Here is a 53,997-nt window from a genome sequence, read left to right on the forward strand (position 1 = left end):
CGCACGGCGACCAGGCCGCGCTGGGCGAGGCGCTGCACCACGCCCAGCACCGTGGCCGGGTCCATGGCCACCAGATCGCCCAGCCTGGTCTGGGCGATCTCGCGCCGCTCCAGCAGGGTCACGAGGACAGAGAACTGCTGCGGCGTCAGGTTGCGCGCGCCGATCTTCGACTGGAAGACCTCGCTGGCGTACTGATGGGCGCGGCGCAGCAGGAAGCCGATCTGCCGCTCCAACCGGTAGTCGGAGGGCGCCTCTGCCTCCGGCGACTCGACCGCCGGCGCGTCTGTGGGAGGCCGGCTCACGCGACCGCCGCCCCAACGACTTCGGCCAGGGTTTCGGCCGGCGGCGTGTTGCGCGAGCGCCCGCAGCGCACCACCCCGTCGATGATGACCATGGAGATGCCCGGCAGGTCGCCGAGGCGCACCGAGTCCAGCAGCGTCTTGCCGGCGGTGTGCTGGGCCTTGTCCATGATGACGAAGTCCGCCGCCCGGCCGACCTCGACGAGGCCGCAGTCCAACTCGCGCATCCGCGCGGTGTTGCCGGTGGCAAAGCAGAATACCGTCTCCGCCGGCACCTCGCCGATGGCGGACAAGAGAGAAATCACCCGCAGGATGCCCAGCGGCTGCACGCCGGAGCCCGCCGGCGAGTCGGTGCCGAGGATGATGCGCTCGGGCTGGCCCAACTCCATGGCCGTGCGCATGGCATAGAGCGCGGCCAGTTCGTTGCCGTTGTGGACGATCTCCACCGCGCGGCTGCAGCTCTCGCAGAGGCAGCGAATCTGGGTCAGCGGCAGGGCGGTGTGGCCGCCGTTGATGTGGCCGATGACATCTGCATCCGCTTCCAGCACCACGTCGGCGTCGATCAGGCCGGAACCGGGGATCGAGGGGCCGCCGGTGTGGATGGTGCTCTGGATGCCGTACTTGCGCGCCCAGGCGACCATCTTCTTGGCCTCCTCGCCCTGCTTCACGCCGCCCAGGCCGACCTCCCCCAACAGCTTCACGCCGGACTCGGCAAGCTGCTTGAAGTCCTCCTCCTCCATGCCCTTTTCGATCACCGGGGCGCCGGCGTGCACCTTCACCCCGCCGAAGCGCATGTTGGAGAAGGCGCGCTGGGCGGTGATCGCCAGGGCTTTCAGGCCGACGATGTCCTTGGGCCGGCCCGGCAGGTGCACCTCGCCGGCGGAGATCATGGTGGTGACGCCGCCGTTCAGGAAGGAGTCGATCCAGTTGATCTGGCTCTGGCGCGGCGTCCAGTCGCCGAAGACCGGGTGCACATGGCTGTCGATCAGGCCCGGCGCCAGGGTGGTGCCCTTGGCGTCGATGGTCTTGTCGGCACCGCTCGTGTCGACCTCTGCGGCCTTGCCGACCTCGGCGATGCGCCCGTCCACGGCGACGATGGTGTCGGCGTCGAGAATCGGCTGCCCCAGGTCGCCGGAGAGCAGCAGGCCGATGTTCTTGATGACTAGCTTTTCGCTCATGGCAGGTCTCCCTTACACCGCCAGATACTGCTGGCGGACCTCGTCGTTCTCTTCCAGCTCGCGCATGGAGCCTTCGTAGCGGATGTGACCGGTCTCGATGACGTAGGCGCGGTCGCTGACCAGGCCGGCGAAGTAGAGGTTCTGCTCCGACAGCAGGACCGGGATGCCCTGGGCCTTGATCTCCTTCACCACCTTGATGATCTGCTCCACCACCACCGGTGCGAGGCCTTCCGAGGGCTCGTCCAGCAGGATGCAGCCCGGGTTGCCCATCAGGGTGCGGGCGATGGTCAGCATCTGTTGCTCGCCGCCGCTGAGCGTGCCGCCGGGCCGCCGCCGGGCTTCCGCCAAGTTGGGGAAGAGGTCGAACATGTCGTGCACGGTCCAGTTTCGCGTGCCCGCCCGGCCCGGCTGCCGGCCGCAGTCCAGGTTCTCCTGCACGGTGAGACGGGTGAAGATGCGCCGCTCCTCCGGCACGTAGCCGAGGCCGCGCCGGGCGATGCGGTGCGCCGGCTCGCCCAGGATCTCCTCGCCGTCGTAGGCGATGGAGCCCTGCGTGACGCGCACCATGCCCATGATCGACTTGATGGTGGTCGACTTGCCGGCGCCGTTGCGTCCCACCAGCACCACGATCTCGCCCTTGGACAGGGTCAATGAAACGTCGGTCAGGATGTGCGCCTGTCCGTAGTAGCTGTGAATACCCCTGATCTCGAGCATGGCCCTCAGTCCTTGGGCTTCTTGTCTTGGCCGTAGACCTGACCCTCGCCGAGGTAGGTCTTGAGCACCAGCGGATCGCTGCGGATCTGCCCTGCGTCACCCTCGGCGATCAGCTCTCCGCGGCTCAGCACGATGATGCGGTCGGCGTGGCTGAAGACGATGTCCATGTCGTGCTCGGTGAACAGCACGGCGACGTCCAGCTCGTGCGCCAGGCGCGCGGCGAGCCCCATGAGTTCCACACGCTCGCGCGGCGCCATGCCCGCCGTCGGCTCGTCCATCAGCAGGACGCGCGGCTCGTTGCCCAGCGCCACCGCCAGCTCGACCCGCTTCAGATCGCCGTAGGCCAGCACGCCGCAGGGCCGGTCCGCCTGCCCCGCCATGCCGACCAGGTCGAGCAGTTCCAGCGCCTTGGCGCGGTGACGGTTTACCGCGCTGCGCGTGAAGGAGAACAGCTCGCGGTCTTGGCTCATCAGCACCATGGCGACGTTCTCGGCCACGGTCATGGAGGGGAAGGTGGCGGTGATCTGGAAGGTGCGCCCGACGCCGCGCCGCCAGATCTGCGCCGGCGAGCGGCCGACCAGCTCCTCCCCGGCCAGCTTCACGCTGCCCCGGTCGGGCCTGATCTGGCCGTTCAGCATGTTGAAGCAGGTGCTCTTGCCGGCGCCGTTGGGACCGATGAGGGCCAGCAATTCGCCCTCCGCCACCTTGAAGTTCACGTCCTTCACCGCCTGCACGCCGCCGAAGGCCTTGCTGAGGCCGCTGACTTCCAGAGCGGGGACGGCCAGTGCCGGCATCCCGGCGGTTTTCGCTTCGGTGAGGCTCATGCGCGCTGCTCCTTCCGGGGGGCGGCCGAGCGCAGCTCGCCGGGCGAGACTTCCAGCTTCAGATACCGCCCGGCGTAGTGCCGCGCCGCACCGCCCAGCCCTTGCGGGAAGAGCAGCACCAGGGCGACGATGACCACGCCCAGCAGCAGGCGCCAATACTCGAAGGTGATCAGCTCGTCGTGCAGCCAGGTGAAGGCGGCGGCGCCCACCACCGGACCGGAAAGCGATTCGATGCCGCCCAGCAGCACCATGAGCAGGGCGTCGAAGGAGCGTGGGATCGACATTTCGTCGGGAAAGACCGAGCCCTTGGAAAAGGCGAAGAGCCCGCCGGCCAGCCCGGCCATGACACCGGCGAAGACAAAGGCGGCGAGTTGCTGGCGCTTGATGTCGATGCCGATGGCCGCCGCCCGCAGGGCAGAGTCGCGGGTCGCGCGCAGGCCGTAGCCGAAGGGGGCGAAGACCACCCGCCGGATGAGGAAGATGCCGGCCAGCGCGACCACGAAGGCGATGTAGTAGTAGGCGACGGAGCCCGAGGCCCAGGCCGCCGGCCAGATGCCGAGCAGACCGTCGTCGCCGTTGGTGACGTCCGACCACTGGAAGACCACCGACCAGGCGACCTGTGCGAAGGCCAGGGTCAGCATGGCGAAGTAGACGCCGGTGAGGCGCACGCAGAACCAGCCGATCACGAGGGCCAGCAGCCCCGCGCCCAAGGGCGCCAGCAGCAGCGCCAGCTCGAAGGGCGTGGCGGCGTAGGTGACCAGCAGGGCCGCCGCGTAGGCGCCGCCGCCGTAGAAGGCGGCATGGCCGAAGGAGACCAGCCCGCCGGTCGACATGAGGAAATGCAGGGAGGTGGCGAAGAGCGCCAGCACCAGGATGTCTGTGGCCAGGACCAGGACGAAATCGTCAGCCAGCAGCGGCAGCGCCGCCAGCAGCGCCACCAGCGCGGCGACGAAGATCTTGTAGTGCGGGCCCGCCGGCAGCACCACCTGGACGGCCCCGGTTTCGGCCTTCTGGCCGATGGTCTCCGGCCGGCCCAGCAGGCCGGTGGGGCGGACGATGAGGATCACCGCCATGAGGATGAACATCAGCACCAGGGTGCCGTTCGGCCAGACCAGAATGCCGAAGGTGTTGAGCTCCGAGATCAGGACTGCGGCCAGAAAGGCGCCGAAGATGGAGCCCATGCCGCCGACCACGGTGACCACGAAAACCTCCGCCAGGATGCCGAAGTCCATCAGCAGGTTGGCGTCGCCCTTGGGCAGCTGGATGGCGCCGCCCAGGCCGGCCAGCGCCGAGCCCAGCACGAAGACGCCGGTGAAGAGCAGCGACTGGTTGACGCCCAGGGCGCCCACCATCTCGCGGTCCTCGGTGGCCGCGCGCACCAGCACGCCCCAGCGGGTGCGGTTGAACAGCATCCAGAGTGCGAAGAGGACAAGGGGTCCGATGGCGATCAGCGCCAGGTCGTAGGTCGGCATGGGAACGTCGAAGATCCGCACGATGCCGGTCAGCCCCGGCGCGCGGGGGCCCAGCAGGTTCTCCGCCCCCCAGAACCAGAAGACCACGTCCTGCACGATAAGGATCACGCCGAAGGTGGCGATGAGCTGGAACAGCTCCGGCGCCTTGTAGAGGCGCCGGAGAACAATCGTCTCGACCAGCAGGCCGACGAGGCCGACCGCGAGCGCGGCAACGAGTAGCGAAAGCCAGAACCCCAGGGCGCCCCCGCCCAGGGCAGCGCCCAGATTGTGCACCAGGGAATAACCGAAATAGGCGCCCAGCATGTAGAAGGAGCCGTGGGCGAAATTCACCACGCGGGTCACGCCGAAAATGATCGACAGGCCCGAGGCGGCGAGGAAGAGCGCCGAGGCGCTCGCCAGCCCGGAAAGGAACTGAACCAGATAGACACCCATCAGGCGGTCTCGATCATCGATGGTGAGTTCATGAAACGTAAGAAGCCCGCGGCGGAGCAGGCGCCCTCCTGGCGCCCGCTCCCCAAGCGGCGGCGTGGCCTCAACCGCCGCTTGCCGGCCGCAGAGTCTTCACCACATCGTCGGGCGGCAGGTAGTCGCCGCCTTCCTTGTAGCTCCAATCGATCATGACGCCCTTGCCGTCCTGCAGCGCCGTGGTGCCGACCCAGGCCCCCATGGTGGACTGATGGTCGATGGCGCGGAACGCCACCGCGCCCGAGGGGGTGTCGAGTTCCAGACCCTCGAAAGCTGCGACCAGCGCCTCGGTCTCGGTTCCGCCGGCCTTCTCGATCGCCGCGGCGATCGACAGCATGGCGTTGTAGCCGACCAGGGAGCCGACGCGCGGATAGTCGTCGAACTTCGCCTGATAGGCCTTCACGAAGGCGTTGTGCTCTGGCGTATCGATGGCGTACCAGGGGTATCCGGTGACGATCCAGCCTTCCGGCGCCTCGGCGCCGAGCGGATCCAGGTATTCCGGCTCACCGGTCAGGAGGCCCAGCACCGTGCGGTCCTTGAACAGCTCGCGCAGCGTGCCCTCACGCACGAACTTGGCGAGGTCGCTGCCGAAGGTGACGTTGTAGATGCCGTCGGGCTTCATCGCCTCCAGGGCCTGCGCCTCGGCGGCGGCATCGATCTTGAAGAGCGCCGGCCACTGCTCGCCGACGAACTCAACGTCCGGCATCTTGGCCTTCAGCACCTCCTTGAAAGCGGCCACGGCGTCCTTGCCGTAGGCGTAGTTGGGCGCGATGGTCGCCCAGCGCTTGGCGCCGCTCTTGGCCGCGGCCTCGGCCAGCATGGCGGCCTGCATGTAGGTGCTGGGGCGCAGGCGGAAGGTGTAGCGGTTGCCTTCCGCCCAGACCAGGGAGTCGGCCAGCGGCTCGGCCGCCAGGTAGAGGCGCTTCTTCTGCCCGGCGTAGGAGCCCAGCGCCAAGCCGACGTGGGAGAACAGCGAGCCGGAGATCAGCACCACTTTTTCCTTGGTGAAGAGCTCCTCGGCGTAGCGCACCGCCTCGCCCGGCTTGCCCTGGTCGTCGCGGGAGACGATCTCCAGCGGCTTGCCCAGGACGCCGCCCTTGGCGTTGATCTGCTCGACCGCCAACTCGGCCCCCTGCCTGTAGGGAATGGTAAACGCCGGCAGGTTCTTGTAGCTGTTGATGTCGCCGATGCGGATGGTTTCCTGTGCGGCGGCGGCACCCGGCAAGACGAGAGAGGCGGCAAGCGCCGCCGCCCCTAAAATCCTTGTGATCCCCATAAACTGCCTCCTGTTGGTCCGTTTGCTGTTCGCTTGCCGGTTCTTTCTGTGCCCCCGGCCTTCATGAATGTCATGCCCGAGCTCGTCTCAAGCATCCAGGGCGACCGCACTCGTCGTTTGCCCCGGACCCCCGGCACAAGGCCAAGGGTGACGATTGGCGGTGTTGCCCCTTCATAACGTCATGACACCGCCTGCATGGCTTCCTCGTCTTCCGAAAGCGCGCGCTCCTGCGCCGCCATCTCGGCGATGATACGGCGCAGGTGATTTGGTCCGCGGTCGATGGCGATGCGCAGCGGCCGGCGCGCCGGCGGCTTAGCCTCGCGCGCCTGGATCGCCTCCAGAATCGCCTTGTCCTCGGCGAAGGCGATGCGGAACTGCTCGTTCATGCGCTCGCCCATCTCTTCGTCGTCCAGCGCGATGTTGCGCAGGTGCATCCAGTGGTCGACCGTCCGGGTCTCGGAAACCGGCGTCAGAAAATGCAGCGCGAAGAGCCGCAGGCCGCGGTCGCGCTCGGCCTCGCCGATGGCCTCCTCGGTGGCGGCGCTGCCGAAGTCGATGACCGCCACGTTGGGCGCGTGCAGATAGTAGTAATGCCAGCGGTCGACGTTGCCGGCGAAGTTGCCGAAGGCCTTGAAGAAGCCGACCGGTGGCGCGTCGCGGATCCAACGCCAGGTCGTCACCATGCGGCCCTCGCGCGCGCAGTCGATGGGGACGTCCTCGCAGGCTGCGTTGCCCAGGGTCGTCGGGTGCACGAAGCTGACATGGGCGGGATCGCAGAGATTGTCGGCGACCGGCAGGTAGTTGCATTCCAATTCCAAGGCGTCGCCGTGGTGCGGCATCCACTTCGGGTCGGTGAATTCCGGCATGTCGAAGACCCGTGAGACGTCGGCCTTCTCCGCATCTCCCATCCAGATCCACAGGATGCCGTGGCGTTCGTGCAGCGGATAGGCGCGCACCCAGGCCGAGGACGGCAGGTTGCTCTGACCGGGAATCCTCACACATTTTCCGTCGCAGCCGAAGGTCATGCCGTGATATCCGCATTCCACCGCGTCGCCCTTGAGCCGCCCCCTGGAGAGCGGCAAACGCTTGTGCGGGCATTCGTCGGTCAGCGCCACGGCTTGGCCCGTTTCCGTGCGGTAGACGACGATGTCCTCGTCCATGATGGTGAGGGGCGTGAGCTGCCGGCCGAAGTTCTTCGACCAGCCGGCGACGTACCAGGCGTTGCGGACGAACGTCATGATCTCTCCCCTCCTCGCCGCTAATCGAAGTCCGGCGCGATGGTGGCCTCCATGCCGTCCAGCGCCGCGGTCAACAGGATCTGGCAGGACAGCCGCGAAGTCGCCTCCACCTCGAAAGCTTCGTCGAGCATGGAGAGCTCCTCCTCGCTCTGCGCCGGCAGCTTTTCCAGCCACTGCGGAGCGATATAGACGTGGCAGGTCGCGCAGGCGCAGCAGCCGCCGCATTCGGCGCGAACGCCCAGATCCTCGTCCGTCAGCACCTGCATCAGGGTGTCACCCTCCTGAAAAGGCAGCTCGTGCGTCGCCCCCGCGCGATCCCTCACCTTTACCTTCATGCCACCTTCAGCCTCTGTTGCAGTTCGCTGGAGGAGGTTGTGTACTGGAAACGAAGCTTCTTGTCAGGATGAACATAGTGAAAGGCCTGGTGAGCCATCAGCGCGGCCTCGTGGAAACCGGACAGAATGAGCTTCAGCTTGCCGGGATAGGTGTTGATATCGCCGATGGCGAAGATCCGCGGCACCGAGGTCTCGAACTTCTGCGTATCCACCGTGATGTGGTTCTCGTCGAGGTTCAGCCCGAAGTCGGCGATGGGCCCCAGCTTCATGGTCAGGCCGTAGAAGGGCAGCAGGGTGTCGCAGGGCTCGACCCACTCGCCCTGCTCCGGGGATTTCAGCTTCACCCCGCTCAGCTTTCCGGCCTCGCCCTCCAGGCCGGCGATCTGCGCAACCCGAAACGCGATCTTCCCGGCCGCCGCAAGGGCGCGCATCTTCTCCACCGAATCCGGCGCGGCGCGGAAATCCGCGCGGCGGTGTACCAGCGTGACGCTGGCGGCGATGGGCTGGAGATTGAGCGTCCAATCGAGGGCCGAATCGCCGCCGCCGGCGATTAGCAGGCGCTTGCCGCGAAAGTCTTCCATCTTGCGCACGGCATAGTGGACGGAGCCGCCTTCGTAGGTGTCGATCCCGGCGATGGGCGGCTTCTTGGGCACGAAGCTGCCACCGCCTGCAGCCACCACGATGACCGGCGCCTCGATCTCCATGCCCAGGTCGGTGGTCAACAGCCAGTTGCCGCTCTCCAGCTTCTCCAGCTTCTCCCCCATCTGGCCGAGATGGAACTGCGGCTCGAAGGGCTTGCACTGCTCGAGCAGACGCGCGATCAGCTCGCCGCCGGTCACCACCGGCAGGGCGGGGATATCGTAGATCGGCTTCTCCGGATAGAGCTCGGCGCACTGTCCGCCGGCCTTGTCCAGGATGTCGACGACATGACACTTCAGACCCAGAAGGCCCAGCTCGAAGACCGCAAAGAGACCGACCGGGCCGGCGCCGATGATCACCACATCCGTTGTCACGCGTTGTTCCGTCATCTCGTCTCCAATCCTTCGAGGGAGCGGTTCAGCGCAGGCCGTCTTCGCCCTTCACCTCGTCGGTGGTCAGGCCGCCGACCCGCGGCAGAGGCCGCCCGGAATCGGTGACCGCGATGGCCACCACGATCTCGCCGTGACGCGGCGCGTCGGGCACCCTTACCTCCATGCCGTCGAAATGACTGCGCACGTAGGCGGCGTCCTTGTGCCCCAGCGGCACGTCGATGGCGCTGCCGATACCGCCCATCTTCTTCGACGAAGGCACCAGGGCCGCGCCCTTCTCCACGGCCTGGCGCAGCGGCTTGCCCATGCGCGGATGCAGGATCGCCGCGGCGTGCTCCAGTTCGCCGCCCTCGCCGACGATGGCCGCCTTACCGTAGCTCTCGATGCGCGACGGCGCCACGCCCAAGGCCGCCACCGCCTTGTCGCCCAGGATCTTGCCCAGGTCCTCGCCCGCCTGCATGAGGACCTCCAGATCCTGCTCGTAGCGGTCGCTGAACGGATTCTCGATCACCGCCAAAGCGGCGGCGCGGCGCGTCGGCGGCGAGATCGCCTTGCCGATCTCCTTTTGGGTCTCCTCGACGATCACCACGTATTTGCGGACCTTGACGTTCATCTTCTCATCCTCATCTCAGGCCATCCTCCCCCTTGATGTCTTCCGCGCGCAAGCCGCCCATGCGGTCGTGGATGCGCCCGCCGCTGGTCATCGCCAGGATGAACACCAGCTCGTCGGCCTCCGGCGCGCCGGGCACGCCGACCTCGACGGCATTGAAGTGCCCGCGCACGTAAGAGGCGTTGATATGGGTGATCGGCACGTCGATGCGCGCACCGGCGGGGCCGACCTTCTTGGCCGAGGGCACGATGGCCCTGGCGTCGCCCAGCAGTTCGCGCATAGCGTAACCGCCGGGCACGTGCCACAGCGCACCGTGCTCCAGCTCGCCGGCGCCGCCGACGATGGAGGCCTTGCCGAAACCGGAGATGCGCGCCTTGTTGCCCCCCATGGCGCCGACCAGCCGTTCGGCCATCTCCAGACCCAGCGGCTTCAGTTCCTCCATGTAGGGCTGCAGCTCCTCGACGTAGCGCCCGGAGAAAGGATTGGCGATGACCACGGCGGCGGAGCCGACCAGCAAAGGCTCGGCAGCAACCGGCCCGCCCTCGTGGTGGATCTCCTCGACGTTGGTCACGACTTTGCGAACTTCGACAGTCACCCCGACTCCTCCTTTACGCCGCGCTCGGCAGGCTGGACAGCAGGGGCAAAGCCCCGATTGCCTCGGCCCGCCCGCGCAGGAACAGCGCCGCCGCTTCGATGAGGCCTTCGGCCTGCATCTCGGCGCTCAGCGCCTGCCCGTGCCGCAGCGCCGTGGCGACTTCCGCCTCGGTGAGCTTGCCGACCGCGACGGTCGCCAGGCGCTCCCCGAGATCGCTCTCCGGATCGATCTCCACGGCCCGGCGGCGCATCACCAGCGGGTGCCCGGGCAGGTCTACCGCATTGGCGATCAGCGTCGCGGCAACGTCGGCCTGCGCGGCGCTGCGTGCGAAGACCGTTACCGCGTCGGCGATGCCCAGCGAAAAACTGCGCCCGCCTTGTCCTTTGGTGGCGCGCCCCGAGGTGGCGATACCGCGGACCGGCAATTCCGATGTCACCACTGCGCGACCCCCAAGGGACAATGGCTGATGCGGGGCGGCGACCTGGGCGACCAGGCCGCAGGCGAGGCTTTCGCCGGGCGTCAGGTACAAAGCGATGTCGCCGCCGTTGTTCACATAGGCGCGGGTGAGATCCGCGGCTTCGCTCATCGCTGCCAGCACATGATCGGCCACGGCGCCGGCGACGGCGGCCATGGGCGTGACGAACACCGCGCGGTGGGGATGACAGGCCGCCGCCATGCGCTGCGCCACCGGGCCGGAAAACGACGGCGTGTCCCTGCGCAGCGGCCGGCGCAGCGCCGTCAGCTCCGCCACCAGGTCGGGCAGCACCTCCCGGAAGCATTCCGCCGCCGCGTCATAGGCATGCCGCACCTCGGCGCGCGCGCCGAAAGCCTCGATCATCAGGTCGATGGGCCCCTCCTGCAGATGCAGGCGGCCGTCCGGCAGGTCGCGGCGGAAAAAGCTGGGTCGAGTCATTCAGAGCCCCGCCTTCTTGCCGGGAAGCTTGTTTAGGGGCGACAGCGGCCAGGGGTTCTCCGCCTTCAGGTCGGTCACGCGGATGCGCTCCCCGGCGCCGCGGGTCTTGACGACGTCGGCCAGCGACTGCACCGACTTCATGTGGCCGCCCAGTTCGGCGTAGACCTCGTGCGGCATGGTGAATTCGATGGGTCCGACGATGGCCGGCGTCGGCACGTAGCCGAAGGCGTTGTCGGGCATGTCCAGCACGTCGACCATGATGGTGATGCCGCCGCCCGGCCAGACATAGGCCTTGGCGCCGCCGGCGGTGACGCGGGTCAGCGCGTCCTTCACCGAGCGCGTCAGGCGCACCGGGTTCTCCGTCGCCCCGGCGCGCAGGCTGCCGCCCGCCCCGGCCATGAACAGCACCGAGGACAGGGCCGGTTCGCAGTTCTCGCCGATACGGTCGACCACCACCTTGACCGCCGCCGGCATCTCGGCCTCTTGGGGTTTCAGGTCGTCGTCCAGCTCGAACCAGGCGGCGTGCTCGCCGGTGGTGCTGACCATCAGCAGGCGCAGGCCCGGCCAGGCGGTCTTGGGGTCGATCTTGTCGATGATCGACAGGGGATCGCTGATGTTGGTGCCGCCCCAGCCGGTGCCGGGCTCGGCCACCTGGAAGTAGCGCCCGGGCGTCGAGCGCCGCCCGCGCACGCGGATGCCGCTGGGCTTCATGTCCAGGAACTTGCCGGCCTGGTGCTCGGTCAGTACGCCGGTGATGTGGTCGTCGACCACGATGACCTCGTCGACGTGGCCGATCCATTGCTGGGCGAAGATGCCGATGGTCGCCGAGCCGCAGCCGACGCGCATGCGCTCTTCCTTCACGCCGTTGATGATCGGCGCCCGGCCCGCCTGGATGGTCAGCTCGGCGCCGCCGTCGATGGTGAGGTCCACCGCCTGCTTGTTGCAGAGGTCGAGCATCATCTGGCAGGTGACGTTGCCTTCCTTCTTGCTGCCGCCGGTCAGGTGGCGCACGCCGCCCAGGGCCAGCATCTGCGAGCCGTATTCCGCCGTGGTGACGTGGCCGACCTGCTCGCCCTGGCAGCGCACGGCGGCCTGCTCCGGGCCCAGGTGGCGGTCGGTGTCGATCTTCACCTTCACGCCGCAGTAGCTGAAGATGCCCTCGGTCACCACGGTCACCATGTCGACGCCTTCCACCTTGGACGACACGATGAAGGGCGCGGGCTTGTAGTCCGGATAGGTAGTGCCGGCGCCGATGCCGGTGACGAAGGCTTCCGCCCCCTGGACCAGGCTGCCGTCCCACTCCGCCCCCGCGCCTTCGGTGGCCAGGAAGGGCACCATCTCGGCCTCGCGCTCGGCCGCCTGGCGCGCCAGCAGGAAGGGGTCCATGCGCACCAGGGCGTTGTCGACGTTGCCGTAGCGGTCGCAGGCTCCGGTCTTGCCCGGGCGGATGCGGCACAGCACCGGACAGGCGTCGCAGACGACGATGCCTCCGTCCTTGTTGTCGGCGTTCTTGCCCCCCGCGTCCTTGCCGCGCGCTTCGGTCTTTTCGGCTTGCGTCGTGCTCATCTCGTCATCCTCACACTGCGCCCGCTTCGCGCAGGGCCGCGCGCACCCGGTCCGGCGTCGCCGGCGTCCGCGTCAGACGCAGGCCGGTCGCCTGGTAGACGCCGCCGAAGATCGCCGGCGCGGTCGCGATCAGCGAATGCTCGCCCACGCCCTTGGCGCCGTAGGGGCCCAGCGGCTCCGGGTCTTCCACCAGAATGCTGGTGATCTCCGGCATGTCGCCGAAGGTGGGGATCAGGTAGTCGTGCAGGTTCTCCGTGCGCCCCGGCAGGTATTCCTCCATCAGCGCCAGGCCGAGGCCCTGGGCGATGCCGCCGTGGATCTGGCCTTCCACCAGGGTCGGGTTGACCGCACGGCCGACATCGTGGGCGGCGGCCATGCGCAGCACCTTGATCGTGCCCAGCTCCAGGTCGACCTCGACCTCGGCGATCTGGGCGGCGAAGCCGTAGGTCGCGTAGGGGTCGCCCTGGCCGTTCCCGTCCAGCGGCGAGGTCGGCGGATCGAAGGTGCCGCTGCCGCAGAGCACGTCGCCGCGCGCGTCCTCCGGCAATTCCGCCAGGTCGATGCGTCGCACCTCCCCGCCGTCCTGCACCGACAGCTTGCCGTCGCTCAACTCCAGGCGCGCATCCTCGCCGGCATTGGCGAGGCGCAGGATCTGGGCACGCAGGTCGCACCCGGCCAGTTCCGCCGCCTTGCCGGAGATGAAGGTCTGGCGCGAGGCCGAGGTCTTGCCGGCGTCGGCCGTCAGCGCCGTGTCGCCCATGACGACGCGCATCTGCTGCACCGGCAGGCCCAGCGCATCGGCGGCGATCTGCGCCATGACGGTGTTGGAGCCCTGGCCGATGTCGACGGCGCCGTTGTAGAGCGTGAGCTTGCCGTGCCTGTCGAGCGCCACCGACAGGGTGGAGGGATTGGACATGGAGGTGTTGCCGCAGCCGTACCAGACGCAGCCGATACCGACGCCGCGGCGCCGCCGTCCCCCGTCTTCGTTGAACAGGTCCGCCGCCGCACGCCAGTCCTTCCACGTGGGCCGCAGGGCGTCCAGGCAGTCGGCGAGACCGGCGGAAGCCGTCAGCACCTGCCCCGTCGCCGTGGCGTCGCCGACGCGGATCGCGTTGCGATAGCGGAACTCCAGCGGGTCGAGACCGAGCTGCTCGGCCAGGTCGTCCATCAGGGCCTCGTGCGCCAGGGCGGACTGCGGCACGCCGAAGCCGCGGAAGGCGCCGGCCGGCGGCGCGTTGGTGAAGCGCCCGGCCGAACGGGCCAGCACGTTGGGGATCTTGTAGGGGCCGCTGCAGTGCACCGGCACCCGGTCGGCCACCGTCGGCCCCCAGGAGGCATAGGCCCCGGTGTCGAAGTCGCCGTCGAAGACCAGCGCCGTCAGCCTACCGTCCGCATCGCAGCCGGCCCGCGCCGTCACCCGCGAGGCGTGGCGCTTGGTGGAAGATGCCATGGACTCCGGCCGGGTGTACTCACAGCGCACCGGCCGCTCCGTGAGCCAGGCAGCCAGCCCGACGAGAGGATGCAGCGAGAGGTCCAACTTGCCGCCGAAGCCGCCGCCGCAGGCCGAGGGGATGATGCGCACCTTGTCCTTGTCGAGGCCCAGGATCGCCGCCGTCTCGTCGCGGTCCATGTAGGGCGCCTGGGTGGTCACCCAAACCTCAAGCTTGCCGCCCTTGCGCTCGGCGTAGCCGGCTTCGGGCTCGATGTAGGCATGCTCGATGAAAGGCGTGGCGGTGCTGATCTCGGACGTCAGCGGTGAGGCCGCCAGCGCCGCCTCGGCGGCGCCCTTGTTGACGAAGCCGCGCGCCAGCACGTTGTCGGCGCGGCCTTCCTGCACCAGCGGCGTATCGTCGGCGCAGAAGTCGGTGACGGCGTCTTCCGCCTGCCAGGCGATCGGCAGGTCTTCTTCCGCCAGCGACCAGATCGCGCGGCGCTCGCCGACCAGCGCCAGCACCGCCTCGCCGCGGTAGCGCACCCGCCCCTGGGCCAGCACCGGCTGGTCCTTGATGTGCGGATAAACGCCGAAGCACATGTTGCCGGGCCCCGAGTTGCCTGGAAGGTCGGCGGCAGTGAGGATACGCTCCAGGCCGGGCGTCCGCGCCACCACCGCCTCGAGGTCGCCCAGGGTGAAAGTGGCGCGGGCATGGGGCGCGCGGACCACGCGCAGCCACAGCGCGCCTTCCGGCGCGGTGTCGGCGCCGTAGAGCTCGGCGCCGGTCACCTTGGCGAGGCCGTCGGTCTTGGCGAAGCGCGCGCCCACGGCGCAGCCGACCTCGGGGTCGGTGAGCGGCGCGTCGGTCGACCGCATCTCCGCCGCGGCGCAAACCGCCTCGACGATCTTCTGGTAGCCGGTGCAGCGGCACAGCACGCCGCCCAGCGCGTCCTGCACTTCCTGCTTCGCCGGGGCGGCGGTCTGCTTCAGCAGCGAGGCCGCGGCCATCAGCATGCCCGGCGTGCAGATGCCGCACTGGGCCGCGCCGTGATCGAGGAAGGCCCGCTGCAGGCGCTGCCCATCCGGGTCGCCCATCAAGCCTTCCACCGTCGTCACCTGCCGCCCCTCGACCTGGCCGCAGGCCATGAGGCAACTGCACATTTGCTCGCCGTCGACCAGCACCGTGCAGGCACCGCAGTCGCCGGCGTTGCAGCCCACCTTGGTGCCGGTGCGGCCCAGCGCATAGCGCAGCGCGTCACTCAGCCGGTCCAGGGGATCGACGCTCACCGTGACCGCCTGGCCGTTGAGGGTGAAGCGGATCTGCTGCCCACCCTCGGCGAGGCTCTGCTGCAGCGCGGCGTCCATCACGCGGCCTCCTGCGACAGCAGGGCCTCGACCCCGCGGCGCAGCAGCGCCACCGCGGCCTCGCGGCGATAGTCGGCGGTGCCGCGGATATCGTCGATGGGCGTCAGGGGCCCAAGTGGCTCTACCAACTGTTCCTCGCCGATGCGCGGCAGCAAATCCTCATCGAAGGGCCGGCCCTCGAAGGCCGCCTCGACGGCCGGCAGGCGCAGGGCGCGCGCGGCGCAGGAGCCGACGGCGACCCGGGCCTTGGCAACGTTGCCCTTGTCGTCGATGTCGACCAGCAGCGCCGCCATGACGATGGAGATCACCAGGTATTTGCGCGCGCCCAGCTTCAGGAAGGTGCTGCGCGCCCCGGGTGACGGTTTCGGAATGTAAAGCGCCGTCACCAGTTCGTCGGGGCGCCTGGCGGTCTTGCGGTTGCCGAGGATGAAGTCGTCGAGGGCCAGGCGCCGCGAACCGACCTGCGAGGCCAGTTCCACCTCCGCGTCCATCGCCAGCAGCGGCGGCACGCCGTCGGCGGCGGGCGAGGCGTTGCAGAGGTTGCCGCACAGGGTGCCGGCGTTCTGGATCTGCACGCCGCCCACTTCGCGGGCCGCCAGCTTCAGGGCCGCGAAATATGGCGGCAGCGGCGCGCGCAGCAGGTCGCTCCAGGTGGTCAGCGCACCGACGCGGAAGGCATCGTCCTCTTCGGCGATGCCGCGCAGGCCGTCCAGGGCGGTGATGTCGAGAACCTTGCTCTCAGGGGGACGGCCCGCGAGACCGCCGGCGCGCGCGGGATAGAAATCGGTGCCCCCGGCGAGGACCGTATAGCTGCCGTCTGCCATGGCAGCGACGGCGTCTTCAAGCCCCTTGGGCCGAAGGTAACACCCCACCTGCCAAACTCCCCTGTCCCATGAGTTCGTTGTTATTTTTGTTTAGTATGCAAGATAAAGCATTGCTGTCAATTACCGCCGGCGACGGAGACTCGCCGGTTTCCGTCATTGGATCATGTATTTCCCTACAGAACCTCTGGGGCAAGTGCCGGGAAAGGCGGGAAGAATCCCTGCCGACTCCTCCGGCTTCATATTTGTTTTGTATACAAAGTTATTATGTTTTTGCTAGCGGAGCAGGCCCTGCAACTCGGCAGCGGTCTGCCGCAGCAGCTCGCGGCAGCGTTCCTTCTGTCCCTCGGTGAACTGCGCGGCGAGGCCGGAAAGGCAGAGCGCGCCCTGAAAGGCGCCGCCGGCATCGAGCAGCGGCACCGCGAGCGCGGCGATGAAGGGGTCGCGTTCGCCCAGGGAAAAGGCGTAGCCGTCGCGGCGCAGTTTCCGCGCGGCGTGGCGCTGGGCGTCCGTCTCCGGCGTTTGCGTATAGGCGATCAGCACCTTGCCCGCCGCGCCGAGGGCCAGCGGCAGGCGCACCCCCTCTTCCAGGTGGTGGCGGATTTCGCGCTCGGAGTTCTCGCGGTAGAGGCAGGTCCGCGTCTCGCCGCTGCGCACATAGAAGGACGCGGTGAAGGAAGAGGCGTCGCGCAGGCGCCTCAGCGCCGCGCGGATCAGGCCGCCGTGATCGGCCCGGTCGCGGTAGAGGGCGCCGAGGCGCGCCGGCGCCGGGCCGAGACGGAAGGCGCCGTCCGCGCCGCGGGCCAGGTAGCCGAAGCGCTCCAGCGAAGATGCCAGGCGCAGGATGGTGCTCTTGTAGAAGCCCGTGCGCGCAGCCAGCTCGGCGAGGCTGAGCTGCGGCGCGCCGTCGGCGAAGGCCTCCAGCAGAGTCAGGGCCCGTTCCACCGCTTCCACCCGGTCTTCCGCCACCTTACCCCCATAATTCCGCTAGACAGAACAATAACGCCCGCCGAGGCGCTATCTCGTTGCACCAAACCGAACACAGCCGCAGCCTGCCGCCAAGACCAACGACCCCCGCCGTGCCGGGAGCCTTCTGGGGAAAGACCATGTCAGCCTTCCTGAAGGGCGTCCGCGTCCTCGATCTCACCAACGTGCTGGCGGGGCCCTTCTGCTGCCACCAGCTGGCCCACCTCGGCGCCGACGTCATCAAGGTGGAGGTGCCGGGCAGCGGCGACCTGGCCCGTCAGCTCGGCGCCGACGCCGAGCTCAACGCCCGCCACATGGGCGTCTCCTTCCTGGCGCAGAACCCGGGCAAGCGCTCGATCACGATCAATATGAAGAGCGCGGCCGGCAAGGCGGTCTTCCTGAAGATGGTAGCCAGCGCCGAGGTGGTGGTGGAGAACTTCCGCCCCGGCGTCATGGACCGCCTGGGCGTCGGCTACGAGGTGCTGAAGCAGGCGCGGCCCGGCCTCGTCTACTGCGCCATCTCCGGCTTCGGCCAGGACGGCCCGGCGCGCGACCTGCCGGCCTACGACCAGATCATCCAGGGCCTCTCCGGCGTCATGTCGATCACCGGCGACGCCGAGACCGCGCCCTACCGCGTCGGCTATCCCATCGCGGACACCATCGGCGGCATGACCGCCGCCTTCGCCATCGCCGCCGCGCTTGCCCGTAAAGACAAAAGCGAGAGCACCTTCCTGGACGTTTCCATGCTGGAAGCGACGCTGGCGACCATGGGCTGGGTGGTCTCCAACTACCTGGTGGCGGGCAAGGAGCCGGCGCCGCTGGGCAACGAGAACTTCACCGCCAGCCCTTCGGGCACCTTCGCCACCGCCGGCGGACTGTTGAACATCGCCGCCAACAAGCAGGAGCAGTTCGAGGCGGTCTGCCGCGTGGTTGGCCGCCCGGAGCTGGCGCAGGACCCGCGCTTCGCCCGGCGCCAGGGCCGCCTCGACAACCGCGCCGCCCTCAAGGCCGCCCTGGAAGCGGCGCTCGCCGAAGGCACGGCTGAGGAATGGGAAGAGGCCCTCAACGCCGCCGGCGTGCCCGCGGGCCGCGTGCTGACGGTGCCCGAGGCCCTGGCCAGCCCGCAGGTGCGCGACCGCGGCATGATCGGCGACTTCAAGGACGTGCCCGGCGTCGGCCGCGGCCTCCGCCTGCTGCGCACCGGCTTCAAGGTCGACGGCAAAGCGCCCGAGGTCGACGCGCCGCCGCCGCGGCTGGGGCAGGACACCGAGAGCCTGCTGCGGGAGCTGGGCTACAGCACGAGCGAGATTTCCCGCCTGGCCCAGGGGAAAGCGATATGAGTGAAAGCGATATGAGTGAAAGCGATATGAGCGGCAAGCAAAACGAGGCGGCCCGGGAGGCGGCCTGGTGGGCAACCGAGATCATCGAGATGGAGCCGGGGGTCATTCGCTACCGCGGCTATCCCATCGAGGAGCTGATCGGCCGAATTTCCTTCGCGCAGATGATCTGGCTGCTGCTGCGCGGCGAGCTGCCCACGAAGGAGCAGGCCGAATTACTGGACATCGCGCTGATGTCCGCCGTCGACCACGGCCCCCAGGCGCCCTCCATCGCCATCGCCCGCATGGCCGCCACCTGCGGCGTCGGCCTCAACAACGCCATGGCCTCGGCGGTCAACGTGCTGGGCGACGTGCACGGCGGCGCCGGCGAGCAGGCCATGACCTTCTACCGGGCCGTCGCCGCGCGCGGCGACGCCGGGGCAGGCCGGGAAGACGCGGTCGAGGCGGAACTGGCCGCCTTCAAGGCGGCCGGCGGCAAGTACCTGCCGGGCTTCGGCCACCGCTTCCACCCCATCGACCCCCGCGCGCCGCGCCTGCTGGAGGTGGTCGATGTCTATGCAAAGAAGGAAGCGGTGAGCGGGCGCTTCGCCGCCATCGGGCGCTGCATCGAGGATCGCCTGGCCGCACGGAAGGGCAAGCGCATCCCCATGAACATCGACGGCGCCACGGCGGTGATCTACGCCGAGCTCGGCTTTCCCGCGCCCCTGGCGCGCGGCCTCTTCTGCCTGTCGCGCTCGGTGGGCATCCTGGCCCACGCCTGGGAGGAATCGCAGTCCGGCCTGCGCAACAAGGGCCCCATCCCCCGCGAGCGCCTGTGGCGCTACGACGGCCCAGCCCGGCGGCCGGTTCCGGAGGCTGACTAGGGCGCAGATGAAGAGTCGAGCTACGCCTTGACCAGCCGTGCTCCGGATGCTCGGATTTCAGCCGGAACAACGGTCGTCTGGTGGAACCTTCGACAGCATCGGGGTCCACGGCGATGACGAAGCCTCGGCGGGAGAGAATCATGACGGCAAGGGGTGCGGCGGCTGCGGAACAGGAGGCGGTCCTTTATCGCCATTACATCGACGGGAACTACGTCGATCCGGCCGGCGGGGCCTGGCTGGACAGCGTCGACCCCTACCGCAACGAGGTTTGGGCGCGCGTGCCCCGCGGCGGCGCCGAAGACGTGGACCGGGCGGTCGCGGCCGCCAAACGCGCCATGACCACCGGACCCTGGGCCGGAATGTCCGCTTCGGCGCGCGGCAAGATCCTGCGCCGGATCGGCGACCTGGTGGCCGAGAACGCCGAGCGGCTGGCCGCGATCGAGGTGCGCGACAACGGCAAGCTGTTGACCGAAATGCTGGGCCAGCTCCGCTATCACCCGGAGTGGTGGTATTATTTCGCGGGCCTCGCCGACAAGATCGAGGGCGGGGTCGTGCCCATCGACAAGCCCGACCACTTCGCCTTCACCGATCACGAGCCGGTGGGCGTCGTCGGCGCCTTGACGGCCTGGAACTCGCCGCTGTTGTTCATCGCCTGGAAGTGCGCGCCCGCCTTGGCCGCTGGCTGCTCGGTGGTGGTGAAGCCCTCGGAGTTCACTTCGGCCTCGACCCTGGAATTCGCGGCGCTGACGCGCGAGGCGGGCCTGCCGGACGGCGTCTTCAACGTGGTCGCCGGCCTGGGCCAGGAAGCCGGCGCGGCGCTGGTCGAGCATCCCGATGTCGCCAAGATCACCTTCACCGGTTCCGACGCCACGGGCAAGAGGATCTACGAGACGGCGGCCAGGTCCATGAAGCGGGTGAGCCTGGAGCTGGGCGGCAAGTCGCCGAACATCATCTTCGCCGACGCCAACCTCGATGCCGCCGCCGCCGGGGCGGTCTCCGGCATCTTCGCGGCCACCGGGCAGACCTGCATCGCCGGATCGCGCCTCCTGGTCCAGAACTCCATCAAGGAGGAGGTGACCGAGCGCCTGGTCGCCATGGCGCGCACCGCGCGCATCGGCGACCCCATGCTGCCCGAAACCAACATCGGCCCGGTGACGACGCCGCCCCAGTACCGCAAGATCCTCGACTACATCGAGATCGCGAAGGGCGAGGGCGCGCGGCTGATCGCCGGCGGCGGGCCGTCGGACGCGGGGCCGCAGTTCGTGCAGCCGACGATCTTCACCGACGTGACCAACGACATGCGCATCGCACAGGAAGAGGTCTTCGGCCCGGTGCTGTCGATCATCGGCTTCGACGACGAGGAAGAAGCCATCCGCCTCGGCAACGACGTCATCTACGGCCTCGCCGCCGGCGTCTGGACCAAGGACATCGGCCGGGCCCACCGCATGGTGAAGGCGCTGAAGGCCGGTACGGTCTGGGTCAACACCTACCGGGCCATCAGCTACATGATGCCCTTCGGCGGCATGAAGCATTCCGGGCTGGGGCGCGAGAGCGGCATCGAGGCGATCCGCGAATATCTCGAAACCAAGTCGGTCTGGATCAACACCTCCGACGAAGCTCCCGGCAACCCCTTCGTGATGCGCTGAACTGCGGCGCGAGCGCCTGTGGCGCCAAGACCGTCCGGCCAAGCGGCCGAAGCCATGCGCCGGTGAAAGCTCGCCGTCACATGGTGGTTGGGCTGGAGAAACCCAGACAATCGTCCGGTTTCCGGCATCGAGCAGACACGAAGCCGCGAACCTTCTAGTTCGCCAATCTGCCAGGAGGAGACCTATCGGCTCCAGATGCCATGGGCCCTGGACACAGCGGTAGAAACACCTCCCGCTGGCCTGCCCGCTTTTGGCCAACCGGCCCTAGCCCGGTTTCTCGACAATCACCTGCGCGACCTGATAGCCCAGCGCCTCGAACGCCGCCGCCGAACTCGCCAAGTAGAAATTCCAAAGGCGTCGAAAACGCATATCGTATCGCTGGGGATCAAGCGTGGCGAAGTTGTCGTTGAAACGCTTTCGCCAATGCCGAAGGGTTTTGGCATATTGCCAGCCGTCATGAATGAAGGGCTCATGCGGCAGCCGTAGCCCGGCCGCCTCGGCGCTGGCCGTTATCTCCGCGAGCTGCGGAATCATCCCGCCCGGGAAGATGTACTTCGTGAGCCAGGCGTTCATCGGCGACCGCGTCGGCTTGACGATGCTGTGCACAGCAGCCCGCCCGCCGGGCTTCAGGAGACGGTTCACCGCACTGAAGTAGCCCGCGAAGTGCCGCCGCCCGACGTGCTCGAACATGCCGATCGAAACCACCCGGTCATAGGTTTCGGGGTTCTCCTCCGCATGATCGCGGTAGTCCTGCAGGCGATAGGATACCTTGTCCGCAAGCGCAGCTGGCAGGCGCTGCTCGGCCAATGCCAATTGCTGCTCGGCAAGGGTAATGCCGACTGCTGTCGCATCGCGAAGGGCGATCGCACGGGTCATCGCCCCCCAGCCGCAGCCGATATCGAGGACGCGCATCCCGGTGCCGATCTGCAGCCGATCCAGGGTCACCTCCAGCTTGTTCTGCTGCGCAGCGTCCAGGCTTTGCGCTTCGCTTGTGAAGAAGCCGCAGGAATACACCATGTCGTCGTCGAGGAATGCCTCGTAGAGATCATTGCCGAGATCGTAATGGTGGGCGGCGTTGCATCGGCTGCGCCGCGCGGTGTTGGCATGGAAAACCTGCGCTGCCCGATCGCGGAGCGCATTCAGCATGCGGATCGGCGCCAGGGCCTCGATTTTCGCTTCGTTCACCAGCAGATAGCTGATGAAACGAGGGAGATCCGCGTCATCTACGTCCCAGTCGCCGTCGACATAGGTCTCGCCGATCGCCAGGCCTGGGTTGACCATGATACGGCACAGGGCCGGCAGGTTCTTGATGCGGATCTCCACCGCCCGCCCCCTGCCATCGCCCAGGGACACTCCTTGCCCTTCACGGAAGCGGCACCTGATGTTGCCGTGGCGGACGAAAACTGCAGCGCAGCCTAACATCATGCGGAAAATCAGAAAGGCCAGTGCCGGTACCGGCCGCCTGGCCGGCAGGCTTCGCCGATCCGGCCCCCGTGAAACGTCTTGTTTGACGTCCTCCGCCATCTTGCGACGCGATCCCTTTCGGACGATTGATCCGCGTGGCCGCATGTTCTTGGCCGCATGTTCTTGGCCGCATGTTCTTGGCCGCTCAATTCAAGCGTAATAAAGCTCTGTTTTGTCGTCAACGAGTTGCGCCGCAGCGTCCCTTTGGGGCCGCTGAAAGCCGATCGGTAGGCCCGCTCCCTTGTCGATCGCGGAATGCACGATTGAGAACGGCTGAGCCTGCCGAACTTCATCCACTGGCCGCCAGTATCCAATTCATAGCGACAGCGTTCGACGATGCTCCGGTCCGTCCGACGCTCTCCACCTGACGCTTCCGATACGGGTCAGGAAGAGGGATTCACGGTGAGCGGCGCCAAGAATGGGCACACTACGGCGCTGATGACCTGAAGTCGGCGCCGCCATTGTAGCCCTCACAGGGAAGCGCGCCCGGGCAGGAATTCGCAGAGAAGAAATCCCGTCAAATAAACTCTCTTGAGCCGCTCTTACTCCTTCAATAAATCTTTTAACAGTCATTGAAAATACTTGATAAATACCCATATACAGCAAGGATGGATATTATTTCATCCAGAAATAAGGACAACTCGATGTCTGAAGAATTTGCTGGATCACACGCAGGCCATTCAGTAGCTGCGCCTGATGCTTCGAAGCCGGTCAAGGCTTCCGACAACTCCACGGATTTGCCGGTATCTGGCCTGCCTGTAGGAAGGCTGGACGGCGCCCAGGCCGAGGCACAAGGCAGGCTGGCAGATCCAGCTGACACAACGGTCGCGCCGACCCCAGTCGCAGGACGGTCATCTATCGCACCGGCGGAGCGGACAGAGCTTGAACGGCGCGTGTTGGCCCACGAGCGAGTCCTGCAGGCGCTCATCGCGCACATGGCGGAAACCGAACCGAAGTTCCTCATCCGTCTGTCAGAAACCTTCTGCGTGCCAATGGAGATGACACGTTCCGAGCACGACTATACCGATACAGAGTCATATGCCGCGGAGTTCATCCGCTCTGTCGTGAGGCTCGGAGACAAGGCCCTGCGGAAAGACCTTGCCGCCGCCAGAGAGCGCCGCGTACGCAAGGTTGAGGCGGCAGCCACCGACAGTGGAGCGACGCCGATGACGGAGTCCCCGCGAATGCAGATTCGGCAGGCAGGCGGCGTCTGGCGCGTCACTCTGGACGGCCGCTTTTACGGTGACTTTTTCAATGAACAAGACGCAGCAGCGGCCGTCTCGGCCGACCGAAGCGTCCCGGTATTCGCTTTGTGAGGGAGCCGGGCTTCGCCCGCTCCACAAGGAAGCTGCCGGTCGACATCAAGGAGAAGTAAAGTGGTCCTGCGCGCGGAATACTCGCTTGGTCATTCGCGGTTCAACGAGTTTCTCTTTGCCTACGTCGGCGAAGAGAGAAACGGCGTGTCCCTTACCGTCCTCTCCGCCTTGGCGCGGCTTGGCATCGATCCGTGGGAAGAGGCCGCCCGCCTGTCCGAGATGTCGGAGGAGACGGCAACGTCTTCGCTGACCGCCACCATCGCGGGCCTGCCGGAAGGCAATTGGAAAGCGTCGGACTCTCGGTCGATCGCTGTTCGCTTGATGAATTTCCTGCCAAGGCGTCGCGCGAAATCAGAGCGATCACAAGAAGACGGGACGGCCGAGGGCCGGATATCGAAACCTGCCACGTCGAACTGGCTCATCTGGATTGCCTTCGCAGCCATTCTCATTGCCATGTTCTGGCAGTCCGGCAGCTAGGATGTCCGCCCCAATGCATCTGACTCATAAAGCGACAAGTTTGTGGAACCATACCAGGCATCAAAAGCGCTTGGGCCATCTTCTCCGAAGGAGGATGACCATGTTCGGATTTCAAGACGGCCCGACTGCTGAGGTTCTCGCCGGCAAAAGAGGCTACATGAAGGATGCGCAGCGGCAGTGACCATTCCTAACCAATTACGATCTCTCGACGACCAAGACGGAGGGGCCACTCTGCGCTATGGTCAAGACGCGCTACGGCATCCCGCAGGCACGGGCGAAGACGGACTTTACCGCCGGGATGCGGGGCAAGCAGTTCTGACGAACTCCCTTCCTTAGAGAACCCTCACAGAAGGGTGCAATATGATGTCGACGAACCTTGACAATGTAAGCGCGGATTTGAGCCCGGAGGCGGCCAAGGAGATGAGTAACTATGGCATCATCCGTGTGCCTTCGTACTACTACCACTTTGGGCCGTGTCGCTATACCAACCTCGAGGACGCTGTCTCGGAAGCCAAGCGCCTAAAATCCAGAGGGTGATTGCGTCTGCACCAGTCAGTGAGCGCGGCCCAATCAGATCAACGAAAGTGGACAAGCGGAAGACCTGCGCATCCGGTACGCGGCGCTGTCTCACGAGCCGCCCGGGTTGAGAGGAGAGCTAATGAGCGATCAAGCGATACTCCGTCGCGAAGTGGCACAATTCCAGGCACCGGTTCTGCGCAAGAGCCTCTTCCAACTGGTGACGTCGATTGGGGGTTTCTGCGCCACTTGCGCGGCAATGTACGCGGTGTTCAATGTATCGTATTGGCTGTCACTTGCGTTCGTCCCCTTGGCCGCCGGCTTCCTGGTCCGCATCTTCATTGTTCAGCACGATTGCGGTCACCTCGCGTACTTTCGCTCGCGCCGCACCAATGACTTCGTCGGCTTCGCCTGCAGCCTGATGACCCTGACCCCCTATGCGTCCTGGCGACGGCAGCATGCGGGCCACCATGGCGTCTGGAACGATCTCGACCGTCGCCAGAGCGGCGCTGACATCTACTCGTCCTGCCTGACCGTCGCCGAGTACCGGGCGCTGAGTCCGGGGCGGCGCTGGTGGTATCGCACGATACGGCACCCCCTCATCTCAAACTTCCTGCTGCCCCCCTTCATCTTCCTCCTGCTCTACCGCGTGCCGTTCGACATGCCGAAGTCCTGGCGTCGGGAGCGGCTGATGGTGCATCTGACCAGCCTCTCCCTTGTGGTGGTCCTGGGCGGCCTCGGCCTGGCGCTCGGCTACGATCGGGTGGCCGCCATACAGCTTCCCGTTCTCATTGTCGCAGCGATCGTCGGCGTCTGGCTGTTCTCGGTGCAGCATCGAGGCGAGCAGATTCGATGGAACCGTCACGACGCATGGGATCCGGTCTCGGCGGCTCTGCGGAGCTCGACCTACCTGCGGCTGCCGGCGATCCTCCGGTGGTTCACCGGCAACATCGGCTACCACCACGTCCACCACCTGAACCCACGGGTGCCCAACTACAGGCTCCGGGAATGTCATGAGAGGATCGCGGCGCTGTGCAATGTTCCGGCGTGCTCTTTCCTGGATGGAGTTCGGGCCTTGCGCTTCGTTCTCTGGGACGAGAGGCGTGGCAGAATGGTTACCTTTCGCGAAGCTTCCTCAAGTGAGACCGGGTCGTGAAGCTGTTCGAGTGTGAGCACTGCGGCCAGCTGCTCTATTTCGAGAACACGCGGTGCGAGCGCTGCGGGCACACCCTAGGCTATCTGCCCGATTGGGAGAGCCTGAATGCCTTGGTGGCTGAGGGCGGCGACCGCTGGCGGACCCTGGTCCCGCCCGAGGTGCCTGTGCGGTTCTGCGCGAATGCCGCCTACGACGCCTGCAACTGGCTGGTGCCGGCAGATAGCCCCGATGCTTTCTGCCGCGCCTGTCGGCTCAATCGCACACTGCCCGGTCTGGAAGTGCCCTCAAATGTCCTCCTCTGGCGCCTCCTGGAAAAGGCCAAACACCGCCTGGTCTACGGCCTGCTTCGCCTTGGCCTGCCCCTCGTCAGCAAGAGCGACGACCTGGAACTGGGGCTCGCTTTCGATTTTCTCGATGGTTCCGGCACCGGTTTTCGAGAAGAGGCACCGGTGGTCACCGGTCATGCGCGGGGCCTGATTACCATAGATATCGCCGAAGCAGACGACGCCGAGCGGGAGCGTCACCGGCAAACCATGGCAGAACCCTACCGGACGCTCCTCGGCCACTTTCGCCACGAGGTCGGTCACTATTACTGGGATCGGCTGGTCTGGGGAGGCGTCTGGCACCACGCCTTCCGGGAGATGTTCGGCGACGAACGCCGGGATTATGCTGCCTCTCTGGAGGCTCACTACAGTCATGGGCCACAGCCCGGCTGGCAAGAGCGCTACGTGAGCGCCTACGCCAGCGCGCACCCTTGGGAGGACTTCGCCGAGACCTGGGCCCACTACCTGCATATCGTCGACACGCTGGAGACGGCCGCCGCCTTCGGTCTCCGCGTCCGCTCCAGCGCCGGGCGCCATCCCCAGCTTGAGATGTCTATAGACTTCGATCCTTACCAGCACGGCGACTTCGACGCGCTGGTCGCCGCATGGCTGCCGCTCACCTACGCGGTCAACAGCCTCAATCACAGCATGGGACAGCCGGACCTCTACCCCTTCGTCCTGGCGCCGACCGTGATGGGGAAGCTCCGCTTCGTCCACGGTCTCGTCCGCAGGATGGAGGGACCTGGAGCCGGCCCGCCATGAATACCCGTGTCGAAAGGTTGCAGCGAAAGCAACTGGCGGCCCTCTCTCTGGATCGTCCTGCCTGCAGGACGGATGGGTGCCCGACATGACCGATCAAAATAACATGGACCTCCCGTCCGAGATGGCCGACCGGTTCACCAGGCCGTTCGCAAGGTTTCTGAAGGTCGAGGCGGCAGCGGGGATTCTGTTGCTACTTGCCGTCCTCGCCGCCCTGGTCCTGGCGAATTCGGCTTGGTCCGCGTCGTTTCTCGCATTCTGGGAGAAGCCGGTCGGCCTTCGCTACGGCGCTTTGGACTATAGCCGTTCGCTGCGGCACTGGATCAACGACGGGCTGATGACCTTCTTCTTCTTTGTCATTTCACTGGAGCTCAAGCGGGAGCTCGTTCTCGGCGAGCTGCGGAGCCTTCGACTGGCAGCACTTCCTTTTGCGGCCGCCCTCGGCGGCATGATCGTACCCGTTTCCTTCTATCTGGCACTCATGTCCGGCCAACAGGGAATTCATGGTTGGGGAACCGTGATGGCCACCGACACGGCTTTCGTGATCGGATGTCTTGCACTCTTCGGGGCCGGTATCCCTCCGAGTTTGCGACTCTTTCTCCTTTCCTTGGCTATCTTCGACGACGTGGGCGCAGTCCTGGTGGTGGCCGTGGGTTACGGCGGTACCATGAATTGGGCGGCTCTCGCGCTTGGGACGGTCGGGCTGGCCGCGGTCGCCGGAGCAGCTCGCCTCGGAATCAGAAGCATTCCCGTCTACTTCGTCCTTGGGGGTGTGGTCTGGCTCTGTGTTGACGCTTCCGGTATCCACGCGACGATTTCCGGTGTCGTCCTGGGTCTGATGACGCCGACGCACGCATGGGTCAGCAGCGAGCGTCTCCGCGCCATCCTTGCCCGCGCGTTTGCGCATTCGGACACTGCGCAGGAGGGCAAGGGTGCGTTGGAGCGAAACGGCCTCCGCCGAGCTGGCATCGCGGTCACGGAATCTACGTCGCCCGTGGAGCGCCTGGAAATGCTGCTGCACCCATGGGTCGGGTTTGCAGTCATGCCGGTCTTCGCATTGGCCAACTCCGGCGTGGTGTTTTCCGGCGCCGATCTCAGGCAGTCTGTCTCCGTGGCAATCTTTGCCGGCCTCGTTCTCGGCAAACCGATCGGCGTGCTCGCTTTCAGTTGGATCGCCTTGCGCCTCGGAGTTGCGAGGCTCGCAGCAAGCCTGAGTTGGCCCTTCCTGACTGCCGGCGCCCTGTTGACGGGCATCGGCTTCACCATGTCGTTGTTCATCGCCGGCCTGGCCTACGACCCCGCAATGCTCGAAGCCGCCAAGATCGGAATTCTTTCCGCCTCAGTCGCTTCCGCAGCAGCCGGGGTGTTAACGCTGGCCTGGTTGACCGCCAGGCGCCGATCAGTTTGAAGTCCGGCCCGCCGACGGTTCAGGTTTCATCCGCATCGACGAACAAGCTGTCCGGCGGATTGGCTTCGAACGATGCGAGCCGGGAGTCATGGCGGTAGCGTGTCGCACAGTAGGGGCAGAGGATCGTGTCCTTGCCGCCCATGTTAATGTAGACGTGCGGATGATCGTGTGGCGGCGAGGCACCAATGCAATTGAATTCCCTTGCCCCGATGCGAATTTCTTCAACTGCGTGGTCGTTCCTGAACTTGGGGAGGCGGCTCGGCATCAGGTCCGGACCGAATCAATCCGACGAGCCCGGTCGGTCACGGCCAAGGGCTGCAGTCCTGGCGACCACACCCCGCTTGGCGTCTTCCGCACTTCAGAGCTCAAGGAAGCTGCGACGCCGCTCTCGCTCGCTTGATCCAAGACAGGGTGTTCGCGATTTTCCCGAGCAGCGAGGGCCACCGCCTTTGCGGCGCCCGCTTTGTGGACCACAGCAGGTCGACGGTGAAGCGCTTCATTTCACTCCGACTTATACGGGAGGCATAGGGAACGGCATCGTTGAACGCTCGCAGATTCGCAGCCGTGCTGCTGCGCAGATCCTGCAATGCCTGCCGCATCTCACGTCTTTCGGGTTGCTCTCTGTTGGTCATGTGAGTCTCTCTCTGTACGGGGTGTATCCCGCGGTCATTTTCCCGGACGTCCCGCCGGCGCCTGACGGTTGAGCACCACGTTGCCGTCGCCCGGCGGCTCGGCAGATTCTTCGACTAGGCCACCGGGCGCCATACCCTTCAGGAACTTGAAGAGGTCGCTGTCGGTGGAAAGGACGAGCGTCGTGTTATCGCCGATCATGGATTTGTAGGCTTGCATCGTTCGTGTGAACTCATAGAACGCCACCGCTTCCGGGCTCTGGTTGTAGGCGCTTGAGTAGATGGCGGTGGCCTTCGCATCGGCAAGGCCGCGAATCTCCTCCACCTGCCGATAGGCCTCGGACTGGATCTTGTTCAGGTCGCGAACTCGGTTGCCGCGGATCCTGGCGGCTTCGCCGTTACCCTCCGACAGGAAGCGCTCGGCGATCTGCCGCCGCTCGCTGATCATACGGTCATAGATTTTTGGCCGTACGCTTTCGTTGTAGTTGATGCGCTTGAAGCGGATGTCGAGCAGTTCGATGCCGAACACGCGCACCTTCTCGGCTGCTGCGGTGAAGATTTCCTGCTCGACCAGTTGGCGCCCCTTCTGGATCGGAACCAGGGATCCAATGTCCTGCTCCCTCTCCGCGTCGGTCAGGAGCGCGTCGCGCAGCGGCACGCGGCCCTTTGTGGTGCGAATGATCTCGATCAGCTCGTGCTTGGCGACGGCATTGCGCGTTTCGCTGCCGAGAATGTCGTCCAGGCGGGACTGCGCGCTGCGTTCATCGCGCAGCCGCAGGAAGTACTGTAGGGGATCCGTAATCCGCCAGCGGGCGAAGAGGTCGACCGAGATGTACAGCTTGTCCTTGGTCGGCATATCCGACGGGTTTCCGTCCCATTCGAGAACCCGCTTGTCGATCGGGTTGACCTCCTGGACGAAGGGCACCTTGAACTTGAGGCCGGCGGAGGTCACGGGGTCCCCGACCGGCTTGCCGAACTGCGTGATGATGACCTGCTGGACTTCGCCCACCGTGTAGATGGAGCTCATCGACACAAAGGTCACGATGGCCAGCACCGCCAAGATAGCAATCAGCTTTGCTCTGCTCACGGCTGTGCTCCTTTCGGTGTGTCGACGTTGAGGAACGGCAGAATGCTGCGCGTCTGTTCATCGATAATGATCTTCGAGCTTAGACCCGGCATAACATCCTGAAGAGTCTCGATATAGATGCGGCGGCGAGTCACTTCCGGCGCCTTGCTGTACTCCGCCAGCAGGGCGCTGAAACGCGCGACGTCGCCTTCCGCTTCATTCACCCGCTTGAGCCGGTAACCGTCTGCCTCGCGGATCCGCTGATCCTTCTCGCCCTCGGCGAGCGGGATCACTTTGTTGTAATCACGCCGGGCCTCGTTGATCAGCTTTTCCTTTTCTTGCTGGGCCTGGTTCACTTCGTTGAACGACTCCTGTACGGGCTGCGGCGGATTGATGTTCTTCAACTGCACCTGGTCGATGCTGATCCCCATCGCGTACTTGGTCGAGAGCGCCTGCATCTTTGTCAGCGCTTCCGCTTCGATTTCCTGCCGACCGATGGTGATCACCTCGTCCACCGTTCGGTCGCCGACCACTTCCCGCATGACGGACTCGGAGACGTAGCGGAGGGTTTCGCTGGGTTCCCGGACCTCGAAAAGGAACTTCACGGGATCAGAGACGCGATACTGCACGACCCATTCCACCAGGGCCGCGTTCAGGTCGCCGGTCACCATTTCGGTCTCCCGCTTTACCTCGCGCGGCCGCGAGCCCTGATAGGGGTCGTTGGCCCCTGGAGTCAGGAAACCAAACTCCTGCTTCAGCTGCCGCTTCACCGGAACCGTCGTGGCGACATCGATGCCAAGGGGAAACTTGAAGTGAAGTCCTGGCGGAACCTCCTTGAGATACTTGCCGAAGCGCTGCACGACGGCGACAGAGTCGCTCGGCACGGTGTAGTAGGCGGACCATGCACCGAACCCGAGCAGCGCCAGGACGGCGACGATGATGATGCCCCGACCGCCGCCGCCCGGGATCATTCGCCTGAGGCGGTCCTGCCACTCTCTGACCAGATCCTCCATGGCCGGGTCGGGTCTGGGCCCGCCGCCCCATGGGCCTCTCTGGCCGTCGTTGCTGTTCTGTGAGGACATCCGGATTGCCTTTCGTGCGGGTGATCTGGGCCTCGCCCGTCGCATCCGCATGGTATCGGCAGGCAGGGAAAGTACAGTTGGGTCAACAGGCCGCCCGGCAGGTGGGCTTGCTCAGAGCGGGCGGGCGGTCATTCCCTCGTCTTCGGCGCGATCCACCGCGCGAAGATCGGTCTCCTCCTGGCGCGGCTGCGAGCCGCTTGCCGATACCTCCGCGCTCACCTGGTCGCGGGCCAGGGCCGCGTCCAACTCCTCGGAATCTATGGTCATCGCCCGCGTCAGATGGGATGGGCCCGACCTTGCGGGCAGGTGGAGCACCGTCGCGGTTCGCCGATAGGCCTCATAGGAAAGGCCCTCGATGAGTTCTTCTTCAGTTTCCACGCTGTAGGCGCCGGCGGGCAAAATCTCATCAAGTCCCGCAAGGACGAAGGGCCTCCTGAATGTGACGGTTTTCTCGCTTGTGCGCGTCTTCATGGCGGTCTTCCGGTCTGAGAGACGGTTGCGGAGGGGGATCTCCCCCTCCGGTCCGATGCCTACGACTTCGGCGCCGGCGCGACTACCGCGGGCTTCTCGTCGGGCTTCGAGGTCGGCTGACCGGCCGGCGACGTCTCCTTGGACTTGTCGGCGGAGCCGTCTTTGCCCGGTGCGTTCTGCGCAGAGGAGAACTTGGAGACCATGTGAAATCCCTTTCATTGAACGGCAGTGATTTGCCGCTAAGAATTATATGGTGTTGGTTCATTAGTATTTCAACTAGTGTCTAAATTATTTTCGATTTATTATTTAGATGAATAAATATATGACAGCAGTTAATTTGCCATTATGTTTTGTTTATATAAGATAAAAGTAAGTATTTCTGGAGTATCAATTAAGGTAAACCATCGATCTATGCTCAAATCAGTGCGCATTCATGCCTGAGGCTCTTCTCAGCCTCATCAGGAACCCTGCGGAAGTGAATCTCTGCTGGATCCGGATGGCGGAGGAGCCTCGGTACTGTGAGAAAGACTGGCAGAGGAGCAGCGGGTTATCCAAAGGCCAAGCGGATAGTCGGTCTTGGGGATGCTCCTGGTGGGCGGAACGCTCTCGGTTCCGGTCCCCTTCAGCAACATCCGTCTGGTGTCTGAATCATGCTGCTCGCCTTCTCGCTGCTGGAGGAAGACAGCAGTTTGCTGCGCATCGCCCTGATTGCCGCGATGATCTCACTTGTCATTGCAGTTGCCGCAATCTGGGAAGCCATCGACGCAAGCGCGCTTTGGCAACTTCGATCCGTCCCGTTGAGAGAATGACAGGTCCTCTCTGATTGCTTGGCTCGGAATGTCTCTTCCGGGTCACTCGGAGACCTGGAGGTCGGCCGCGGTGGCGTCCGTTGCCGGCGGGATTCCGGAGACCAAATTTTCGGCTTTCCAATCTTGAATGCCGGCAGGCAGGCCCGCCAGGGGCGTTCGAGCGGCGCTTGCGCGGTCGGCAAGGCCCATTTGCGGCGCCGGCCCCAAAAAGCGAGGCGCCGGCAGAAATGCCGGCGCCGGAGCTTTCGGAGTGAAGGATCGAAGAAGTGCCCGGGCGCGTCTTGGCTTGGGGTCGGCGCCCGGGCGGCTCTTCGGACTAAACGATGGCGTAGACCACCATCAGCACGCCCCACACGGCCAGGCCGGCGATGAAGTGCTCCACCGTGATCCGTGTGCGCGTCTCGTGTGATTCGCTGGTCATTGTCTTCTTCCCCTTTCGGCGGGGCCCCTCGGTCCTGGAGGATTTTTATCCTCGGGAGGGTCACGGCCCACCGGATGGCTCGCTCTCTCGAGTATGAATATAGGGAGGGTCCGCCCGAACCGATGTGCGGAACCCCACACCGCGGAGAGGTTGCGTTAGAAGTTATTGATTCAGCGCGATATTTTTCGGAATTTTCGACACCGATTGCGCGTCAGACCTGTTGCCCGCCGGAGCCGCTGAACCACCGGTAGCGGCGCTCAGCCGTCCCCGCGCCCCGCGCAGTGGGCGCAGCGGCCGTGCAGTTCGACCGTCACGCGACGGGTCTGGAAACCGTTTCGCCCGACCTCGGCGGAGAGCCCTTCTTCCGAGGGCAGGGAGAATTCGGCCACCTCGCCGCAGTCGTCGCAGATGGCGAAGCCGGCCGCCGCGTCGGGACCGTGGGCGTGGTCGTGGTGGCAGCAGGCGACGAAGGCGTTGAGGGTCTCGATGCGGTGGACCTTTTCCTCGCGGGCCAGCGCCTCCAGCGCGCGGTAGATCTGCACCGGCGCGCGCAGCCCCTCGCCGCGCAGCTCGTCCAGCAGCTCGTAGGCGGTCATCGCCCTGCCGGAGGCTTGTAAGCAATCCAGCACCAGTTGCTGGTTGCGGGTCAACCGGCCGGCCGCCGTCGCCTTGCGTTTCACCCTGTGCGCTCCCGTCCGCCGTCGCCGCGCCCTCCGGCACGGTGGCCCCCGGTGCGGTTAAGCGCCAGCGGCAGCAGGCTGCCCAGGAACAGCAGCAGCGCGGCCACCACCACGGAGGGGCCCGAAGGCGTGTCGAACTGCAGCGAGCCGAAGAGGCCGAGGGCGACGGCCAGCACGCCGAGGCCCGCGGCCAGCAGGGCCATCCGCTCCGGGCCGCCGGCAAAGCGCCGCGCCGTCGCCGCCGGGATCACCAGCAGCGAGGTGATGAGCAGGATGCCGACGATCTTCATGGCGATGGCGATGACTGCGGCCATGAGCACCATGAAGACGAGGCGCGCGCGCTCGGGATGCAGCGCCTCGGCGGCGGCCAGTTCCTCGCTGACCGTGCCGGCCAGCAGCGGCCTCCAGATCAGCGCCAGCACGCCCAGCACCAGGGCGCCGCCACCGTAGATCAACCCGATGTCGAGGCGCGAGACCGCCAGCAGGTCGCCGAAGAGATAGCTCAAGAGGTCGATGCGCAGCCAGGCCATGAAGGCCACCAGCACCAGGCCCAGCGCCAGCGTCGAATGCGAGAGGATGCCCAGCAGGGCATCGCTGGGCAGGGCGACCTGGCGCTGCAGCAGCACCAGGGCGAAGGCCACCGTGGCGGTGATGGCGAAGACGCCGAGGGTGATGTGGATGTCGAAGAGGAAGGCCAGGGCAACGCCGAGCAGGGCCGCGTGCGCCATGGTGTCGCCGAAATAGGCCATGCGCCGCCAGACGATGAAGCAGCCCAGCGGCCCCGCGACCAGCGCCACGCCGATGCCGCCGATCAGGGCGCGCCAGAAAAAATCGTCAAGCATGGACGTCATCCGGCATCGCCGCCGCTCCCGCTCTTGTGGTCCTGGCTTTGGCCGTGGCTATGGTCGTGGCTATGGTCGTGGCCGCAGGTCCCGTGATCATGGCCGTGTTCGGGCACCACGCGGCCGTCTTCCAGGTGAACGTGGTCGTGGTGATGGCGGTAGATGGCCAGGGCCGAGGCCGCCTGGGCGCCGAAGAGGGCGCGGTACTCGGGGCTCTCGGTCACCGCCTGGGGCGTGCCCGAGCAGCAGACGTGGCCGTTCAGGCAAATCACCGTGTCGGTCCGTCCCATGACGATGTGCAGGTCGTGGGAGATCATCAGGATGCCGCAGCCCAGGCGCTCGCGGATGTCGTGGATCAGCTCGTAGAGCGCGATCTCGCCGGCGAAGTCGACGCCCTGCACCGGCTCGTCCAGCACCAGCAGCGCCGGCCGGCGGACGATGGCGCGGGCCAGCAGGGCGCGCTGGAACTCGCCGCCGGAGAGCTGCTGCACCGGCGCCTCGGCCAGGTGTTCTATGTCCACTTCGCGCAGCGCCGCGCCGATCTCCGCCGCGCCGTGGCGCCCGGTCAGCGTCATGAGGCGGCGCACGGTCAGCGGCATGGTCCAGTCGATGGTGAGGCGCTGCGGCACATAGCCGATACTGAGGCCGGAGCGGCGGCTCACTTCTCCGGCGCTGGGCTCCAGGATCCCCAGCAGAGCGCGCACGGTGGTGCTCTTGCCGCTGCCGTTGGGGCCGATGAGGGTGACGATCTCGCCGGGGCGGATCGCCAGGTCGACGCCCCGCACGAGCCAGTGCCCGCCGCGCCGCACGCCGAGCCCCCTGCTTTCGATGAGGGGCGCCTCGATCAGCGGCGAAGCAGGCGCGGCGGCCGGCTGTGGGACGGCTTGGCCCGGTGTTTCATTGCTTGCGGTCAGCGACACTGTTCGAACCTCGGACACGAAGGCCGGCCTCCCGGAGGGGCTTCGATGCCCGCCCCCCGGCTTGGCGGCGCGGCGGCCAGTTTTAGCGGATAAGCAGGCACTCTGAAACCTCTTGCCGTTACGTCGACCGTAATATTATAACTGTAATATCATTACGGTCCACTGCCGTACGACTTTTTTTTCGAGAAGGTTTCCCATGCGCCGATTCCGCCTTTGGTCCCGCTTTTCCGCCGTTCCCGCCGCAGCCGCGCTGGCTCTTGCCCTGTCTCCCGCCTTGCCGGATGCAGCGGCCGCGGAGCCGGTCACGGTGGTCACCTCCATCAAGCCGGTGCATTCCCTCGTGGCCGCCGCCATGCAAGGCGCCGGCACGCCCCACCTGATCGTCGAGGGCGGCGCCTCGCCGCACAGCTACGGCCTGAAGCCCTCCGACGCCGCGGCCCTGGAGAAGGCCCGGGTCGTGGTCTGGGTCGGCGAAGGCCTGGAGACCTTCCTCGCCTCTTCGATCGCCACCCTGGCCAAGAACGCCGAGGTGGTAGAACTGGCCGAGATTCCCGGCCTGACCCGCCTGCCCTACCGCGCCGGCGGCGCCTGGGAGAAGCACCTCCACGACGAAGACCACCCCGAGGAAGACCACCCCAAGGAAGACCACGGCGCTCAAGGCGGGCACGCCGAGGCAGCGGCCAGCCAGGTGCACGAAGATGAGCACGAGCATGAAGAACACACCGGGCAGGAGGATGAACACGGCCACGGCGAGGTCGACATGCACCTCTGGCTCGACCCGGAGAACGCCAAAGCCATCGTCGCCGCCGTCGCCGAGGCCCTGACCCGCGCCGACCCCGGCAACAGCGGCATCTACCTCGCCAATGCGAAGATCATGTCCCACCGCCTGGACCAGTTGGTTCAGGAGGTCGAGTACGACCTGACGCCGGTGAAGGACGCTCCCTTCGTGGTCTTCCACGATGCCTTCCAATACTTCGACACCCGCTTCGCCCTCAACAACGTGGGCTCGGTCACCGTCGACCCGGACCGCCAGCCGGGCGCCGCGCGGCTGAAACAGATCCGCGCCACGATCTCGGAGCTGGGCGCGCGCTGCGTTTTCGCCGAGCCGCAGTTCGAGCCGCGGCTGCTGAACGTCGTCACCGAAGGCACGCAGGCGAAAGTCGGCCTGCTCGACCCGCTTGGCGCCGACATTCCCGACGGACCGGAGCTCTATTTCGAACTGCTGCGCCGCAACGCCGCAGCCTTGAGGGACTGCCTGGAAATCACGGGCTGACGCCGGCTCCGCGGCGATTTAACTACACCTTCTGCGGGAATTTTGATATTGTACCACAGTTCCGGCGCGCAGGAAGACGCGGGACCAGCCTCGTAGTGGAGACGAGCCTCTTTCTTGGGGGAAGACGGATGATCTCTTTCAGGCAAAGCATCATCGCGGGCATGATCGCCCTTGCGGGCTTGTTGTCCTGCACCGGCACCCTGCTGGCCGGAAGCAACGGCACGACACGCGTGGCGCTCGTTCAATTGGACTCGGCCAACGCCGGCAACTGGGGCGTCGTCGCCGCGCGGGTCGCGGAGGCCAAGCAGAACGGCGCGGCCTTCGTCATCTTTCCCGAGTCGTCCTACCTGGGCTGGCTGAACCCGGCCGCCTTCAGCGAAGCGGCAACCGTCCCCGGAGCGGTGACCGAGACGCTGTCCAAGATCGCGATGGACAATGAAGTCTACATCGCCTTCGGGCTCGCCGAACGGGGGCCCGCCGTTTCCCCGGGCATCTACCTGCCCTACGACGCGGGGGTGCTGATCGGGCCGGACGGCTCCATCGTCTTGCACAGCCGCAAGCACGAGGTGCTGAAGAACGCCTTCAACCCCGCCGACTGCCCGCCGGGGACGACCGACCCCGACGGCGGCTGCAGCTACTACCAGGCGCCGGTCTCGGCCATTCCCCTTGCCGAAACCCCGCTCGGCAAGACCGCCGTGCTGGTCTGCGCCGATGCCTACACCTATCAAACGGCGGCACTGGATCACGTGAAAGCGCTGGGGGTGCAGACCATCATTGTCGTCTGGGGCGTCACCGCCTCGCAAGAAAGCGAATGCGGCACCGCCGGGTTCAGCGCCGTCGACTACGCCAGTGAAGCGGCGCAGTACAGCGGCGCCCTCGTGATCGGCGCCAACGCCGTCGGCAACCGCCCCTACGGGCGCTTCCTGCCTTCGCTCTACTGCGGCTACAGCGGCATCGTCGCGGCCGACGGCACCGTCATCGGCTCCACGGCCGGCGCGACGGGGGTCTTCGTGTACGACGTTCCCCTGGCGACGGCAGGCGCAGACTAGAGCAGATCAGGGCCGGCTGGAATCGCTCAAGGCGATCCAGCGGCCCTGCGAATCTGCTCTATGCCTCTGATTCCGATCTAGCCCCTCGCCTCAGCCCAGCACGGAGAAGCTGCTGTCGGGGTTGATCTCGCGGCGGCGCGAGAAGGTCGCGGTGTCGATGGTCCGCTCCAGATGCTTCAGCTTGAAGGCCAGGGGCTGCGCGTCCTGGTCGCCGCCGCCTTCCACGTAGCCGATGAGCGCGGTCATCAGCCGCCCGGCGACGCCGGCATTCTTGAACTGATTGCCGCTGGTGCCGATGGCCATGTAGAAGCCGTCGATGCAGGAGCGGTCGTAGATCGGGATCCAGTCCTCGGTCACATCGTAGAGGTCGACCACGCCCTTGGGGCTCTGCGACACCGGCACCTTCGGCAGGCGCTGGGCGTAGCGGTAGGCCTGGGTCACCGCCTGGTCGGTGAGGTCGCGGTTGTAGTCGTCCGGGTCGACCACCTCGCGCGGATCGCACTCCGGATCCTCGCTGCCGACCAGGATGTGGTTGCCGGTCTCCGGGCGGATATAGCAGGCGATGTCGCTGTCGGAGACGACGATACCGTCCTTCTCGAAGTTCAGGCCCTCGGGCGAGTCCAGGTGCACCACCTCCTGGCGCAGCGGCTTGGTGGTGATGCGCATGTCGGCGGCGGCGCCCGCCAGCCTGTTGATCTGGGAGGAGTGCGGCCCTGCGACGTTCACGACGATGGGCGCGGCGATGCGCGTGCCGTCGTCCAGCACCACGCCCTGCACCCTGCCGTTCTCGACCGGGATCTCCACCACCTTCCTGTTGAAGAGGAAGGCGCCGCCGGCGGCCTCAGCGGCGCGCTGCAGGTTGTGGCTGGCGAGCTGCGGATCGCTGATGTAGCCGGCGGTGGGAAAGAACACGCCGCCGCCGATGGCCCCGCCGTTGGGGGTGCCGAAGTCCGGGTCCTCCATGCGCCGCGCCGGCCAGAAGGTCTTGAGGTCGTAGCCGGGGATGGCCTGGCGGATGCGCTCGGCGTCCCAATGCTCATGCGGAATGTCCAGCGCCTCCACGTGCTTCAGCACGCCAGCCAGGCCCTTGTTCTGCTCGGTCTTCATGATCAGGCAGCCGCAGTGGTGGAAGATGGCGTGGCCGCGCTCGTCCTCGACACCCAGGGTGCCGGGCCAGTCCCTCCAGTCGAAGTAGCCGTCGTAGGCCATGGCCGTGCCGTCCAACGTGGAGTAATGCACGCGGATGATGGCGCAGGAGTTGGAGGTCGGGCCGTAGCCCGCGGCCGGCAGGGCATCGACGTTCAGCGTCTTGTACCCGGCGCGGGCCATTTCCATCCCGATGGCGGCGCCGATCACCCCGGCGCCGATGATGACGGCATCGTAACTCCCAGATTCGCTACTCGCTGGCATGTGCTTCCCTACATTTTCTGACGCGGCAATTTGTTACCTAGCCACTAGCCACGGCCGCGGGGGAGCGGTCAAGCGCGGGAGCGACGTGATTTTCTCACCCCTGCGCCGGCTTCACCCCCCATCGTCATGCCCCGGCTTGACCCGGGCATCCATTGCGCAGCCCGCAGGCTCTCGAGCGAATGGCACTATGGACCCTCGGGTCAAGCCTGAGGGTGACGGTCGGAGGGAATGCCTCACCCCTGCTCCGCGGCGACCTCGCGGATCGCCTTCATAAGGATCTGCAGGCTCACCGAGGCGGGCATCTCGGCGCGCTGGGTGAGGCCGACGGGGCCTTGCGCCGGGGTGGCGTTGACCGGCAGGCGGGCCAGCAGGCCCTCGGCCAGGTCGTCGGCGACCACGCCGTAGGAAATGATCCAGACCGCCTCGGTGGTGCGGGTGTAGCGCCGCGAGAAGTCCGGCGAGACCGACTCGATGACCTCGGGCAGGCGCGCCACCCCTTGGCTGACCAGCAGGCGGTCGACCTCCGGGCGGATGATGGAGCGTAGGGTCGGCAGGATCACCGTGAAACCGGCGAGCTGGCCCAGCTCCACCGTCTCGTGCTGCAGCAGCGGGTGGCCGGGGCGGACGACGAAGACCACCTCCTCCGAATAGAGGTATTCGAAGGCCAGCGCCTGCATGGCGCGCGGCGCGGCCAGGCGCCCGACCACCAGGTCCAGGTCGCCCTGGCGCAGCTCCTGCAGCAGCAGCTCGTTGGGGCCGGTGATGATGCGCAGCGTGGCGCCCAGGCCCTCGGCCTTCGCGCGCAGCACCGCCCGGGGCATGATGCGGTTGGCCGTGGTCGGCAGGGCGCCGATCGCCAGGGTGTGGCCGCCGCGCGCCTGGGCCTGGGAGACCGAGTCGACGCCCTGGCGCAGGGCGGTCAGCGAGGCCCCGGCGTAGCGCTGGAAAGCCTCGCCGTAGCCGGTCAGGAAGACGCCGCGCCGCGAGCGCTCGAAGAGCGCCACGCCCAGGATGTCCTCCAGCTCGGCGATGGCCTTGGAGACCGCCGGCTGGGTGATGGCCAGGGCCTCCGCCGCGCCGCCGAAGCTGCGCCGGGCCGCGACCTCCAGGAAGCAGGCCAGGTGGCGGATCTTGATGCGGCTGTCGGGCGTCACGTTTCATATCCATTTGGTTATGAAAAAATGAGAATATAGCATTTTAAATTCCGAAATAGGCATGGAATGATGTGGCGAGATTGGCCAGCGGCTTTCGGTGGATAGGGGCCACCCCCACCTAGCCCTCCCCCATCGAAGGGGGAGGGGATCAGGAGGGAAAGCCGCACCTTAAGAGAGTCCCTCCCCCCTTGATGCGGGGAGGTTAGGTGGGGGGTGGGGCTGCTCCCGCGGTGCTGCACCTGCGCATTGCATCCTTCGAGACGCGCGCCCGGGCTTCCGCCCGGCCCCGCTCCTCAGGATGAGGCAGGGTTCCTTGCGGCACGAAGAACAGAGCCTCATGCTGAGAAGCCCGCGCCCCTGTGAAGCTTACCGGCGGGCGTCTCGAAGCACGCGCTGCGGTGGTCCGACATCGCGAGCAGGATTAGGTGGAGGAGAAGGCTTTATGGATTTCAGGTCGCTGAACGGTGTCGTGCTACACGTGGAGGATCTGGGCCCGGCCGACCGGCCGGCGCTGGTCTTCGCCAACTCGCTGGGCACCGACTTCCGCATCTGGGACGACGTGGTGGCGCGGCTGATCGAGCGCTTCCGCATCGTGCTCTACGACAAGCGCGGCCACGGCCTGTCGGAGACGGGCGACAGCCCCTACAGCATCGACGACCACGTGGGCGACCTGGCGGCGCTGATGGACGACATCGCCGTCGAGGGCGCCATCGTCTGCGGCCTCTCGGTCGGCGGGCTCATCGCCCAGGGGCTCTACGCCAGCCGCCCGGAGCTGGTCTCCGGCCTCATCCTCTGCGACACCGCCCACAAGATCGGCACGGAGGAGATGTGGAGCCAGCGCATGGCCGCCGTCGCGGAGGGCGGCATCGCGAGCATCGCCGATGCGATCCTGGAGCGCTGGTTCACCGAAGAATTCCGCGAGAGCGATCCCATCGCCCTGCAGGGCTGGCACGCCATGCTGACACGCACGCCGCTGGAAGGTTACCTGGGCACCTGCGCGGCGATCCGCGACGCCGACTTCACCGAAGAGGCCAGGAGAATCGCCCTGCCGGCGCTCTGCGTCGTCGGCGAGGAGGACGGCGCGACGCCGCCGGAACTGGTCCGCCAGATGGCCGACCTGATCCCCGGCGCGCGCTACGAGGTGATCGCGGGGTCCGGGCACCTGCCCTGCATCGAGCGGCCCGCGCAGCTCGCCGAACTGATCCTCGACTTCACGGAGGGCAAGGGCCTTGTCTGATGAAACGCGCAGGGAAGCCGGCCGCAAGACCCGCAGCGAGGTGCTGGGCGAGGCCTACGTCGCCGCCTCCGACGCCAGGCGCAGCGATTTCAACGCCGACTTCCTGGACTTCATCACCGAGGGCGCCTGGGGCTCGGTCTGGTCGCGTCCCGGCCTGACCCGGCGCGAGCGCAGCATGATCACCATCGCGTTGCTGGCCGCCGGCGGCCACTTCGAGGAGGTCGCCATGCACGTGCGCGCCACCGCCAACACCGGGGCCAGCCCCGAGGACATCAAGGAAGCGCTGCTGCACGTCGCCGTCTACGCCGGCGTGCCGGCGGCCAACCAGGCCTTCAAGGTCGCCAAGCAAACCCTGGATGAGATGGCCGGGGAACAAACGGGTGGGGAAAAATCGTGACCGAAGGAAAGCAGGAGACCCGGAAATGACCGACTCCCCCAAACCCTACGCACCGCGCGACTGGGGCTCGCACCCCCCGCTCATCGCCCCGGACTACAAGTCGACAAACCTGCGCGGCGCCACCAAGCCGCTGGTCCCGATCAAGCAGAGCCTCTCCGAGCTGACCGGCCCGGTCTTCGGCCAGGACTCCCTCGGCGAGTTCGACAACGACCTGACCAGGAACGGCCGCAAGGACGGCGCAGCGCCGGGGGAGCCGCTGGGCGAGCGCATCATCGTCTCCGGCAAGGTGGTCGACGAACTGGGACGGCCGCAGCCCGACATGCTGGTCGAGGTGTGGCAGGCCAACGCCGCCGGGCGCTATGTACACAAGGTGGACCAGCACAACGCGCCGCTGGACCCCAACTTCTTCGGCGGCGGGCGCTGCGTCACCGACGACCAGGGCGTCTACCGCTTCTATACGGTGAAGCCCGGCGCCTATCCCTGGGGCAACCACCCCAACGCCTGGCGGCCCAACCACATACACTTCTCGCTCTTCGGGCCCAGCCTCTGCACCCGCCTGGTGACGCAGATGTACTTCCCGGGCGACCCGCTGCTGGACCTGGACCCGATCTTCCTGGCCACCCCGGAAAAGGCGCGCGGCCGTCTGGTCTCCGAGTTCGACCTCTCGCTCACCGAGCCGGACTTCGCCCTGGGCTACCGCTTCGACATCGTGCTGCGCGGCCCGCGGGAAACCCCCATGGAAACGGCCTGAGGAGGGGAGACGAGCCATGACCCCTGGAAAGACCAAGGGAGGACAGACCCCCTCCCAGACCGTCGGCCCCTACTTCGCCTACGGCCTGACGCCGGAACAGTACGGCTACCCGCTGGCCTCCATCGCCTCCGCCGACCTCCGCTCGCCGGACGTCGAAGGCCGGCAGATCCGCATCGAGGGCCGCGTGCTGGACGGCAAGGGCGAGGCGGTGGACGACGCCATGATCGAGATCTGGCAGGCCGACCCGCAGGGCCGCTACGCCCATCCGGCCGACCCAAGCTTCAACAAAGGGCGCGGCAACATCTCCTTCAAGGGCTTCGGGCGCTGCGGCACCGGCAGCGACCCGGAGCACCGCTTCATCTTCGACAGCGTGAAGCCGGGCGCGGTGGACGACGAACAGGCCCCGCACATCAACGTCATCATCTTCATGCGCGGGCTGTTGAACCATCTCTACACCCGCATCTACTTCGCCGACGAAGCCGACGTCAATGCGAAAGACCCGGTCCTGCAAAGCGTGCCGGCAGAGCGCCGCGACACCCTGATCGCGACGCCGGACGAGAGCGGAGGCCTGCCGGTCTACCGCTTCGACATCCACATGCAGGGCGACCGCGAAACGGTCTTCTTCGACGTATGACGAGCCCTCGATGAGCCTCCTGCCCTTCGACAGCGCCTTCCTGGGCCCGCTGCTCTCCGATGCGGAGACGGCGGAACTGCTGGACGACGCCGCGCAGATCCGCGCCATGCTGGTCTTCGAGGCGGCGCTGGCGCGGGCCGAGGGGCGCAGCGGGGTCATCCCGGAAGACGCCGCCGCGCGCATCGCGGCGGTGGCCGAAAAGCTGGAGATCGATCCGGCCGCCCTGGCCGAGGGCACGGCGCGCGACGGCATCCCGGTGCCGGCCCTGGTCGCGGAACTGCGCAGGGCGTTAGGTCGTGAAGAGGCCGCCTATGTGCACTGGGGTACGACCACCCAGGACGTCATGGACACGGGGCTCGTCCTGCGCCTGCGCCGCATTCTAGACATCTTCGACAAGCGGCTTGCCGCGTTGGGCGACAGGCTCGCCGCCCTGGCCGAGGCCGAGCGCGCCACCGTCATGCTGGCGCGCACCCGCGGGCAGCAGGCGACGCCGACGTCCTTCGGCCTCAAGGCCGCGGGCTGGCTGGCGCCGCTCGACCGTCACCGCGCGCGTCTCGCCGAACTGCGCCCGCGCCTGGAAGTGCTGAGCTTCGGCGGGGCGGCGGGCAACCTCTCCGCCCTGGGCGAACAAGGCACGGCCGTCGAGGCCGAGCTCGCCAAGGAGCTGGACCTGGCGGCGCCGCCAATGCCCTGGCACAGCCAGCGCGACGGCCTGGTGGAACTCGGCAACTGGCTCGGTCTCGTCGGCGGCAGCCTGGGCAAGCTGGCCGGCGATGTCCTGCTGCTGTGCCAGAACGAAGTGGGCGAACTGCGCGAGGGACCCCATGACGGACAAGCGGGCGGCGGCTCCTCCACCCTGCCGCAGAAGCGGAACCCGGTGCGCTCCGAAGCCGTGCTCTCCCTCGCCCGCCACGTCGCCGGCCTCACCGGGCAGATGCAGCAGACGGCGTTTCATGCCCAGGAGCGCGACGGCGTCGCCTGGCAGATGGAATGGCTGGTCCTGCCGCAGATGCTGGTCGCCACGGGCGCGGCCCTGCGCCAGTCGCTGGACCTGCTGGCGGGCCTGCAGGTCGACCGCGCGAAGATGCGCGCCAACATCGAAGCCACCAATGGCCTCGCCCTGGCCGAGGCGGCGAGCTTCGCCCTTTCGGCTCACATGCCGCGCCCCGAGGCCCAGGCCCTGGTGAAAGAGGCCTGCAAGGAGGCGATGGCTTCCGGCCGCCCCCTGATGGAGATTCTCGCCGAGCGCACGGCGGCGCCCGTCGACTGGCAGGCCCTGGCCGACCCGGCCGCGCAACTCGGCGCTGCCGAGACCTTCATCGACCGCGTGCTGGCAGCGCGGCGGGACTGAGCCTTACCACAGCGTCTTGCGCGCCCGTTCCGGCCATTCCTCGTCGTAGGCCGCGCCGCCGACGCGGTCCTCGCTCTGGGCGGCGAGGATTTGGCCGGGGGTCGGCAGGGACTTGGGGTCCACGTGGTTCTCTGGGTTCCACAGCTCGGAACGCACGATGGCCCGGGCGCATTGGAAGAACACCGTCTCCACCGTGATCACCAGTACGCTGCGCGGCGCCTTTCCCTTGACCGCGAAGCGCTCCAGAAGCGCCGGATCGACGCTGATCTTCGCACGGCCGTTGACGCGGATGGTGGAGCCGGAGCCCGGCACCAGGAACAAAAGGGCGACGCGCGGGTCGTGCAGCAGGTTCTTCAGGGAATCGATGCGGTTGTTGCCGCGCCGGTCGGGCAGCATCAGCGTCTGCTCGTCCTCGATGTGCAGCACGCCGCCCAGCTCGCCGCGCGGCGAGCAGTCGAGGCCGCCGGGACCGCTGGTCGCCAGGGCGACGAAGGGCGAAGCCTCGATGAAGGCGCGGTACTGCGGGGTGATGCGGCCGGTCTCTTTGACCAGCGAGGCTTCGCTGGGCCGGCCGTAGATTTCTTCCAGATGTTCGGCGGTGGTGATGGTGGTCATTCACAAGGTTCCCAAGCGGATGGCAAAGGCGCGCGCGCATCGCCAGCGGAGCCGGCGGCCGGAAGGACTCCGGAACACCGGCTACTCGATCTCGATGTAGAAGGTCGCCCAAGGCCAGCGCAATTCGTCGTCGGCGGTCAACGGCCGGCCGTCGGGATAGGTATACACCACCCAAAGCGGCCCGCGCTGGCCGAGCCCCAGCGGCTTGCCGTCCTGACGGAGGCCGACGATCCAATCGAGCGCCTCGACCTCGGCCCAGGATATCTCGCTGGCGTAGCCGTCCAACGCCACCAGGGTGACGGTCGCGCCGGCGGCGCCCGCCGCGGCCAGAAGATCGCGCAGATAGGGGCCCTGGACGTAGACCGGCTCCGGCCAGGCGTCGATTTTCAGTTCGACCGACTGCATGCCCAGTCCTTCCAGCATGGCAATGTCGAACTCGGTGGCCTTGTCGAACTTGCGCTCGTGATACTTCAGGAAGAAGTCCTTGTCCGCATCGAAGGGCGGGCGGTTGGCGTTCTCGATCTGACCGGCGACGGTCACCACCACCGCGCCCTCCGGCCTGGCCAGGCCCTCGGCGCGCAGGGGCGGGCCGTCCAGTCCGAAGAGGGCGACCAGCAAGAGAAGCGCAATGGCGCGGGTCGGGATCATGGGCTTGTCCCTGTCCGAAAAGATGTGGCCGGCGGAAAGCGCCCCGGAGCGAGCAAGACGGACAAGCGCAAGGGGGCGGCCTCCTTCGACGCCGGGAAGCTTCGAGAGTGCCCAAGCGCCGGCGTTCTGGCAAGGGCGGGCGCCCCCGGCTAGCCTTTGTGAACCACCAGGTCGATCTCTACCCTGGCGTCGCGCGCCAAGGCGGTGACGCCGACGGTGGTGCGCCCCGGCAGGCGGGCATCGTCTGGAAAGTACTCGGCGTAGACCTTGTTCATGCCGGGGTAGTCGCGCTTGAAGTCGGTGAGATAGACCCGCGCGAAAACCGTGTCCGCCAGGCGTCCGCCGGCATGCTCGACGATGCGTTCCAGGTTCTTGAAAACCAGCCGCGTCTGGGTCTCGATGGCCTCCGGCATGGGGGCCTCCATGTCGTCGGGGTCGACCGGCAGTTGGCCTGTAACGTAGAGGAAAGGGCCCGCCTCCACGGCGTGGCTGTAGCGGGCACCCGGCGGCGCCGGCGCGGCATCGGGGGCGTTCAAGTGCTTCAAGGACATGATATCAACCTCGCTCGATGTGAATTGGCGGACTAGGAGGCCGTCTGCTTGGCGACGGCGCGCAACGCTTTCAGTACGCGTGCGGTGACTTCTGCATCGCCTCCGGACGGATAGACCACGTAGGCCGGATAGTGAAAGACGGGCGCCTGAGGCACCAGCTTCAGCCGCCCCTCGGCCAGCGGGGCCTTCAGCAGGCGGCGCGGCAGGTAGGCCGAAGCGCGGTTCTGCAGCAGGTACTTCAGCCCCAGGGAGCCCAGTTCCATATAAAGGCCGGGCGTGACGATGTCGGGAAAGTTCAGGCTGTGGTCCGCCTGAAATTCCGGCCCCCAGTCGATGTAGATGTAGTTGCGGCCCAGTCTGCCGCCGGGCTTGCCGCCCTGCGCAGCGGGCGGGCGCGGTTCGCTGGAGACCAGCACCAGCTCTTCCTCGAACAGCATTTCCACCTCGAAGCCGGGCCGCCCCTGGGGCGTGTACATGACGCCGACGTCGATGGTGCCTTCGACGAGACGCTGCATCAGCGCCGAGGAAATGCCGGACAGCGTGCGGATCGCCACCTCCGGCGCCTTGGTCCGCATGCGCGCCAGCCAATCCAGCAGGAAGCCGTCCCACAGGCTGTACTGGCCGCCCACGGTCAGCGCCGCCTGGTAGCCCGGCGGCAGCGAAACCTCGAGCCGCGCCTGCTCCCAGACGCGAAGCATGGCGACGGCGTGCTTGTGGAACTGCGCCCCCGCCGGGGTCAGCATCGCCCCGGCCTTGCTGCGTTCGAAAAGCGGCTTGCCAAGCTGATCTTCGAGAACGCGGATGCGGGTCGAGACCGTCGACTGGGTGACATAGACGCGCTTGGCCGCCTCGACGAAGCTGCCGCTGTCGACCACGGCCAGGAAGGTGCGGGCGAGATCGATGTCCAAAGCCAAGGCACCCTTCGAAATTAACCGCGAAAGCCGCCGCGAGGCAGGCCAGGCCTATTATCGATTTTTCGAATGTTAATCCGCAATAAAATTCGTTTGTTAAATAGATTGGGCAAGCGCACCGTTCCGGGCAGCGGCGAATTGTCGCCGTCCCATGGAGTCATGAAAATGGCATTCGGCAAATCGAGCAAACCGGCGAGCGGCAAGAGCGGCTCGTCCTCCCAGGTGAAGGCCGCCCCCAGCAAGGGCGCCGGCACCGGCAAGTCGGCTGCCCCGAAGAAGTAGGCTCCGGTCCCCCGACCGGGGCAAGGGGCCGAGGCGCCCATGACGATGACCCGCTTGGTTCAAGGCTTCGCCATGGCGCTCGTCACCGCGGATAAGCTCCCGGCTTACGCCCAGGGGTCCCCCGACCGGCTGTCCGCGGCGCTCGACGCTTCGCCCCAGCGACAAACTACCGCCCCGCGGCCGTAAACGGCGGCAGGGAAAGGGCAACCGCACGAGGGGGCGGCCGGCGAAAACCGGCCGCCCCCGCCCTCTTTCCGCATCCATTTTTCCACGGCCCTCTTTTCGCGGCCCTCGCGCCGAAAAGCGGCCGGCGGCAGCCTTTCCAGGTGCCCCCGCCCTTCGTGCAGGCCCCTCCGGCCGCGCCGCAAAACCCCGGAAACTCCCAGCGCCTCCAGGCAAGCGCCTTGTCCGCCGCGGCCTCGCATTGTATGTTTTAATTCCGTCGATCCGGAAAAATCGACAAACTATCCATACAAAAAAAACCGGACCGGGAGGACGGAGGAACAGCGGATGCAGGATTTCGGGGCCGCCTTCAGCCAGGCCTTCGCTCTCATTCTGTCGGGCGATGCCGATCTGATCGAAATCATCGTGCTGTCGCTGCGCGTCACCCTCTCGGCGGTGGCCCTGGCCTGCGCCATCGGCCTGCCGCTGGGCGCCGCCCTGGCCGTCGGCCGTTTTCCGGGACGCGGCGCCCTGGTCACCCTGGTCAATGCCCTCATGGGCCTGCCCCCGGTGGTCGTCGGGCTGGGTGTCTATCTCCTGCTGTCCAGCGCCGGGCCGCTGGGCGTCCTGCAGTTGCTCTACACGCCCACGGCGATGATCGTCGCCCAGACGATCCTGGTGACGCCCATCATCGCCGCCCTCACCCGGCAGGTGGTGGAGGATCTTCACGCCGAGTATGACGAGCTGCTGCGCTCCATGGGCGCGCGCCGCTTGGGCGTCATCGCCACCCTGCTGTGGGACGCCCGCTATTCGCTGATGACCGGCGCGCTCGCCGGCCTGGGCCGCGCCCTGGGCGAGGTCGGCGCCATCATCGTCGTCGGCGGCAACATCAATCACGTGACCCGGGTGATGACCACCACCATCGCGCTGGAGACGTCCAAGGGAAACCTCTCGCTGGCGCTGGGCCTGGGCGTCATCCTGGTCGGCCTCTCCATCCTGGTGAACGGCCTGGTCATGGGGCTGCGCGGCAGCGCGGCCAAGCTGGCCTATGCATGACATGGCCCGAGTGGCGGCCCTGCGGACCGCCGGCGACGCGGCAGCGGGTCCGCAGGCGGCCGCCGGCACGCGGGGAGCGGCCACGATCTGGCCGGTCGCACTGCACGAGGTCTGCTTTTCCGCCGGCGGCAAGACCCTGATCGACCGCCTGTCGCTGCAGCTTTCCCCCAGCCGGCGCAGCATCGTCATGGGCCCCAACGGCGCCGGCAAGAGCCTGCTGCTGCGGCTCACCGCCGGCCTGCTGACCCCCGATTCCGGCCGCGTGACTTATGCCGGCCAGCCCCTGGACGCTGGCCTGCGCCGGCGCGTCGCCGTGGTGTTCCAGCGCCCGGTCCTGCTGCGCCGCTCGGTCGCCGCCAACCTGATGCACGCGCTGAAAACCTACGGCGTGCCGCGCGGCGAGCGGGCTCAGCGGCGGGACGCGCTGCTCGCCCTCGGCCAGTTGCAGGACATCGCCGACCGCCCGGCCCGCGTGCTCTCCGGCGGCGAGCAGCAGCGCCTCTCCATGGTGCGCGCCCTGGCCGCGGAGCCGGACCTGCTGCTGCTGGACGAGCCCACGGCCAGCCTCGACCCCCAGGCCACCGCGGCCATCGAGGCGCTGGTCGACCGGGCCGCCGCCGAGGGCGTCAAGATCGTCATGGTCACTCACGACCGCGGCCAGGCGCTGCGGCTGGCCGACGAGGTGCTGTTCCTGCATCGCGGCCAACTGATCGAACGCGCCCCGGCCGAAACCTTCTTCGCACAGCCGCAATCGGCGGCGGCGCAGGCCTACCTGGAAGGCCGCCTGCTTCTCTGAACCCAAACAGATCACTCTATAAAAACGGGAGACGCTTAATGATCAGACGTTCATTCCTCACCCTGACGCTTCTGGGCGCCGCCGTGGCGACCGCCGCCGGCCTGGCCTTCACCGGGCCGTCCCAGGCCGAGGACAAGTTCATCGTCGTCCAGTCGACGACCTCGACCCAGAACTCCGGCCTTTACGACCACCTGCTGCCGATCTTCAGCAAGACGTCCGGCATCGAGGTGCGCGTGGTCGCCGTCGGCACCGGCCAGGCGATCAAGAATGCGCAGAACTGCGACGGCGACGTGCTGCTGGTGCACGCCAAGGCGGCGGAAGAGAAGTTCGTGGCCGCCGGCTACGGCGTCAGCCGTTCCGACGTGATGTACAACGACTTCGTGATCGTCGGACCGGCCACCGACCCGGCGGGCATTTCCGGCGGCAAGGACGTCACCGCGGCGCTGGCCCAGATCAAGGCCAAGAACGCGCCCTTCGCTTCGCGCGGCGACGATTCCGGCACCAACAAGAAGGAGATCGCTCTCTGGAAGGCCGCCGGCATCGATCCGACGGCCGACAGCGGCGGCTGGTACCGCGAGACCGGCTCGGGCATGGGCGCAACCCTGAACGCCTCCGTGGGCATGGGCGCCTACACCATGTCCGACCGCGCCACCTGGATCGCCTTCGGCAACAAGGGCGGCTTCGAGATCGCCGTCGAGGGCGACGAGCGCCTGTTCAACCAGTACGGCGTCATTCTGGTGAACCCGGAGAAATGCAGCAACGTGAAGGCCGGCCTGGGCCAGACCTTCATCGACTGGATCCTCTCCGACGAAGGCCAGTCCGCCATCGCCGACTACAAGCGCGACGGCAAGCAGCTCTTCTTCCCCAACGCCAAGATGAGCTGAAGCCATACACAACAGGTACTCCTAGGCTTGACCGACGGCTGTCGAGCCGAAGATGCACTAGAGTATCCCCTCCCCCTTGACGGGGGAGGGTTAGGGTCGGGGTGACAGTGGCTGAAGCACGGCATTTGATCCTGGAGTCGTCGCCACTGGTTTCTGGAGCGGCCGATAGGGCTGCCATGGCGGCTATTCTGACCGCTTTAGGAGCGCTCCGAAAGGCCTGTGAGGGGCCGTTGACAGGTCTCTGAGAGCCGCTAGAACCCGGCTATGACTATCCCCGAGAACCCCAAGAACCGAGACGCCCTGGTCGATCTCATTGCCAGCGCGCGGCGCGGCTCGATTACCTACTTTGACGCCGAGCGTGCGCGCGGCGCAGCGGACACCGTCCTGAGAGAGCTGAAGGCCGCCGGGGTGGCCATCCACCGGCGCAGGGATCAGTAGGCCGTACCTCCTTTGAGGTGACCTCGGAGATTGCACCGGGAGCAGTACGATTCTACCGTTCATGGCCCGGTCGCCGGGCCGGAAACTCGGAGGGTAGAGGATGAATACCTCCAACATTGCTGTTGCCTTAGCTCTGTCGGCCGCCCTGGGGGGCTGCGCCGCCCAGCCTATGGCAACGCAAGCCGAGGTGCAGAAGGCCGAGCCGTTGTATAGCGGTACCTTCACCGGCAATTACCAGAGCCTCTCAGCCTGCATCGCCCAGGCCTGGAGCCGCGCCGACGCCCACGTATGGGATCTCCGGCAGGTCATCGACGCGCCAAATGAGACGGCGGTGATCCAGGGGAACTACCGGATCTTCGCTTTCGCCTACCCTGTCCACGCCACGTTGCAGCAACTCGACGCCCAGACCGTCTCGGTCGAGTTTCGCCAGCCACCGGACTCCAAGGACGCGCCGGACTGGGTATGGAAGGCCGTGCAGGACTGCAGCGGCCGGGCATCCTAACGTCTCACGCGGCGATCAGCCGCCATTCGTCGAAGCGGTGCAACATCGAGTGCCAGCGATAGCCCGCAAGGGATCGCCAGGGCACCAGGTCTTCCTCCGCCTGGGCGCCGAGGATGTAGTCACCCAGCCCTGTACCCTCGACAATCACGAGGACGCAGTGAGCCCGGCCGTCCGGCAGCGTGCATATCGCCGGCCGGCCCGCGCCGAGCGGCCACTCGGCGAACTCCTCCGTCATGACGTGGCGGACCCAGAGGGCTAGGTTCTCGCAATCGAAGCCGGCGGTCTGCACGCCATCGACGAAAGGCGGCGCGTCGTTCCAGTGATCCGCGCGCGGCCCATTGGGTCCGTAGGCGCGCCGCCCGATGGCCGCCAGCTCACGCAGCCGCTCGACGTGGGCCTGCCGCAGCGCCACGCTCGCGGCCTGCTCGGAGATCGCCCGCGGCCGCCGGCGCACGAAGTCCTCCCACTGCGGCGGCGTCACGGCCCGGAAGAGCGCCGGCATTGTCGTAGACCGGTCGAGATCGAGGGGCGTCGTCGGATCGCTCATTGGCCCGTTCCAGTTGGCTAGTTCGTGGAAGTCCCGCCGCCCCTCCTGGCTGGGATCGGCAGGCGCTCTTCAAGACAATCATCAGACGCGCATTACGTGTTATATTTTTCGATCACTCAACATTGGAGGGTGGCTATGCGTCTCCTATTTCTTGTCTTGTTAGCGTTTCTTCTGGCCGGCGCCGCGCAAGCCGTGACGCCCTCATATCATCAGACCATCGCTATCCGTATTGCCCAGATGGAGGCGCAAGCACAGGTCGTTCGCAGCGGCGACCCGGCGGCGGAAATCAATCTCTTCCTGGGCGACTCCATCACCGAAGGGCTGTGGGGCCAGCCCCATTGCCAGATGCCGGCCGGCACGATCAACGGCGGGATCGGCAGCATGACCGTCCGGCCCATCCTCGACCGCATCGACGAAATCCTCGACCGCGTGCAGCCCGACGAAGTGACCATCATGCTCGGCGTCAACGACGCCGCCCGCAGCCGCGCGGGCTCGACCGAAACGGCCAACTGGGAGGCCGACTACACCGCGCTGGTGAACGCCATACGGGCTCGCGGCATCCGCGTGGCGCTCTTCCTCGTGATGCCCGTCGAGGCCGGAAAGCCCATGGGCGATGCCTATTTCGACCCCAGGAGTATCCTTCGCTTTAACCGGCACATCCTCTACGCCGTAGACGCCGATCTGATCGTCAATCTCTACCATCCGTGGCTCAGGGCCGGGACGCTGGTCGGGCTGCCGGGCATGACCGTCGATGGCGTCCACCTCACCCGGGCCTATGCAAGAGCCTACTGCGAGCGGATAAAGCTCAGCTTCTCGTCGCTGCTCTAGGCGGTTGATCTAGCCCTTCGCGACAACGATGACTGAACCGGACAGCATGTCGGTTCCGCTGCTCTTGACCCGTAAGCGGTCCAGCGTAGCGGTCAGCGACTTGTGGCCGCCGCCAACCGACCGCGCCGCATCAACCCGGCCCTGGTGATCCGATTGCCATGTGTTGCTCGCCGGATCCTGCAATCGCAGATTCACGATACCGGAGAACGCAAAAGCCGCGGAGCCGAGGGTGATGGGGAAGCCGTTTGTAACGCTCAGGACCACGCCGACCGCGGCCTGTCTGACATGGCCGCTCTCGGCCGTGTAGCCGCTCACCTCAACGCCGCCGAAGTCCCCGATCTGCACAAGCAGATTGTCCGTCCCCGAGCATGCGCAGGAGACGGCGATCACTTCGATCTCCCGCGCCCAGGCAGGAAGGCCGGTGATGTCGACGACGGTTCCCAAAAGCGCCACCGGCGCGAAACACTGCACCTGCGGCCCGGGCGCGCGCAGCACCTCCACCGCCGCGCTGCCAACCTTCTGGAGGAAGATCCGCTTGGCCGCGCTGTCCAGCAGGAAGTCCGGGCCCTATAGCGTGACGTTGCCCACCCCGTGCTTCAGCGTCACGACCCGCGCGGCGGTCTCGGCCTTCAGCTCCACGATGTCGCCCTCCGCCAGGACGGTCATATCGAGCGTATCGAGGTCGTCGGCCGCCGCATCCGCTTCGGTATCGACGCTGTGGTGCCCGCCCGTCACCGTCAGGGCCCCGGCCGCGACGGTCAGCTCGCTCGCGACGCGCCGGCCAAGTGGGCTGCCGCAGCGCCGGCCGCCCGTCACTCACCCCGGCCGCCGGGCGGCGAAGCGGACGACCTCCGCTTCGCCCCGGTGCCGGGGACCTTCGTCGAGCCGCAGCCGTCCGGCCAGGGCCTCGACAACTTCCAGACCGGAAGCCGCCGCGCGCAGTTCCTCAAGATCATAAAGCCGGTCGGGATCGTCCGGGCCGATGTCAGGCCGGCCCGCCTGCGCTTTCGAAAAGCCCTCCACCACCAGCCAGCCGCCCGGCGCCAGCGCGCCTGCCGCGACTTCCAGCGCGCGCAGCCTGAGCCCCCTGGTGCCCTGCAGGTAGATCACGAAGACCGCGTCCCAGGCATCGCCCGGCGCCGGAACCCACTCCGCGAGGTCGGCAACGATACGGGTCACGGCAACCCCGCGCCGCCGATCGAGCTCGACCGCACGCTCCGTCGCCACAGCGGAGCAATC

Annotated in this window: 59 protein-coding genes (2 of these 59 only partly in view); 22 read left to right on the forward strand and 37 right to left on the reverse strand. The window is 66.8% G+C overall.

Annotated elements, in window-relative coordinates; translation table 11 throughout:
• The 16 genes from AAFN88_RS20920 to AAFN88_RS20995 form a co-directional block, all read right to left on the reverse strand.
• Positions 1–302: the 5' portion of a MarR family transcriptional regulator gene (locus AAFN88_RS20920; RefSeq protein ID WP_347522655.1), read on the reverse strand. Its footprint begins 178 nt before the window's first position; 302 of the gene's 480 nt are visible here — the first part of the coding sequence; the start codon lies at positions 300–302; its stop codon lies beyond the left edge, outside the window.
• Positions 299–1,477, reverse strand: coding sequence for an amidohydrolase family protein (locus AAFN88_RS20925; RefSeq protein ID WP_347522656.1), 1,179 nt, complete (start codon positions 1,475–1,477; stop codon positions 299–301). The genes AAFN88_RS20920 and AAFN88_RS20925 overlap by 4 nt, the downstream gene beginning before the upstream one ends.
• Positions 1,478–1,489: 12 nt before the next feature.
• The gene (locus tag AAFN88_RS20930; protein WP_347522657.1) at positions 1,490–2,191 is read right to left on the reverse strand and encodes an ABC transporter ATP-binding protein; all 702 of its coding nucleotides are present in this window, start codon (positions 2,189–2,191) and stop codon (positions 1,490–1,492) included.
• 5 nt (positions 2,192–2,196) lie between these two features.
• On the reverse strand, positions 2,197–3,015 hold the full coding sequence (locus AAFN88_RS20935; protein WP_347522658.1) for an ABC transporter ATP-binding protein: 819 nt from the start codon (positions 3,013–3,015) through the stop codon (positions 2,197–2,199).
• Positions 3,012–4,919, reverse strand: coding sequence for an ABC transporter permease (locus tag AAFN88_RS20940; RefSeq protein WP_347522659.1), 1,908 nt, complete (start codon positions 4,917–4,919; stop codon positions 3,012–3,014). The genes AAFN88_RS20935 and AAFN88_RS20940 overlap by 4 nt, the downstream gene beginning before the upstream one ends.
• Before the next feature lie 100 nt (positions 4,920–5,019).
• On the reverse strand, positions 5,020–6,228 hold the full coding sequence (locus tag AAFN88_RS20945; protein ID WP_347522660.1) for an ABC transporter substrate-binding protein: 1,209 nt from the start codon (positions 6,226–6,228) through the stop codon (positions 5,020–5,022).
• A gap of 179 nt (positions 6,229–6,407) precedes the next feature.
• Entirely contained in the window at positions 6,408–7,466 is a 1,059-nt protein-coding gene (locus AAFN88_RS20950; protein ID WP_347522662.1) for an aromatic ring-hydroxylating dioxygenase subunit alpha, read from the reverse strand.
• A 20-nt stretch (positions 7,467–7,486) separates the two neighbouring features.
• Complete coding sequence (locus AAFN88_RS20955) at positions 7,487–7,789, reverse strand: 2Fe-2S iron-sulfur cluster-binding protein (RefSeq protein WP_347522663.1); 303 nt, start codon at positions 7,787–7,789, stop codon at positions 7,487–7,489.
• 8 nt (positions 7,790–7,797) lie between these two features.
• Positions 7,798–8,829, reverse strand: coding sequence for an NAD(P)/FAD-dependent oxidoreductase (locus AAFN88_RS20960; RefSeq protein ID WP_347522664.1), 1,032 nt, complete (start codon positions 8,827–8,829; stop codon positions 7,798–7,800).
• Between the two features lie 28 nt (positions 8,830–8,857).
• Positions 8,858–9,442: an amino acid synthesis family protein gene (locus AAFN88_RS20965; RefSeq protein WP_347522665.1), complete on the reverse strand. Its 585-nt coding sequence runs from the start codon at positions 9,440–9,442 to the stop codon at positions 8,858–8,860.
• Positions 9,443–9,452: 10 nt separating this feature from the next.
• The gene (locus AAFN88_RS20970; protein ID WP_347522667.1) at positions 9,453–10,034 is read right to left on the reverse strand and encodes an amino acid synthesis family protein; all 582 of its coding nucleotides are present in this window, start codon (positions 10,032–10,034) and stop codon (positions 9,453–9,455) included.
• A gap of 13 nt (positions 10,035–10,047) precedes the next feature.
• Positions 10,048–10,947, reverse strand: coding sequence for a UPF0280 family protein (locus tag AAFN88_RS20975; RefSeq protein WP_347522668.1), 900 nt, complete (start codon positions 10,945–10,947; stop codon positions 10,048–10,050).
• A complete protein-coding gene (locus AAFN88_RS20980; RefSeq protein ID WP_347522670.1) occupies positions 10,948–12,513 on the reverse strand; it encodes a 6-hydroxynicotinate reductase in 1,566 nt (521 codons plus the stop codon).
• 10 nt (positions 12,514–12,523) lie between these two features.
• Positions 12,524–15,310, reverse strand: a complete 2,787-nt coding sequence (locus AAFN88_RS20985) for a molybdopterin cofactor-binding domain-containing protein (RefSeq protein ID WP_347522671.1) — start codon at positions 15,308–15,310, stop codon at positions 12,524–12,526.
• The gene (locus AAFN88_RS20990) at positions 15,310–16,182 is read right to left on the reverse strand and encodes a xanthine dehydrogenase family protein subunit M (RefSeq protein ID WP_347522672.1); all 873 of its coding nucleotides are present in this window, start codon (positions 16,180–16,182) and stop codon (positions 15,310–15,312) included. Before AAFN88_RS20990 ends, AAFN88_RS20985 begins: the two co-directional genes overlap by 1 nt.
• A 225-nt stretch (positions 16,183–16,407) precedes the next feature.
• Positions 16,408–17,100, reverse strand: coding sequence for an IclR family transcriptional regulator (locus AAFN88_RS20995; RefSeq protein ID WP_347522673.1), 693 nt, complete (start codon positions 17,098–17,100; stop codon positions 16,408–16,410).
• Between the two features lie 137 nt (positions 17,101–17,237).
• Between AAFN88_RS20995 and AAFN88_RS21000 the strand changes: the two genes are divergently transcribed.
• From AAFN88_RS21000 to AAFN88_RS21010, 3 genes are all read left to right on the forward strand, one after another.
• Entirely contained in the window at positions 17,238–18,437 is a 1,200-nt protein-coding gene (locus tag AAFN88_RS21000) for a CaiB/BaiF CoA-transferase family protein (RefSeq protein ID WP_347522675.1), read from the forward strand.
• A complete protein-coding gene (locus AAFN88_RS21005) occupies positions 18,434–19,297 on the forward strand; it encodes a citryl-CoA lyase (RefSeq protein WP_347522676.1) in 864 nt (287 codons plus the stop codon). The genes AAFN88_RS21000 and AAFN88_RS21005 overlap by 4 nt, the downstream gene beginning before the upstream one ends.
• A 140-nt stretch (positions 19,298–19,437) precedes the next feature.
• Positions 19,438–20,943, forward strand: a complete 1,506-nt coding sequence (locus tag AAFN88_RS21010) for an aldehyde dehydrogenase (protein ID WP_347522677.1) — start codon at positions 19,438–19,440, stop codon at positions 20,941–20,943.
• Positions 20,944–21,207: 264 nt separating this feature from the next.
• On the opposite strand, the gene AAFN88_RS21015 is transcribed toward AAFN88_RS21010, so the two are convergent.
• On the reverse strand, positions 21,208–22,467 hold the full coding sequence (locus AAFN88_RS21015; protein ID WP_347522679.1) for a cyclopropane-fatty-acyl-phospholipid synthase family protein: 1,260 nt from the start codon (positions 22,465–22,467) through the stop codon (positions 21,208–21,210).
• Positions 22,468–23,015: 548 nt separating this feature from the next.
• On the opposite strand from AAFN88_RS21015, the gene AAFN88_RS21020 reads away from it, so the two are divergent.
• The 5 genes from AAFN88_RS21020 to nhaA all read left to right on the forward strand — a co-directional run bounded on the left by AAFN88_RS21020 (position 23,016) and on the right by nhaA (position 28,362).
• Positions 23,016–23,723 (forward strand): hypothetical protein, encoded by a 708-nt coding sequence (locus AAFN88_RS21020; protein WP_347522681.1) that lies wholly within the window; start codon positions 23,016–23,018, stop codon positions 23,721–23,723.
• A gap of 60 nt (positions 23,724–23,783) precedes the next feature.
• Positions 23,784–24,200: a hypothetical protein gene (locus AAFN88_RS21025; protein ID WP_347522683.1), complete on the forward strand. Its 417-nt coding sequence runs from the start codon at positions 23,784–23,786 to the stop codon at positions 24,198–24,200.
• 658 nt (positions 24,201–24,858) lie between these two features.
• Positions 24,859–25,872 carry a fatty acid desaturase gene (locus AAFN88_RS21030; protein WP_347522684.1) on the forward strand — a complete coding sequence of 338 codons (1,014 nt, stop codon included), beginning with the start codon at positions 24,859–24,861 and terminating at the stop codon, positions 25,870–25,872.
• Positions 25,869–26,957, forward strand: coding sequence for a putative zinc-binding peptidase (locus tag AAFN88_RS21035; RefSeq protein WP_347522685.1), 1,089 nt, complete (start codon positions 25,869–25,871; stop codon positions 26,955–26,957). Before AAFN88_RS21030 ends, AAFN88_RS21035 begins: the two co-directional genes overlap by 4 nt.
• An 85-nt stretch (positions 26,958–27,042) precedes the next feature.
• A complete protein-coding gene (nhaA, locus tag AAFN88_RS21040) occupies positions 27,043–28,362 on the forward strand; it encodes a Na+/H+ antiporter NhaA (protein WP_347522686.1) in 1,320 nt (439 codons plus the stop codon).
• A gap of 19 nt (positions 28,363–28,381) precedes the next feature.
• Here nhaA and AAFN88_RS21045 read toward each other — a convergent pair whose 3' ends face one another.
• The 6 genes from AAFN88_RS21045 to AAFN88_RS21070 all read right to left on the reverse strand — a co-directional run bounded on the left by AAFN88_RS21045 (position 28,382) and on the right by AAFN88_RS21070 (position 31,813).
• Positions 28,382–28,627: a zinc-finger domain-containing protein gene (locus tag AAFN88_RS21045; RefSeq protein ID WP_347522687.1), complete on the reverse strand. Its 246-nt coding sequence runs from the start codon at positions 28,625–28,627 to the stop codon at positions 28,382–28,384.
• Positions 28,628–28,727: 100 nt separating this feature from the next.
• Positions 28,728–28,994 (reverse strand): hypothetical protein, encoded by a 267-nt coding sequence (locus tag AAFN88_RS21050; RefSeq protein ID WP_347522688.1) that lies wholly within the window; start codon positions 28,992–28,994, stop codon positions 28,728–28,730.
• Positions 28,995–29,028: 34 nt separating this feature from the next.
• The gene (hflC, locus tag AAFN88_RS21055; RefSeq protein ID WP_347522789.1) at positions 29,029–30,045 is read right to left on the reverse strand and encodes a protease modulator HflC; all 1,017 of its coding nucleotides are present in this window, start codon (positions 30,043–30,045) and stop codon (positions 29,029–29,031) included.
• 29 nt (positions 30,046–30,074) lie between these two features.
• Positions 30,075–31,070 (reverse strand): FtsH protease activity modulator HflK, encoded by a 996-nt coding sequence (gene hflK, locus AAFN88_RS21060; protein ID WP_347522689.1) that lies wholly within the window; start codon positions 31,068–31,070, stop codon positions 30,075–30,077.
• Positions 31,071–31,250: 180 nt separating this feature from the next.
• Positions 31,251–31,610 (reverse strand): hypothetical protein, encoded by a 360-nt coding sequence (locus AAFN88_RS21065; RefSeq protein ID WP_347522690.1) that lies wholly within the window; start codon positions 31,608–31,610, stop codon positions 31,251–31,253.
• Between the two features lie 59 nt (positions 31,611–31,669).
• The gene (locus tag AAFN88_RS21070; RefSeq protein ID WP_347522691.1) at positions 31,670–31,813 is read right to left on the reverse strand and encodes a hypothetical protein; all 144 of its coding nucleotides are present in this window, start codon (positions 31,811–31,813) and stop codon (positions 31,670–31,672) included.
• A 447-nt stretch (positions 31,814–32,260) separates the two neighbouring features.
• Here AAFN88_RS21070 and AAFN88_RS21075 point away from each other — a divergent pair, with 447 nt between their 5' ends.
• Entirely contained in the window at positions 32,261–32,419 is a 159-nt protein-coding gene (locus AAFN88_RS21075; protein ID WP_347522692.1) for a hypothetical protein, read from the forward strand.
• A gap of 678 nt (positions 32,420–33,097) precedes the next feature.
• Here AAFN88_RS21075 and AAFN88_RS21080 read toward each other — a convergent pair.
• Genes AAFN88_RS21080 through znuC form a run of 3 tightly spaced genes read right to left on the reverse strand, consistent with a single transcriptional unit; the run spans position 33,098 to position 35,300 of the window.
• A complete protein-coding gene (locus AAFN88_RS21080) occupies positions 33,098–33,520 on the reverse strand; it encodes a Fur family transcriptional regulator (RefSeq protein ID WP_347522693.1) in 423 nt (140 codons plus the stop codon).
• Positions 33,517–34,362, reverse strand: coding sequence for a metal ABC transporter permease (locus AAFN88_RS21085; protein ID WP_347522694.1), 846 nt, complete (start codon positions 34,360–34,362; stop codon positions 33,517–33,519). The genes AAFN88_RS21080 and AAFN88_RS21085 overlap by 4 nt, the downstream gene beginning before the upstream one ends.
• Positions 34,363–34,367: 5 nt before the next feature.
• On the reverse strand, positions 34,368–35,300 hold the full coding sequence (znuC, locus tag AAFN88_RS21090; RefSeq protein ID WP_347522695.1) for a zinc ABC transporter ATP-binding protein ZnuC: 933 nt from the start codon (positions 35,298–35,300) through the stop codon (positions 34,368–34,370).
• Between the two features lie 178 nt (positions 35,301–35,478).
• On the opposite strand from znuC, the gene AAFN88_RS21095 reads away from it, so the two are divergent.
• Both AAFN88_RS21095 and AAFN88_RS21100 read left to right on the forward strand, forming a co-directional pair.
• Positions 35,479–36,555 (forward strand): zinc ABC transporter substrate-binding protein, encoded by a 1,077-nt coding sequence (locus AAFN88_RS21095; RefSeq protein WP_347522696.1) that lies wholly within the window; start codon positions 35,479–35,481, stop codon positions 36,553–36,555.
• Positions 36,556–36,683: 128 nt separating this feature from the next.
• On the forward strand, positions 36,684–37,604 hold the full coding sequence (locus AAFN88_RS21100; protein WP_347522697.1) for a carbon-nitrogen hydrolase family protein: 921 nt from the start codon (positions 36,684–36,686) through the stop codon (positions 37,602–37,604).
• A 90-nt stretch (positions 37,605–37,694) separates the two neighbouring features.
• Here AAFN88_RS21100 and AAFN88_RS21105 read toward each other — a convergent pair whose 3' ends face one another.
• Both AAFN88_RS21105 and pcaQ read right to left on the reverse strand, forming a co-directional pair.
• The gene (locus tag AAFN88_RS21105) at positions 37,695–39,014 is read right to left on the reverse strand and encodes an FAD-dependent oxidoreductase (RefSeq protein WP_347522698.1); all 1,320 of its coding nucleotides are present in this window, start codon (positions 39,012–39,014) and stop codon (positions 37,695–37,697) included.
• A gap of 233 nt (positions 39,015–39,247) precedes the next feature.
• On the reverse strand, positions 39,248–40,168 hold the full coding sequence (pcaQ, locus tag AAFN88_RS21110) for a pca operon transcription factor PcaQ (protein WP_347522699.1): 921 nt from the start codon (positions 40,166–40,168) through the stop codon (positions 39,248–39,250).
• 442 nt (positions 40,169–40,610) lie between these two features.
• Between pcaQ and pcaD the strand changes: the two genes are divergently transcribed.
• Genes pcaD through pcaB form a run of 5 tightly spaced genes read left to right on the forward strand, consistent with a single transcriptional unit; the run spans position 40,611 to position 44,538 of the window.
• Entirely contained in the window at positions 40,611–41,405 is a 795-nt protein-coding gene (gene pcaD, locus AAFN88_RS21115; RefSeq protein ID WP_347522700.1) for a 3-oxoadipate enol-lactonase, read from the forward strand.
• Positions 41,398–41,802 (forward strand): 4-carboxymuconolactone decarboxylase, encoded by a 405-nt coding sequence (gene pcaC / locus AAFN88_RS21120; protein WP_347522701.1) that lies wholly within the window; start codon positions 41,398–41,400, stop codon positions 41,800–41,802. The genes pcaD and pcaC overlap by 8 nt, the downstream gene beginning before the upstream one ends.
• Before the next feature lie 25 nt (positions 41,803–41,827).
• The gene (pcaH, locus tag AAFN88_RS21125; protein ID WP_347522702.1) at positions 41,828–42,553 is read left to right on the forward strand and encodes a protocatechuate 3,4-dioxygenase subunit beta; all 726 of its coding nucleotides are present in this window, start codon (positions 41,828–41,830) and stop codon (positions 42,551–42,553) included.
• Positions 42,554–42,569: 16 nt separating this feature from the next.
• Positions 42,570–43,187: a protocatechuate 3,4-dioxygenase subunit alpha gene (pcaG, locus tag AAFN88_RS21130; protein WP_347522703.1), complete on the forward strand. Its 618-nt coding sequence runs from the start codon at positions 42,570–42,572 to the stop codon at positions 43,185–43,187.
• Positions 43,188–43,197: 10 nt separating this feature from the next.
• Positions 43,198–44,538 carry a 3-carboxy-cis,cis-muconate cycloisomerase gene (pcaB, locus tag AAFN88_RS21135; RefSeq protein WP_347522704.1) on the forward strand — a complete coding sequence of 447 codons (1,341 nt, stop codon included), beginning with the start codon at positions 43,198–43,200 and terminating at the stop codon, positions 44,536–44,538.
• 3 nt (positions 44,539–44,541) lie between these two features.
• Here pcaB and AAFN88_RS21140 read toward each other — a convergent pair whose 3' ends face one another.
• The 5 genes from AAFN88_RS21140 to AAFN88_RS21160 form a co-directional block, all read right to left on the reverse strand.
• Positions 44,542–45,153, reverse strand: coding sequence for a pyridoxamine 5'-phosphate oxidase family protein (locus AAFN88_RS21140; RefSeq protein ID WP_347522705.1), 612 nt, complete (start codon positions 45,151–45,153; stop codon positions 44,542–44,544).
• An 81-nt stretch (positions 45,154–45,234) separates the two neighbouring features.
• Positions 45,235–45,801, reverse strand: coding sequence for a hypothetical protein (locus tag AAFN88_RS21145; protein WP_347522706.1), 567 nt, complete (start codon positions 45,799–45,801; stop codon positions 45,235–45,237).
• Positions 45,802–45,950: 149 nt separating this feature from the next.
• Positions 45,951–46,352: a RidA family protein gene (locus AAFN88_RS21150; protein ID WP_347522707.1), complete on the reverse strand. Its 402-nt coding sequence runs from the start codon at positions 46,350–46,352 to the stop codon at positions 45,951–45,953.
• A gap of 32 nt (positions 46,353–46,384) precedes the next feature.
• Positions 46,385–47,266 (reverse strand): LysR family transcriptional regulator, encoded by an 882-nt coding sequence (locus AAFN88_RS21155; protein WP_347522709.1) that lies wholly within the window; start codon positions 47,264–47,266, stop codon positions 46,385–46,387.
• A 14-nt stretch (positions 47,267–47,280) separates the two neighbouring features.
• Positions 47,281–47,523: a hypothetical protein gene (locus AAFN88_RS21160; RefSeq protein WP_347522710.1), complete on the reverse strand. Its 243-nt coding sequence runs from the start codon at positions 47,521–47,523 to the stop codon at positions 47,281–47,283.
• A gap of 532 nt (positions 47,524–48,055) precedes the next feature.
• Between AAFN88_RS21160 and AAFN88_RS21165 the strand changes: the two genes are divergently transcribed.
• The 5 genes from AAFN88_RS21165 (at position 48,056) to AAFN88_RS21185 (ending at position 51,383) form a co-directional block, all read left to right on the forward strand.
• Positions 48,056–48,763 (forward strand): ABC transporter permease, encoded by a 708-nt coding sequence (locus AAFN88_RS21165; RefSeq protein ID WP_347522711.1) that lies wholly within the window; start codon positions 48,056–48,058, stop codon positions 48,761–48,763.
• 1 nt (position 48,764) lies between these two features.
• Positions 48,765–49,559, forward strand: a complete 795-nt coding sequence (locus AAFN88_RS21170) for an ATP-binding cassette domain-containing protein (protein ID WP_347522713.1) — start codon at positions 48,765–48,767, stop codon at positions 49,557–49,559.
• 38 nt (positions 49,560–49,597) lie between these two features.
• Positions 49,598–50,443, forward strand: a complete 846-nt coding sequence (locus AAFN88_RS21175; protein ID WP_347522714.1) for a substrate-binding domain-containing protein — start codon at positions 49,598–49,600, stop codon at positions 50,441–50,443.
• A gap of 264 nt (positions 50,444–50,707) precedes the next feature.
• Positions 50,708–50,881, forward strand: coding sequence for a hypothetical protein (locus AAFN88_RS21180; RefSeq protein ID WP_347522715.1), 174 nt, complete (start codon positions 50,708–50,710; stop codon positions 50,879–50,881).
• 100 nt (positions 50,882–50,981) lie between these two features.
• On the forward strand, positions 50,982–51,383 hold the full coding sequence (locus AAFN88_RS21185; protein WP_347522717.1) for a hypothetical protein: 402 nt from the start codon (positions 50,982–50,984) through the stop codon (positions 51,381–51,383).
• Positions 51,384–51,387: 4 nt separating this feature from the next.
• Here AAFN88_RS21185 and AAFN88_RS21190 read toward each other — a convergent pair whose 3' ends face one another.
• The gene (locus tag AAFN88_RS21190) at positions 51,388–51,930 is read right to left on the reverse strand and encodes a transglutaminase-like cysteine peptidase (protein ID WP_347522718.1); all 543 of its coding nucleotides are present in this window, start codon (positions 51,928–51,930) and stop codon (positions 51,388–51,390) included.
• Between the two features lie 135 nt (positions 51,931–52,065).
• Between AAFN88_RS21190 and AAFN88_RS21195 the strand changes: the two genes are divergently transcribed.
• On the forward strand, positions 52,066–52,758 hold the full coding sequence (locus AAFN88_RS21195) for an SGNH/GDSL hydrolase family protein (protein WP_347522719.1): 693 nt from the start codon (positions 52,066–52,068) through the stop codon (positions 52,756–52,758).
• A gap of 9 nt (positions 52,759–52,767) precedes the next feature.
• Here the strand turns inward: AAFN88_RS21195 and AAFN88_RS21200 are convergent, their stop codons facing one another.
• The 3 genes from AAFN88_RS21200 to AAFN88_RS21210 all read right to left on the reverse strand — a co-directional run.
• Positions 52,768–53,259: a hypothetical protein gene (locus AAFN88_RS21200; protein WP_347522720.1), complete on the reverse strand. Its 492-nt coding sequence runs from the start codon at positions 53,257–53,259 to the stop codon at positions 52,768–52,770.
• Between the two features lie 66 nt (positions 53,260–53,325).
• Positions 53,326–53,574: a hypothetical protein gene (locus AAFN88_RS21205; RefSeq protein WP_347522722.1), complete on the reverse strand. Its 249-nt coding sequence runs from the start codon at positions 53,572–53,574 to the stop codon at positions 53,326–53,328.
• Positions 53,575–53,997: the 3' portion of a class I SAM-dependent methyltransferase gene (locus AAFN88_RS21210; protein ID WP_347522723.1), read on the reverse strand. The gene runs 222 nt beyond the window's last position; the window shows 423 of its 645 coding nt (coding positions 223–645); its start codon lies off the right edge, out of view; its stop codon occupies positions 53,575–53,577.

It is taken from the genome of Pelagibius sp. CAU 1746 (assembly GCF_039839785.1).
Taxonomy (GTDB): Bacteria; Pseudomonadota; Alphaproteobacteria; order Kiloniellales; family Kiloniellaceae; genus Pelagibius.

What these genes read in the sequence shown, in the direction of transcription:
- AAFN88_RS20925 (WP_347522656.1), bottom strand. Translation starts at nt 1,477, where the DNA reads ATGAGCGAAAAGCTAGTCATCAAGAACATCGGCCTGCTGCTCTCCGGC.
- AAFN88_RS20930 (WP_347522657.1), bottom strand. Translation starts at nt 2,191, where the DNA reads ATGCTCGAGATCAGGGGTATTCACAGCTACTACGGACAGGCGCACATC.
- AAFN88_RS20935 (WP_347522658.1), bottom strand. Translation starts at nt 3,015, where the DNA reads ATGAGCCTCACCGAAGCGAAAACCGCCGGGATGCCGGCACTGGCCGTC.
- AAFN88_RS20940 (WP_347522659.1), bottom strand. Translation starts at nt 4,919, where the DNA reads ATGGGTGTCTATCTGGTTCAGTTCCTTTCCGGGCTGGCGAGCGCCTCG.
- AAFN88_RS20945 (WP_347522660.1), bottom strand. Translation starts at nt 6,228, where the DNA reads ATGGGGATCACAAGGATTTTAGGGGCGGCGGCGCTTGCCGCCTCTCTC.
- AAFN88_RS20950 (WP_347522662.1), bottom strand. Translation starts at nt 7,466, where the DNA reads ATGACGTTCGTCCGCAACGCCTGGTACGTCGCCGGCTGGTCGAAGAAC.
- AAFN88_RS20960 (WP_347522664.1), bottom strand. Translation starts at nt 8,829, where the DNA reads ATGACGGAACAACGCGTGACAACGGATGTGGTGATCATCGGCGCCGGC.
- AAFN88_RS20965 (WP_347522665.1), bottom strand. Translation starts at nt 9,442, where the DNA reads ATGAACGTCAAGGTCCGCAAATACGTGGTGATCGTCGAGGAGACCCAA.
- AAFN88_RS20975 (WP_347522668.1), bottom strand. Translation starts at nt 10,947, where the DNA reads ATGACTCGACCCAGCTTTTTCCGCCGCGACCTGCCGGACGGCCGCCTG.
- AAFN88_RS20980 (WP_347522670.1), bottom strand. Translation starts at nt 12,513, where the DNA reads ATGAGCACGACGCAAGCCGAAAAGACCGAAGCGCGCGGCAAGGACGCG.
- AAFN88_RS20985 (WP_347522671.1), bottom strand. Translation starts at nt 15,310, where the DNA reads ATGGACGCCGCGCTGCAGCAGAGCCTCGCCGAGGGTGGGCAGCAGATC.
- AAFN88_RS21000 (WP_347522675.1), top strand. Translation starts at nt 17,238, where the DNA reads ATGTCAGCCTTCCTGAAGGGCGTCCGCGTCCTCGATCTCACCAACGTG.
- AAFN88_RS21005 (WP_347522676.1), top strand. Translation starts at nt 18,434, where the DNA reads ATGAGTGAAAGCGATATGAGTGAAAGCGATATGAGCGGCAAGCAAAAC.
- AAFN88_RS21010 (WP_347522677.1), top strand. Translation starts at nt 19,438, where the DNA reads ATGACGGCAAGGGGTGCGGCGGCTGCGGAACAGGAGGCGGTCCTTTAT.
- AAFN88_RS21015 (WP_347522679.1), bottom strand. Translation starts at nt 22,467, where the DNA reads ATGGCGGAGGACGTCAAACAAGACGTTTCACGGGGGCCGGATCGGCGA.
- AAFN88_RS21020 (WP_347522681.1), top strand. Translation starts at nt 23,016, where the DNA reads ATGGATATTATTTCATCCAGAAATAAGGACAACTCGATGTCTGAAGAA.
- AAFN88_RS21030 (WP_347522684.1), top strand. Translation starts at nt 24,859, where the DNA reads ATGAGCGATCAAGCGATACTCCGTCGCGAAGTGGCACAATTCCAGGCA.
- nhaA (WP_347522686.1), top strand. Translation starts at nt 27,043, where the DNA reads ATGACCGATCAAAATAACATGGACCTCCCGTCCGAGATGGCCGACCGG.
- AAFN88_RS21045 (WP_347522687.1), bottom strand. Translation starts at nt 28,627, where the DNA reads ATGCCGAGCCGCCTCCCCAAGTTCAGGAACGACCACGCAGTTGAAGAA.
- AAFN88_RS21050 (WP_347522688.1), bottom strand. Translation starts at nt 28,994, where the DNA reads ATGACCAACAGAGAGCAACCCGAAAGACGTGAGATGCGGCAGGCATTG.
- hflK (WP_347522689.1), bottom strand. Translation starts at nt 31,070, where the DNA reads ATGGAGGATCTGGTCAGAGAGTGGCAGGACCGCCTCAGGCGAATGATC.
- AAFN88_RS21065 (WP_347522690.1), bottom strand. Translation starts at nt 31,610, where the DNA reads ATGAAGACGCGCACAAGCGAGAAAACCGTCACATTCAGGAGGCCCTTC.
- AAFN88_RS21070 (WP_347522691.1), bottom strand. Translation starts at nt 31,813, where the DNA reads ATGGTCTCCAAGTTCTCCTCTGCGCAGAACGCACCGGGCAAAGACGGC.
- AAFN88_RS21075 (WP_347522692.1), top strand. Translation starts at nt 32,261, where the DNA reads ATGCTGCTCGCCTTCTCGCTGCTGGAGGAAGACAGCAGTTTGCTGCGC.
- AAFN88_RS21085 (WP_347522694.1), bottom strand. Translation starts at nt 34,362, where the DNA reads ATGCTTGACGATTTTTTCTGGCGCGCCCTGATCGGCGGCATCGGCGTG.
- AAFN88_RS21095 (WP_347522696.1), top strand. Translation starts at nt 35,479, where the DNA reads ATGCGCCGATTCCGCCTTTGGTCCCGCTTTTCCGCCGTTCCCGCCGCA.
- AAFN88_RS21100 (WP_347522697.1), top strand. Translation starts at nt 36,684, where the DNA reads ATGATCTCTTTCAGGCAAAGCATCATCGCGGGCATGATCGCCCTTGCG.
- AAFN88_RS21105 (WP_347522698.1), bottom strand. Translation starts at nt 39,014, where the DNA reads ATGCCAGCGAGTAGCGAATCTGGGAGTTACGATGCCGTCATCATCGGC.
- pcaD (WP_347522700.1), top strand. Translation starts at nt 40,611, where the DNA reads ATGGATTTCAGGTCGCTGAACGGTGTCGTGCTACACGTGGAGGATCTG.
- pcaH (WP_347522702.1), top strand. Translation starts at nt 41,828, where the DNA reads ATGACCGACTCCCCCAAACCCTACGCACCGCGCGACTGGGGCTCGCAC.
- pcaG (WP_347522703.1), top strand. Translation starts at nt 42,570, where the DNA reads ATGACCCCTGGAAAGACCAAGGGAGGACAGACCCCCTCCCAGACCGTC.
- pcaB (WP_347522704.1), top strand. Translation starts at nt 43,198, where the DNA reads ATGAGCCTCCTGCCCTTCGACAGCGCCTTCCTGGGCCCGCTGCTCTCC.
- AAFN88_RS21140 (WP_347522705.1), bottom strand. Translation starts at nt 45,153, where the DNA reads ATGACCACCATCACCACCGCCGAACATCTGGAAGAAATCTACGGCCGG.
- AAFN88_RS21145 (WP_347522706.1), bottom strand. Translation starts at nt 45,801, where the DNA reads ATGATCCCGACCCGCGCCATTGCGCTTCTCTTGCTGGTCGCCCTCTTC.
- AAFN88_RS21150 (WP_347522707.1), bottom strand. Translation starts at nt 46,352, where the DNA reads ATGTCCTTGAAGCACTTGAACGCCCCCGATGCCGCGCCGGCGCCGCCG.
- AAFN88_RS21165 (WP_347522711.1), top strand. Translation starts at nt 48,056, where the DNA reads ATGCAGGATTTCGGGGCCGCCTTCAGCCAGGCCTTCGCTCTCATTCTG.
- AAFN88_RS21170 (WP_347522713.1), top strand. Translation starts at nt 48,765, where the DNA reads ATGGCCCGAGTGGCGGCCCTGCGGACCGCCGGCGACGCGGCAGCGGGT.
- AAFN88_RS21175 (WP_347522714.1), top strand. Translation starts at nt 49,598, where the DNA reads ATGATCAGACGTTCATTCCTCACCCTGACGCTTCTGGGCGCCGCCGTG.
- AAFN88_RS21180 (WP_347522715.1), top strand. Translation starts at nt 50,708, where the DNA reads ATGACTATCCCCGAGAACCCCAAGAACCGAGACGCCCTGGTCGATCTC.
- AAFN88_RS21185 (WP_347522717.1), top strand. Translation starts at nt 50,982, where the DNA reads ATGAATACCTCCAACATTGCTGTTGCCTTAGCTCTGTCGGCCGCCCTG.
- AAFN88_RS21190 (WP_347522718.1), bottom strand. Translation starts at nt 51,930, where the DNA reads ATGAGCGATCCGACGACGCCCCTCGATCTCGACCGGTCTACGACAATG.
- AAFN88_RS21195 (WP_347522719.1), top strand. Translation starts at nt 52,066, where the DNA reads ATGCGTCTCCTATTTCTTGTCTTGTTAGCGTTTCTTCTGGCCGGCGCC.